Genomic DNA, 53,892 nt, shown 5'->3' with positions numbered 1-53,892 from the left:
TTTTGTACCTCCCGCTGTTGTTCGTGCGGGTGATCCCGGTGGGGCGCCAGCTACGGTCGGTGTTGCGGGGCTGAGAAACACCCCCTGGGGGGGGGGGGCGCGGCTGGGGGGTCCGGGCCCCCCGACCCCACAGGCGGCACCGGTCCGATGGACCGGTGCCGCCGTCGTCAGATGGCGTGCGAGGGCCGGGAGTCGGGCGGGCGGGCCCCGGCCGGCCCTAAGGTCGGGATCATGCAGAACACCGCCGATACCGGCTCCGACGCCCCCATCGACGTGACGCCCCTCCTCGACGATCCGTACACCGCCTACGCCGCGCTGCGCGAAGCCGGCCCGGTGCACCGGATCACCGGCGCCGACGGGCATCCCGCCTGGCTCGTCACCCGCTACGACGACGTCCGTCGCGCCCTCGCCGACCCCCGGCTCTCGCTGGACAAGCGCCATGCCGCGCCCGGCGGCTACCGCGGGTTCTCGCTCCCGCCCGCGCTGGACGCCAATCTGCTGAACATGGATCCACCGGACCACACACGGATCCGCCGCCTGGTGGCCAAGGCCTTCACCCCGGGCCGGGTCGAGGCGCTGCGGGCGCCCGTACGGCAGGTCGCCGACGAGCTGCTGGACACGATGGCGGAGCGCGGCCGTGCGGATCTGATGGCCGACTACGCGGGTCCGCTGCCGATCACCGTGATCTACGATCTGCTCGGCATCCCGCACAGCGACCGCCGCGACTTCCTGGCCTGGTCGAACGCGCTCATCACACCGGATCCGAGCCGGCCGGAGCTGATGAAGGAGGCGATCGGGGCGATGCTGGAGTTCTTCACCGGCCTGATCGCGGCCAAGCGTGCGGAGCCGGGCGATGATCTGTTCTCGGACCTGATCGCGGTACGCGACGACCAGGCTGGTGGCGAGGGCGACGGGGAGGGCGGCGGGCGGCTCACCGAGGACGAACTGACCTCGCTCGCCTTCCTCCTCCTCTTCGCCGGGTACGAGAACAGCGTCCACCTCATCGGCAATGCCGTGCTCACCCTGCTCGACCATCCCGACCAGCTCCGCCAGTTGCAGCGGAATCCGGCCGAACTGCCGTCCGCCGTGGAGGAGTTCCTCCGCTACGACGGCCCTTCCCCGGTCGCGATCCGTCGCTTCCCCAAGGAGGACCTGGAGATCGGTGGCGTACCGGTCGCGGCCGGGGAGAGCGTGCTGCTGTCGATAGCGTCCGCGAACCGCGACCCGGCGCGCTTCGCCGATCCGGACACTTTCGACCGCGGCCGGGACCTCTCGGGGCACCTCGCACTGGGGCACGGCATCCACTACTGCCTCGGTGCCCCGCTGGCCCGTATGGAGGCCGTCATCGCGCTGGATGCGCTCCTCAGCCGCTTCCCGGGGCTGCGGCTGGACGTCCCGCGTGGTGAATTGCGGCACCGTCGGGCGCTGCGGGCACGTGGCCTGATTTCGCTCCCCGTCGCCTGGTAAACGGCAAACGAACAAGTTTTTGAGGCATAACTGTTCGCTCATGCGGTAGAAAGGTCTCTGAGACCCGCCCGGTGTGCATCCCCCGTCGCACCGGGCGGGTCCTTCTTTGCACCCGTTGCAGTTGCGACACGCCGGGTGCGCGGCACCCCTCGTGGTCCGTCTGGCTCAACTGCGCTGCGGGTAGCGGCACCGCTTCTTAGCGTGACGGCATGGCAATTGACGCGCGTGTGTCCAAGAAGGCAGCGGCGATGACGCTGATCGCCGTCGCCGGTGTGTCGCTGACGTCCATACCGGCCGCGGCCGGCGGCTCGACGGCCCGTCAGCCCGCCGCAGCCCGTGCCGGTGTGCAGGTCCCCGCCGCCCCCGGCATACCGAGGCTGCCCGGCGGTCTGTCCGCCCTGTCCTGGATAGTGGCCGACGCGGACACCGGCAGCGTGCTGGCCGCGAAGAACCCGCACCGCAGGCTCGCTCCGGCCAGCACCCTCAAGACGCTGTTCGCGGTCACCGTCCTGCCGAAGTTCTCGGCGGGCACCGTACGCCGGGTCAGCTCGACGGATCTCGCGGGCGTCGGCGCCGGCAGCAGTGTCGTCGGGGTCCGGCAGGGCAGCCGCTACACCGTCGCCGACCTGTGGCGCGGGGTCTTCCTCCGTTCCGGCAACGATGCGGTGCATGTGCTGGCCGCGATGAACGGCGGCTGGCGGACCACCGCGCAGGAGATGCAGGAGACCGCCCGCAAACTCGGAGCGCGCAACACCACCGTCAAGTCCCCGGACGGTTATGACACGCCCGGCCAGGTGTCCTCCGCGTACGACCTGACCGTCTTCGCCCGTGCCGGACTCGCCAACGACGACTTCGCCCGCTACTGCGCCACCGCCCGCGCCGCGTTCCCCGGCACCACCCAGATCGAGAACACCAACCGCCTGCTGGTGGGCTCGCACGGGCTGTCCCGCTACCCCGGCATCATCGGCGTCAAGAACGGCTACACGACCAAGGCGGGCAACACCCTGATCGCCGCCGCCCGGCGGAACGGCCGCACCCTGATCGTCACCGTGCTGAACCCGCAGTCGAACGAGAACAACGCCGTCTACAAGGAAGCCGGTTCGCTGCTGGACTGGGGCTTCGACACCGACGGCAGTGCCCAGCCGGTGGGCACGCTGCACGCCGTGCGCACCTCCTATCACGGCGGTACCGCGTTCCGCCCGGTGGCCGCCCACGTCACCGAGGCCGAAGCACGCGGCGGTTCCCCCTGGCGCTCCACCCTCGTCCTGGGGGCGGGCGGCGCCGGCGTCGCGGCGATCGGGCTGGGCGCCCTGCTCGCCCGGTGGCGGCAGGCACGCGGGCGCGGCGGGCACGGGGGAGGCACGGTGTAGCCCCGGGGGCCGGTGGCTGAGGGCCCGGTCGGCCCGTGGCCTACGGCAGAGAGGCGGGGGCTCCGCTCGTCCCGGCGGAGCCCGGCGTCATCCGCCGGCCGTGGGGCGGTCGCCGGCCCCGTCCCCGATGGGCCGGTTCCCGGTCCCGTCCCCGGTGGCCCGCAGCCGGGGCGCGGTCTCCGCCGCCGGTACGGCCCCGGTGCCGGTGAGACGCCCGGTCAGCTCCCCGGCCCAGGACATCAGTCCCGCGATATCGATCCCGTAGGGGGCGGCATCCGCATACGGCGCGATGGCCGCCCTAGCCCGTTCGAGCAGCGCCGTACCGCCCACGGTATTGCCGCGCGCCGCATGGGTGAGTCCCACCGCGAGCTGGGCGAGCCCCCGCCACAGCTCCCGCTCCGCCTCCGGCGCGGCCTTCCAGGCGTCCTCCAGTACTTCATGGGCGTGGAACGGCATCCCGTCGTCGAGCAGCCGCTGCGCCTCGGCCAGCGACTGTGCGGGCGTACGGGGCACCCCCTCCGGCTGCCGTGCCACCCCCGGGGAGCCGTACGGCAGCGGACGGCCGAGACCGTCGCGCGGACGGGCGTTGCGGGCCCGGCCCTCCTCGTCGCGGTCCCGGCGTGCGGCCCGCCGGCCGTCGGCCGATGCTGGTGCCCCGCTCGGCTCCTCCCCCGCGGCCGTCTCCTCCGGACCGGCGCCGCAGTGCTCGCAGACCGTGCTGCGGGGCCGCTCCCGGATCCGGCCGCAGGCCGCACACACCTGGTCCAGCCAGCAGGCCGGGTCGCCGCCCTCATCGTGCGCGGGAGGCACGCCGGGCTCGCGGGAGGTGCCGGGCTCGTCCTGGGGTCGCTCCGCGTCGTTCACCCTTCGATTGTGCGCTGTGCGGGTGCCTCGCGTCGGAGGAGGGGGTGCACGCCCCTACGGCGGGGCAACGTGCCCTGCCCGTGACTCCGCGGGCCCGCTGTTCCCGGGGCGTGGGCGGCCGTCGCTCCCCGGTCGGTCAGTCCGAGTCGACCTCGTAGAAGCAGAAGTGGTCCTTGATCTGCGCCACCTCGGGATGCGGCTCGGGGTAGGCCCACGTGATGTCCTCCGGTCCGCCGGAAAGCGACCAGTAGGAGGCGGTGCCCTTGAAGGGGCAGACGGTGTGCGTCTCGGACGGCGTCAGCAGCTCGGTGCGGACGTCCTCGGGCGGCAGGTAGTAGCGCACGGGGTAGCCGGTCTCGTGGAGGAGGAGCGGGCGGTGGGTGTCGGCCAGCAGCCGCCCGTCGATCGTGACGCGAACGTGGTCGGTGCCCTGCTTGACCTCGATGTGATGGCCCTTGGTGGCGGTCATGGTCGCTTCCCCTCGGTGAGTGGTGAAGATCCTCGCTCCTTCCAGGATGGCACCGGGACCACGCGGACGGCCCGGCCGCCGGGCGACATGGCCGACGGGAGGCACGGCCGGGTCCGGAGGGACGCCCCGGCCGCGCCTGCGGTCCTTACCGGTGCGGCTGCACCTCCCGGATCCCGTTGCCCGCCCACGGGGGCGCCGGGGCCAGGAGCCCCGCGAAGTACTCCCGGCTCGCTTCGGGCAGTGCTGCCGCGCGCCCGGAGACCTGGTCGACGTGCAGGGTGAACAGCTCCTCGGTGGCCACCGGGGAGCCGGACGGCGCGCCGGCGAACATCTCGTGGAGGAGGCGCAGTTTCTTGCCGTCGACGCCCAACACGGTCGTACGGACGGTGAGTTCGCTGTCGCGGGCGACCTCGTGGAGATAGCGGACGTGGGCCTCGACCGTGTACAGGGAGCACCCGGTGCCCTCGCGGTAGGCCGCGTCGAGGCCGGCCGCGTCCATCAGGGCGTCGGTGGCGAAGCCGAAGATCAGGACGTAGTAGGCCTCGCTGAGGTGGCCGTTGTAGTCGATCCAGTCGTCCTGGACGGTCTGGTGGAAGAGGGGGAGCCCGCTCGGCGGGTGGCCGGTCATCGCGTGTTCCCCAGCCGGCCCGTGGCGCGGAGGACATCGATGACGCCCTGGTCGCGTTCGGCGACCAGGTCCGCGTACGTACGGCCGCCCGCCGCGTCCGCGCAGCCGTCGACCATGGCATCGCGCAGCTCACGGTCGAGTTCGGGCGCCGCCAGCCGGGTCCACGGCGACTTCAGGGACGGGCCGAAGTGGTCGAGCATATGGGCCATACCGCCCTCGCCGCCGGCCAGCGCGAAGGTCAGGCAGGGGCCCATGAACGCCCAGCGCAGCCCCGGGCCTTCGGTGATCGAGGCGTCGATGTCCTCGACCGAGGCCTCGCCGTTGGCGACCATGTGCAGCGCCTCGCGCCAGAGGGCCTCCTGGAGGCGGTTGGCGATGAAGCCGGGCAGCTCGCGGTCCATGGTGATCACGGACTTGCCCGCCACGTCGTAGAAGCGCGCGGCCCAGGTGACGGCCTCGCGGTCGGTCTTCTCGCCGCCGACGACCTCGACCAGCGGGATGAGGTACGGCGGGTTGAAGGGGTGGCCGACGACCAGGCGGCCGGCGTCCTCGGCCGCCGTCTGCATATCGGTCATCGGGTAGCCGGAGGTGGAGGAGGCGATGACCACGCCCGGACGGGTCGCGGCGGCGAGCTCGGCGAGCAGGGAGCGCTTCAACTCCAGCTTCTCGGGGGCGCTTTCCTGGACGAAGTCGGCGCCGGCGACCGCCTCGGCGAGGGTGGGGGCGATCGTCAGCCGGTCCTGCGAGGCGCCGTCGGCCAGGCCTATCTGCTCCAGCGCGGGCCAGGCGGCACCTACCAGGCGGCGGAGCTTCTCCTCGGCGTCGGCGGCCGGGTCCCAGGCGGTGACGTCGTAGCCGCGGGCGAGGAAGTGGGCGACCCAGCCGCCGCCGATCACTCCGGCGCCGATACAGGCGATACGGCGTACGTCCTCGGGGGCACAGGGGGCAGGGGTGGTTTCAGGCATGGGGGAGCGGCTCCTGGTGGAGAGGAGGGAAGGAGAACGAGGAGGTGGTCAGGCGCGCGGCTTCAGGCCCAGCCGGGCACGTGCCTGGTCGGGGGTGGCGACCGTGGCGCCGAGCAACTCGGTGATCCGGGCGGCGCGTTCGACGAGCTGGCCGTTGGTGGCCTTGACGCCCTTGCCGAGGTAGAGGTTGTCCTCCAGGCCGACCCGTACATTCCCGCCGAGGAGGATCGACTGGGCGACCCACGGCATCTGCATGCGGCCGAGCGCGAAGCTCGCCCACTCTGCGCCCTCGGGCAGCATGTTCACCATCGACTGCAGGACGCCCGGGTCGGCCGGCGCGCCCCACGGGATGCCCATGCACAGCTGGAAGATCGTCGGGTCGTCCAGCAGCCCCTCGGCCAGCAGCTGCTTGGCGAACCACAGCTGACCGGTGTCGAAGATCTCCAGCTCGGGCCGTACCCCGAGCTCCTGGATGCGCCGGGCGCCCACCCGCAGCATGTCGGGGGTGGAGACATAGAGGTTGGAGCCGTCACCGAAGTTGAGGGAGCCGCAGTCCAGGGTGCAGATGTCGGGCAGCAGTTCCTCGACGTGCGGCAACCGCTCCAGGCCGCTCACCAGGTCCGTACCGGGCAGCTGCCGGAGCGGCTGGTCGGGGTCGATCACCAGGTCGCCGCCCATGCCCGCGGTGAGGTTGATGACGACGTCGGTGCCGGTCTCCTTGATCCGCTCGACGACCTCGGCGTACAGCCGCGGGTCGCGCGACGGGTCGCCGGTCTCCGGGTCGCGTACGTGGATGTGCACCACCGCGGCGCCCGCGGACGCCGCCTCGACGGCCGACGCGGCGATCTGCTCGGGCGTCACGGGGACGTGCGGGGAGCGTCGGACGGTGTCGCCGGCGCCGGTGAGCGCGCAGGTGATGATGACCTCGTTGTTCACGGGGATCCCTTCGGTGGGTGTCGTGCCTCGGGGCGGGGGAGCCGGTGGGGGAGCGGCGGCCTCAGCCGGCGGAGGCGGTGAGTTCGCTGTCCACGAAGGCCAGCAGCGCGGAGTGCATCGTGTCGGGGCCGGTGCTGTCCGGGGCGGTGGCCAGCACCTGTGTGGCCAGGCCGTCGATCAGGGCGGTCAGCCGCAGAGCGGCGAACTCCGGATCGACGGCGCGGAAGACGCCCTGGTCGACGCCGCGGCGTACGACCTCGGCGACGGTGGTGCGCCACTGCCGGTAGTAGTGCTCGTGCAGCCGCCCCACGGCGGTGGAGCGGGCGGCCTGGGCCCATAGATCGAGCCAGACCAGCCACTGCCGGCGCTGCTGCTCGGTGCGCGGAGTCTGCAGCGCGATCAGATGCAGCAGCTCGCCGCGGGCGTCGGGGGCCGCGGCCAGGCCGGCGGCGCGGCGTTCGGTGTCCTCGTCCATGCACCAGCGCACGGCCGCTTCCAGCAGCTCGTCGCGGCCGGGGAAGTGGTAGTGCACGGCGGCCGGGCTGGTGCCGCAGGCGGCCGCGATATCGGCGACCCGTACGCCGTGGAAGCCGTGCTCGGCGATCAGCCGGACGGTTTCCCGCACGATCTGCAGCGGCCGGCCGCCCTCGGGCACGGCCACCGGCTCGCGGCCGGGCGGCGCCGCGGGCCGCTCGGGGGCGCCGAGCAGCCAGCCCGTGTCGACCTCGCCGATATCGGCGACACGGACGATCTCGGCCAGGGTGAAACGCCGGGTGCCCCCCAGTGACCTGGACAGTTTCGAGGGGTCCATCACGATCCGGCGGGCGAATTCGCGGTGGCTGCAGCCGAGCCGGTCGATCACCTGACGGACACGTTCCGTGACATCTCCGGCGTCGTCGGCGATCCGGGCTTCGGGGGCGTCCTTCATGGTCCGGGACCGTAACAGCGTGTTGAGAACATCGCAACGGTCGGGCGGTGGTGAAGTCGCCTGCATGCCTGTTCTGATGGGTTTTGCGGGAGGGTGTTGCGGGGCAACTGACGGGTGAGTCAGCGTTGTGGCCGGTGGTGTCGAGGAGAAGGCGGGGGAGGGGGCTGGACACGCCGCAATCCGGGTGAATGTGGCAAAGTGACGACATGGCTGACCGGGGAGCGAAGCGGCCCACCGTGTCGGTGCCGGACGACTGGCCCGCCCACCCGGACCTGACCCTGGCCCTCAACCGCATGGGCGGCTTCGACTGGGACCTCGACAGCGGGCTGATGCACATGGACCCGCCCGCCCTCGAGGTGTTCGACATGCTTCCGGCGGAGTACGACGACCGTCCGGCCACGCTCGGCTGTCGCGTCCCGGCCCATGAGGCGGCCCGGCTGGACGCGCTGGTCGCGCGGGCACTCAAGGACGGCAGCGATTCCTACGGCGCCTACTTCCGGGTGCGGCTGCGCGACGGCGAGCTGCGCTGGACCCACAGCCAGGGCAGCATCCGCCGGGACAGCACCGGCAGGCCCCGCCGCATCATCGGGGTGGTCCGCGACGCCAGCCACGAATACACCCACGCGGCGGAGCGGCTCGCCGTCGACGAGGAGCGCCGCCGGCACACCAGCGTCGTCGAGCGCACCACCGCAGCCCTGGCACACGCCCGCACGGTCGGCGAAGTGGTCGCGGTGCTCGCCGATGAGCAGGGGCTGAGCCGGCTGGGTGCGGAGAACGTGATCCTGGGGCTGGTCGAGGCGGGACGTATCCGGCTGATCTCCGAGGGCAAGGCGGGCAGCTTTGTACCCGACCTGGAGTACACGCGGGTGGGCGACGAATTCCCGATGAGCGAAGTGGTCCGCACCCTCACTCCCCGTTACGTGGGCAGCCGCGCGGAATTCAAGCGCGATTACCCCCGGCTGTGGCCGGCCATCGAGCCGCTGAACGTCCACTCCGCCGCCTATCTGCCGCTGATCGCGCAGGGCCGCCCGATCGCCGTGATCGGCCTCTTCTTCGAGCGGGAGAGCGAGTTCCGCGACCAGGAGCGCAACGTCCTGGTGGCGCTCGGCAGCAGCATCGCGCAGAGCCTGGCGCGCGCCATGCTCTACGACCAGGAACACGATCTCGCCGCGAGCCTCCAGCAGGCCATGCTGCCGCGCCGGATCCCCGGCGTCGCCGGTGCACAGATCGCCGTCCGCTACCGCTCCGCCCGGATGGGCCGGGACATCGGCGGCGACTGGTACGACGTGATTCCGCTGCCCGACGGCCGGGTCGCCGCCGTCATCGGTGACGTCCAGGGGCATGACACCCAGGCCGCGGCGCTCATGGGCCAGCTGCGGATCGTGCTGCGCGCCTACGCCGCCGAAGGGCACGCCCCGGCCACCGTCATGGCCCGCGCCTCCGCCTTCCTCAACGAGCTCGACACCGACCGCTTCGCGACCTGCATCTACGTCGACGCCGATCTGAGCACCGGCGCGGCCCGGATCGTCCGGGCCGGCCATATCGACCCGCTGCTGCGGCACGTCGAGGGCATCTGCCGCAGGCTGCCGGTGGCCGGCGGGCTGCCGCTCGGTATCTCCTCCGAATTCCGGCGGCTCGACTACCCGGTCACCACCGTCCTGCTCGCCCCCGGCGACACCCTGCTGCTGTGCACCGACGGCATCGTCGAACAGCCCGGCACCGACCTCGACGACGGGATGCGCCAGTTGGCCCGGGAGGTACGCCAGGGCCCCCAGGACGTCCAGCAACTTGCCGACCGCCTCTGCGAGTCGGCGGACGAGCGGACCGGCGAGGACGATATGGCGCTGCTCCTGATGCGCCGCCTCGGCGCGCCCGAGCACGACACCGTCGGACGGTTCCGCCAGCACATCGCGCCCGCCGACCCCGAGGGCCTGTCCGCCGCCCGGCACATGATCCGGGCCGCGGTACGCGCCTGGGGCGCCGCGGAGCGTGCCGAGGAGATCGAGCTGGTCGCCGACGAGCTGATCACCAATGCGCTGCTGCACACCGACGGCGAGGCCGTGGTCAACATCCGGATGCCGCACAGCGTCGGGCGGCTGCTGCGGCTGGAGGTCGAGGACCACTCCAGCAGTCTGCCGCGGCGCCGCGAGCCGGGTGAGGCCGGTGTCTCCGGCCGCGGTCTGCTGCTCGTGGACCGCCTGGCCGACGTGTGGGGTGTGGAACCGCGCGGCAGCGGAAAGTGCGTATGGTGCGAGTTCAATTGCTCCTGACCGGGGAGGCATCGAGCCGCACCGGCACGGGCAGACAGCGGGAACGGGCGCCGAGGCATCGGCACGGTCAGTGAGGACGGTTCTATGGGATCGCGGGCTGCGGAACAGCGCCAGGAAGCCCGCCAGTTGGCGGCACGTCTGTCGGCGGAAGGCGTCCGGAACGTGGCGCTGACCTGGGTGGACAACGCGGGTGTCACCCGCGCCAAGACCGTTCCGGCCGAACGGCTCGCGGCCGCGGCGGAACGCGGCATCGGGATGTCGCCCGTCTTCGACGTGTTCACCTCCGACGACGCCATCACCGCATCCGAGCACCTCGGCGGGCCCGACGGGGACCTGCGGCTCTTTCCCGACCTCGACCGGGTCACCACGCTCGCCGCACAGCCCGGCTGGGCCTGGGCGCCGGCGGACCGCTACGACCAGCTCGGCCTGCCGCACCCCGCCTGTCAGCGGCAGTTCGCCCGGCGGATGACGGAACGGGCGGCCGCGGCCGGCCTGGAACTGCGGATGGGCTTCGAAACCGAGTGGGTGGTCACCCGCGCCCCGGCGGGGCACCCGGCCGTCACCGACGCGGACGAGCCGCTCGACTACCCGTGCGCCGGCCCCGCGTACGGCATGACCCGGGTCGTCGAACTCTCCGACTACCTCCGCGATGTCACCGAGGCGCTGAGCGTCCAGGGCCTGGACGTCCTCCAGCTCCACCCCGAGTACGCCCCGGGCCAGTTCGAGGTCACCACCGCCCCGGGCGATCCGGTCCGCGCCGCCGACGACGTGGTGCTGGTGCGCGAGACCATCCGCGCCCTCTCCGCCCGGCACGGGCTGCGCGCCTCCTTCGCCCCGTCGGTCGTCGCCGGAGAGGTCGGCAACGGCTGCCACCTCCACCTCAGCCTGTCCCGCGACGGCACGAGCCTGCACCGCACCCCCGACGCCGCATGGGGCCTGGCGCCGGACGCGGCGGCCTTCCTCGGCGGCATCCTCGGCGCCCTGCCCGCGCTGCTCGCCATCGGCTGCCCCTCACCCGCCAGTTATCTGCGGCTGCAGCCCTCCCACTGGGCCGGCGTCTACCAGTGCTGGGGCGTGGAGAACCGGGAGGCGGCGCTGCGTCTGATCACCGGCGCCCCCGACGACCCGGACGGCGGCCATGCCGAGGTCAAGACCTTCGACGCCGCCGCCAACCCCTACCTCGCGGTCGGCGCGGTCCTCGCCGCCGGACTGCACGGCATCGAGTCCGCGACCCAGCTGCCGGAACCGCAGACCGGCGACCCGGGCGTGCTCGGCGTCCGCGAGCGCGCCCGGCGCGGCATCGTCCGGCTGCCCGCCACCCTCACCGAGGCGGCCGACCGGCTGGAGAAGTCGGCACCGCTGTACGAGGCGATGGGCGAGGTGCTGCACGGCGCGGTACTTGCCGTCCGCCGCGCCGAGGAGGCCCACTTCGCCGAGAGCGAGGACGACGCGATCGCCGCCGCCACCCGCTGGCGCTGGTGATGCCCGCGGACGTCCCGGGAAGCGTCCCCGGCGACGGCCTGCCGCCGCTGGTGGACCACCACTGCCACGGAGTGCTCCGGCGTCTACCGGACCCCGGGACGTTCGCCGGGTATCTCACCGAATCGGACCGGCCGCCCGCGGCGGGCACCACCTTCTTCGACACCCAGGCCGGCTTCGCGGTACGCCGCTGGTGCCCGCCGCTGCTCGACCTGCCGGCGCACTGCCCGCCCGACCGCTATCTGGCCCGCCGCGGCGAACTGGGCCCGGACGAGACCCGGCGCCGTCTGCTGCGTGCCACCGGCATCGGCGCCTACCTCCTGGACACCGGGCTGCCCGGCGACCTGACGGGCCCGGCCGAGACCGCCCAGGACGGTGGCGGCGCCGGGTTCGAGGTCGTACGCCTGGAGCGGCTGGCCGAGCTGACCGCGGCGGCCGCGGGCGACGCCGAGGAGTTCACCGACGCCCTCGCCCGCGCGGTCCGGGACGCCGCGCGCACCGCCGTCGCCTTCAAATCGGTCGCCGCCTACCGCCACGGCCTCGCCCTGGATCCCGCGCCGCCCGCCCCCGGCGCGGTGCACACCGCCGCCCGCTCCTGGCTGGCCGAGGGCGCGCCCCGGCTCACCGACCCGGTCCTGCTGCGCCATCTCATCGAGCTGGCCGTGGCCACCGGACGCCCCCTCCAGCTCCACACCGGCTTCGGCGACCCCGACCTCCGGCTCGACCACGCCGACCCGGCGCTGCTGACCGACCTGGTCCGGGCCACCGCCGACACCGGCACGGACCTCGTGCTGCTGCACTGCTACCCGTACCACCGCCAGGCCGCCTACCTGGCGAGCGCCTTCCCGCACGTCTACGCCGACATCGGGCTGACGCTCACCCACACCGGCCCGCGCGCCGCGGCGGTGCTCGCCGAATTCCTGGAGCTGGCGCCGTTCGGCAAACTGCTCTTCTCCACCGATGCCTACGGCCTTCCGGAGCTGTACGTCGTCGGCAGCGCACTGTTCCGGACCGCGCTGGCGACCGTCCTCGGCGACTGGACGGCCTCCGGGGCATGGTCGGCCGAGGACGCCCGGCGGGTCGGCGGGATGATCGCCGCGGACAATGCCCGCAGGGTCTACGGCCTTCCGGACAGCTGACCGGTCCCGCGGGGAGCGGACGAGCCCACTACGGCCGTACGTACCGAACGCCCGGCACGTAAGGGGCGATCGGCCCGAGCGCCGCTTCCCGCCCTGCCGTCCGGCGCGCCCCCCGCAGCGTGCTTTACTGCGGCGCGTGGCCCCTACAACGACCCCCGAGAAGAGCGAAATACCGCCGCGTTCCCGGATATTCGCCGATCTGACCCCGCTGCGCCTCTCCCCGGACTACCGCCGCCTGTGGTGCGGCAACACCATCTCCTGGATGGGCCAGCAGATGACCGCGCTCGCGGTCTCCCTGCAGGTCTACACCCTCACCCACTCCACCTTCGCGGTCGGCCTGGTGGGACTGTGCTCGCTGGTGCCCCTGGTCGTCTTCGGGCTGTACGGCGGCGCCATCGCCGATACCGTCGACCGCCGCAAACTGGGCCTCTACAGCGCCGCGGGTGCCACCGCGATGTCCCTCACGCTGGCCACCGCCGCGGTGGCCGGGTACCACCGGGTCTGGCTGCTCTACACCGTCGTCGCCTTCCAGGCCGTGTGCTTTGCGATGAACTCACCGGCCCGCTCGTCGATGATCCCGCGGCTGCTGCCCACCGAACAGCTGCCGGCGGCCAACGCCCTCAACTCTCTGACCAGCAATCTCGGTCTAATGGGCGGGCCGATGCTGGGCGGTGTCATCGTCGGTCTGTGGGGCTACCAGGCCGCGTATCTGATCGATGTGGCGGCCTTCAGCGGCTCGTTGTACGCAATGTGGCGGCTGCCGTCCATGCGGCCCGACCAGGGGGAGGGGCCGCGGCGCCGGGCCTCCGTACTGGACGGACTGCGTTTCCTCGCCACCCGGCCGAATCTGCGGATGACGTTCTTCTCGGACCTGGCGGCGATGGTGCTCGCCCAGCCGCGCGCACTGTTCCCCGCGGTCGCGGTGCTCTGGTTCGCCGGGGACGCCAAGACCGTCGGGCTCCTGGTCGCCGCGCCCGCGGTGGGCGCCGTACTGGGCGGGCTGTTCTCCGGCTGGCTCGGCGGGATCCGCCGGCACGGCCTGGCCATCCTGATCGCGGTGGCCGCCTGGGGCGCGGCCATCGCCTGCTTCGGACTCTCCCGGCAGCTGTGGCTCGGCCTGTTCTTCCTGGCCGTGGCCGGCTGTGCGGACACCGTCTCGATGGTGTTCCGCAGCACCATGCTGCAGGCCGCGACGCCGGACGCGATGCGCGGTCGGCTCCAGGGCGTCTTCATCGTCGTGGTCGCCGGCGGCCCGCGGCTGGGCGACTTCCTCGCCGGCTCGGCGGCCGACCTGACCTCCCCGGCGGCCGCGGTGATCGGCGGCGGCCTGGCCTGCGTTCTGGTGGTGACCGGACTGGGCCTCGGCCGCCGCGCCTTCGCCCGCTACGACGCGCGGGATCCGCAGCCCTAGGGGGAGACACGCCTAGGGCGCGTATCGGGTCGTGATCAATGAGCGGGTTCTCCCCTCGTGCTGATCTTCGATCCGGTGGATCGTCTTGCGTGACGCGTGCGCAGCTGACCGATGTGGAGTGGGAGTTCATCGAGCCGTACCTGCCGATCGGCGAGTATGGCCCGTACCCCGAGCGGTTGCGCGAGCAGTTCGAGGGCGTGGACAGCTGCCGTGTCATACGTCGATCTGCTCGAAGATGTGCGGGTACGACACGATGTCGTCGGGGAACTCGGCCGCCATGCGCTGGAACTCCGGGCTGCCGAACGCCGTGGCGAGCGCCTCGGTCGACTCCCAGACCGCGACGTTCATCAGGAGCTGACTGTCCGCCGTTCCCTTGTGTATCTGCAGGGAGACGAATCCCGGCTGAGCCTTCATGAACTCGGCCTGCCTGCGAAAGAGGGCCAGGAACGATTCAGTCCTCTCCTTCGGGACGAAGAAGGTGTTGGCCAGGACGATGGGCCCGGTCTTCTCCTTGAACTGCGCGAACATCGGCGTGTGCGGGTCGAGACTCTGCAGCTTGGCCATTTTCGGGTACGTCCTCTCGCTATCGGTCAGTGGGTGTCGCTGGGGCGCGCGTCCTGCGGATACCAGCGGAGTTCGAGGGTGTTGGTGTCCGGGTCCTGGATGTAGACGGAGGTGGCGGTGCCGCGGGCACCGAAGCGCTGGACAGGGCCATCCAGGACGGTGAAGGTGCCCGACTTGATGACCTCGTCCCAGTCGACCGGATGCACGGTGAGGCAGAGGTGGTCGACGTTGGACTCGCCGCGCGGGCCGGCAACCAGATCGATGATGGTCTCCGGGGTGATCCGCACCGACGGGAAGGGGATCTTGCCGGCCCGCCACTCCGCTACGCGCATCGGCTCCAGGCCGAGCAGGTTGGTGTAGAAGTCCAGGGACCGCTCGACATCGGCGACGTTGAGGACCAGGTGGTCGAACGCCTTGACGCGAACCGTAGTGACCATGGAATTTCCCTTCGGGAGGCTGCTGGGGTGATGCCTCTTATGGTCTGCCGCCCGGTGGGCCTCAACAAGGCACCATCGACGTACGGTCGTTGGGCCGTACTCAACGCCGGTGGTGCTCTGCTGGAGCGTGCGGCGGTGGAGGCTTTCCTGACGCTTGCCGAGGAACCGCACTTCGGGCGCACGGCCGAGCGGTTGCGGCTGACGACCGCGCGGGTGCGCCCGCGGGTTCAGATGAGGGGGGCGACCAGCAGGGCGAAGGCGGCGATGATGACGGCGACGCGGACGTAGTGGAAGCGGTCCCAGCGGTTCATCTGCTGCTTCCAGTCGGCGGGCCGGTTGTCAGGGGTCCAGGTCTTGCCCCGGTTGTTGATCGGGACGAGCAGCAGGATCGACATGATCACGCTGAGGATCAGCAGCGCGCCGGCGGTGACGACGAGCCCGGTGCCGTGGTGGTGCCATCCGGCGATGGCCCAGACCGCGACGAGGACGAGCGAGGTGATGTACCAGACCGGCATCACGGCGCCGAGCATCCGGCCCCCGTGGGCGCGGCCGAGTTGGCCACTGTCCTCGGGGAGTGCGTTGAGGATCCGGTTGATGACGAAGGCGACGGAGAACTCCACCCCCACCATCACGCCGACGACCACCGTGGTGACGACCTCGAGTGCGTTGAGCATGATGACCCTCTCGGTCTAGTGTTGCTAGCTGATGAGGCAACGCTAGTACTGCTGCCGCTTGCTTGTCTAGCGGTGCTAGGATCGAATCATGTCGGTACAGGAACGCAAGGAGCGTGAACGGGCGGCCCGCGAACGCCTCATCTTGGCGACGGCCCGCGAACTCGCCGAGCAGCAGGGCTGGGACGCGGTCACCACCCGCCGGCTCGCCGAGCGCATCGAATACAGCCAGCCCGTCCTCTACAGCCACTTTCGCGGCAAGCGGGAGATCATCGGCGCCGTCGCCCTCGAAGGCGCCGCCGAGATGGCCGCGGCGGTACGTGCCTCGGCCTCCAGCGCGAACAGCCCGCGCGAGCGGGTCGCCGCCCTCGCCCGCGCCTACCTCGACTTCGCCGAACGCAACCCGGCGGTCTACGACGCCATGTTCCAGCTCGACGGCGGCCTGGCGTTCGCGGACGAGGACACCCCCGAACCTCTCAAGGACGCCTTCGCCGCGCTGCTGGAGGGCCTGGAGGAGGTCGCCGGGGAAGGCGTCCATCCGGGGCTGTTCACCGAGGTGTTCTGGGCGTCTCTGCACGGGCTGGCGACCCTGACCCGGGCGGGACGGCTGCCGCCGGAGGACACCGAGCCGAGGGTGAAGCTGCTGGTGGACCGGCTCGCCATGGTCTGACACACCATCCCGGCGGGCACGCAGCCGGGGCCCTCGGGCCCCGCCGCTGCCTGCCCGCCGGGATCGCTTTTGGTCACTCGCGCCCACACGGCGCAGCCGCGGAACGCCGGGCCCGGTACCCCAGACGGGCACCCGCCCCGGTAGCTGCGATGCACGTTGATCACGACCCGATACGCGCCCCAGTACTACGCGAGGCCCGCAGCTTGAGAGGAGCTGACAGGGATCGGCGGCGGACGAAACCCGGCCGCCGCCCCGACCGCTGAGACCTGCGGCTACATCTTTTGATGCATCATCACTGCACCGTCAGGCATGCTCCGGAACACCTCGGCCGGGCAATGAACATACGGTCCCCGTTGCTCACGATGGCCCGTACCATTTCGAACAACTCCTCACGCGTCGAATCCTTTGAGATGCACGCGTACGGCCTTACGGGCATCGCCCGCTCCATCAAATCGGCCTGGCCCACTTCGCTCACCGGATGCCCTTCCCCTTCCATCGACACTGGGCGTTGCCCGCCGGAAGGGCCACCCGCAGGGATCAAGTCCGGCCGGCACCAGCCTGCGCCCGCACGCCTTTGATGTCTATGGGCAAGTCCCTTTCGGGGTGGCTCCTCCTGGAGCCCGCGCGGACAGGCGGCGTGGAAAGCCTCAGCATCACGTGGCTCGGCGAACCGCACACGTATGACGAAGGGCCAACAAGGTGAACCTGGTCAACCTGAAGGCAGGAAAAGCACCGGACAACGCAGAGGGGAGGTCTGATTGTGCGCGATCCAATCTGACGGTCCATTCGGCACAGATCTGCCCTGATGCTGCCGAAAGGCCGTCCCGCCTCCGCACCGGCAAAACATCCGAGGAGCAGGAACGACGATGGCACCCGATCCGACAATTGCCCAGGTGACCATGACCCTGGCTGCCCTTGCAGCCACCGGGGCCACCCCGCGTCCATCCGGGGAGACCCCGGAGCAGCAGACCGCACGAATCATCACCGGCATCGACGCGCAACTGAGCGATCTCAGTCTTGCGACGCAGGGCGCGTGGAAGCTGGTGTGGCTCGCCCTGAGCGAGGCCAACGCCAATATGGCCTACATCGCACGGAGTACCGACGGCTCGAACGAGTTCGCCGTGGTCGCTCGCGGAACGGACGCCGATCTGACCGACATCCTCGAGGACCTTGACGTCGGCACGGTCGTCCCGTTCCCCGAAAGCGGATCGCCGAAGCCCGTCGCCGTTTCCAAGGGGGCGATGGATGCGTTCAAACGGGTTGTCAACGCCCGCTCGATCGCCTCACCCTCCCCGAACGTCACGCTCGTTCAGGCGCTCGCCGCCGCGCTCAAGTCTGCGCCCTCCTCGCCGCAGCCGACCGTCTATCTGACCGGTCACAGCCTGGGCGGCTGCATCGCCACCATGCTCGCGCCGTACCTGCAGGCACAGACCTGGCCGAAACAGCCGAAATTCGCGGTGATCACCTATGCCGCTCCCACCGCCGGCGTGCAGAGCTTCGTCGACTACTTCGACTCCGTGCCGTGGGTCATCGACGAGCGCCAGAACAACGCCTACGACCTGGTACCGCACGCGTGGGCCGATCTCGACACCACCGCCGACTGGTACCCGAGCCCGGGACCGCAGGCGACCGAAGAAGTGAAGGTGCTCATCGGGGCGATCTCCAAGCGCACCAAGGGCAATGTCTACGTCCAGCCCGGCACGCTCTGCCTGATGAACACCGGATACACGAGCCTTGCCAAGAACCTGGTCAACAAGACCACCCAGGACTTCCTCGGCCAGGTCGCCTTCCAGCACGCCAACTCCACCTACCTGGGCCTGGTGGGGGCGCCTGCCGTCCCTCCCGGGCCGGTGGTGACCGACGTGACCCCCACCTTCGGCGCATCAGGCGCCACGGTGACCATCCACGGCACCGGCTTCAGTCAGGACAGCATGGTCGACTTCGGCCAGTTCGCCTGCACCGAGCGCGACGTCGACCCCTCCGGCATGAGGATCACCGCTCAGGTCCCCAACGGAACCGGCGTCGTCCACGTCCGCGTCACCAACACCCTCGGCACCTCCCCGGCCGTCGCGATGGGGCAGTTCGCCTATGGCGGACCCGCACCTGTGGTGGTCAGTGCGGTCGGCCCGACCAGCGGAAAGGTCGGCACCCCGGTCACCATCAGCGGCTCGGGCTTCGCCGGTGGCGCCACCGTGCACTTCAAGGACAAGGCATCCGATTCGGTCAAGTTCGTCTCCACCGGCCAGATCGTCGCCACCGCGCCCGGTCAGCTCGACGACCACCAGACGGTGAACATCACCGTGACGGTCGGCAAGGCCACCTCTCCCACCAGCCCGGCCGACGAGTTCACCTACACCGGACGGTAGCGTCCGCACGCCCCGTTCCCGGGGTGGCCCTTCGAGCGGCCCGGGCTCTTGCCGTCGACCGGTCGAACCATGCCCGGTCGAGGGATCGCCGCAGGACCGTTCGCCCTGCGGCGAGCAGGCCACGGAGCTGTGCGGCACGGCTGAGCAGCTGCCGGACGACCAGGTGTCCGGAACCCCCGGAGAGACCGGGGCCGGGACGAGTCGAGGCACCGATGTGCCGGAGTCCGGGTCCCGCGGTGCGGTGGCGGCTCGACGACGGCCCCGGCCGCCAGATCAGGTGCTGGTCGAGCTCGGCGGGCCGCCGTAGGGGTCGCCGCGGACGGCGTTGCGGTTGGCCGCGGCGATCCCCGCCGGACTGGCCGCACTCCACCGGGTTACCAGGGCGCGCAGGCCCGGGGCATGCACCTCGATCCGGCCGAGCACCCGCTCCACGTGGCCCGCGACCAGCCGCTCGTCGTCCCACCCCGCCGAGACGTCCGGCTCGCCCGCGGCATCGGACGACGGCGCGGTTACGTGGCAGGACGGGGTGGTATTCCTGCGGTCCGGGATCAACGCGCCCTGGCCGGCACGAAGTTGCCCTGGACTGGGCGGCGTTCGGCGGGCGGTGAGCGTGCGGCGGGACGTTGCGGCCGACTCGTTAGAGCAACACCGGGGTCAGGTCCGGCTCCCCGAACCCGTCGTCGTCGAAGGGGTAGAGGGGGCGCTGCACCTTGTGGTGCCCGAGCCGGAGCAGATCCTGGTCCACCCCACCCGGGGTGAGCGCGAGCAGCCAGTCCGCCGCCATTGCGTGGAGCTCGGGCTCCAGATAGCCGATCTTGACGACCACCAGGTCGTAGGCCAGCGGGTCCAGCGCCCCGAAGTCCGCACGGGTGTGGAACGGCCGGCGGCGCTCGGTCAGGACCACCGTCACCCCGCCGCGGGTGACGGCCGCGGACCGGCTGCCCCCGTCGTAGGCCGGATTCCCCCGTGGCCCGCCGGATCCGGGAGCGGGCCCGTCCTCCAGGGCGGTGACCGTGCCGGTCAGCTCGTAGGGCTCCGCATGGGGACCGGTACCCGCGCTGAACCGGCCGCCCACAGCGAGCGTGACCTCGCCGCCCAGCCCGGCACCGAAGCAGACGGCGACGGCCTCCGGGTCGGTGATGCCCGGGTGCAGTGCGGTGACCCGGCCACTCGCCAACTCCTCGTCGGCCAGCAGTCGGCCGAGCATGTACGCGAGGTCGCCGGCTCCGCCCGCGGTGGGGTTGTCGCCGGAGTCGCTGATCAGGAACGGGCGGGCCGAGGAGGCGACGGCGCGGGCGATACAGCTGTCCGCGTCGCCCGTCGGGCCGACGAAGACGAAGTCCCGGCGCACGTTCCAGTACGCGCGGGCCAGTGCCCCGGCCTGCGCCACGGCGAGTTCCGGATCGTCCGCGGTGACCACCACCGCGGCCCGGCAGCGCTCCTCGTCGGCCCAGGCATACCCCACCCAGATGGCCGCGTCCACGACCCTGTCGAGCGCCTCGACCGAGGCCAGCCGGCCGTAGAGCGACCTGGCCGGCTCCAGCCGGGTGCTGGTCTTCTCGCCGGGGAGGAGGACCGGAATCTGCACCCAGGCCCGGTGCGGGCGGCCCGTCCCGTGGACCAGTCGTTCCGCGAGCTTGCGGGCGGCCCGCTCCCGGGTCTCCCAGGCGTCCTCGTGCGGGGCCATACGGTGCGCGGTGAGCAGATCGAGCTGCGCGGCGAAGCGCCGCGAGACATTGCCGTGCAGATCCATGGCGGCCGAAATCAGGGTGGCGGGGCCGGTCGCGGCCCGTACCGCGTCCGTCAGATCGGCCTCCGCGTCGTCCAGTCCGACCACGCTCATGGCGCCGTGGATGTCGTACACCAGCCCGTCCAGTGGCCCCGACTCCCGGATTCTGTCGGTCAGTTCACCCTTGATGCGCTCGTAGGTGGCGTGCTCCACCGGCCCGCCGGGCACCGCGACGGCATGCACCAGCGGCACCCACTCGACCAGCTCGCCCAGTGCGTCGTCCGGCCGGGTCCAGGTGTAGCGGTCCAGCAGGGCGCGCCCCCGGGTGATGCGGAAGTCGTCGTAGGCCGAGCGATGCGGGCAGAACTGGCTGGACTCGATGGCCATGCCGCCGATGCCGATGCGGAAACGGCGGCTGATGGGTGAGGGCATGGGGTGCACCTTCCGTGGGGGCGATCCTGAGGCGGGGCGTGCGAGCGGCGGTCAGCCGCGCCCGGCGGCCGGCGAGGGCGCGCCGTCCGCAGTGGCGGGCGAGGGCGGTCCGTTCGCAGCGGCCGGCCGGCGCAGCACGGCATGGCCGGCGCCCAGCAGCCCCGCGTCCGGGCCGCAGACGGCGGCGGTGATGGTGAGTTCGCTGGTGGCCATCGGCAGACAGCGCTCATAGAGCGTGCCGCGTACGGCCGCCACCAGAGGCTGGGCGCCGGAGAGCGCGCCGCCGAGGATCACCGCCTCGGGGTTGAAGAAGTTCACGACGACGGCGAGCACCGCGCCGATGTCCCGGCCGGCCTGGCGCACCAGTGTGGTGGCCTGCGGTTCGCCGTTCTCGACCAGCCGGAGAATGTCGGTCGCCGAGTCGACGGCGAGGCCCTTGGCACGCAGCGCGGTGGCGATCGCGGCGCCGCTCGCCACGGTCTCCAGACACCCGATGTTGCCGCAGGAACAGGGGAGTTGGGTGCTCTCGGCCACCCGGACATGGCTGATGTCACCGGCCGAGCCGCGCGCCCCGCGGTGCAGCCGGCCGTCGCTGATGACACCCGAACCGATGCCGCGGCCCGCCTTGACGACGACCAGATGGCGCCGGGTGGGGTGGGCGGCGCGATGTTCGCCCAGCGCCATCATGTTGGCGTCGTTGTCGAGCAGCACCGGCAGGCCGAGGCGGTCCGCCAGCCGGTCCCGCAGCGGGAACAGATGCCAGCCGGGCATCCGGGACGGGGCGATGATCCGAGCGCCGTCCGCATCGACCGGGCCCGGGAAGCCGACCCCGACCCCGCGCACCGTACGGCCGGCCGCACGCTGCCGCTCGGCCAGCGCCGCCAGTTGCCCGGCCAGCGCGTCCAGGGCGGGTTCGGGCCCGGCGGTCAGATCGACGGCGTGCTCGTCGAGATCGAGTGCGTCGCCGGTCAGCCCCACCGCGCCGGTGCGGATGTGATGGCTGCCCAGATCGGCGGCGAGCGCGACGGCTCCCTGGTCCGCGACCCGCAGCAGTCGCGGGCGCCGGCCGCCGCGCGAGGCGCCCTCGCCGGATTCGGCCAGCAGCCCGGCCTCGACGAGTTCCTGGACGCGGAGGGAGACGGTGGACGCGGCGAGCCCGAGTTCGCGTACCAGGTCCGCGCGGGAGGCGGCGGAGCCGTTCGCGACGAGTTCGAGGACGTGCGCGGCGGAGCCGGGCTGTTCCTCGGAGGCGGTCATGGGGGGCGCCTTTCGGCTCGGTGCGGGAGAGGGGGACAGGGTGGGCGACGGGCGGCCGCGCCGCGGCGAGGCGAGGGGCCCTCCGCAGCGGGAACTTGGTTCGTTGGTCGAAGGAAGTCGGGCGGTCAACTCGCCGACAGTAGACCGCAGTCGGCGTTGTTTCGCCAAGGTCTTGACTTCTTTTCCCGGCCCTCCGTACTTTGCTCGCACTCTTCGACCGGCGAATCCCGGAGGCGGCATGGGTCTGCGCAGTACACGCATCCGCGGGCCCCTGGGGCGGACGGTCGCTGCCGTCCTGCTCGGTGTCTTCGCACTCGTCGGCTGTGACCCGACTGGCAACGTTGTCACCGACCTTGGCACCACCGGCGGTACGCCCGTCGAGGGCGGCACCGCCACCATGGCCCTGCCGCCCGCCGCCACCCCCAACTGGATCTTTCCCATCGGCGCCCCCGGCTATCTGGCCACGTACAACAGCGCCATCCAGAACCTGCTGTTCCTGCCGCTGTTCGCACCCGAGCGGAAGGGCGACGCGCTGACCATGGACTCGCCCCGCGGCCTCGCGGAACCGCCCCGCTACAGCGACCGGAACACCACCGTCACCATCACGCTGAAGAAGGGCTACGAGTGGTCCGACGGACAGCCCGTCACCACCCGCGATGTGAAGTTCTGGTTCGATCTGATCCGGCACAACAAGCAGGACTGGGCGGGGTATTCGCCGAAGCTGATGCCGGACGACGTCAAGGCCTTCGAGACCGTCGACGACCGCACCTTCCGCCTCCGGCTGGACCGCGCCTACAACCCGGCGTGGTTCACCGCAAACGAGCTCCAGGACTTCGTCGCCCTCCCCGTTCACGCCTGGAACCCGCGTCACCAGAGCCCCGAGCGGGCCTTCGCCCGGCTGATGCGGCATGCCAGGCAGTTCTCGCAGTTCGCCACGGATCCGCTCTGGAAGACCGTCAACGGGCCCTGGCGCATCGCGCAATGGACCACGGCGGGACAGGTCTCCCTGGTCCCCAACCGGTCGTACCGCGGACCCGACCGGCCCCGTCTCGACCGCGTGGTCCTCAAGCCCTTCACGACCGCCGACTCCGAATTCAATGTGCTGCGCGCCGGCGGCATCGACTACGGCTATATCCCGCCCTCCGTCATGGCGCAGTCCGCGAAGTTCAGGGAGCGGGGCTATCGCATCGACCCGTGGGAAGGCTGGGCGGTCACCTATATCGTCCTCAACTTCCAGCACCCCACGGCCGGACCACTGCTGCGCCAGACGTATCTGCGTCAGGCGCTCCAGCACCTGATCGACCAGAAGTCGATCTCCCGGGTGATCTGGCACGGCAGCGCCGCCCCCACCCTCGGCCCGGTCCCCGCGGGCCTCCTCGACCGTGACCCGTACCCGTACGACCCGCTGCGGGCGAGGGCGCTGCTCACCGGGCACGGCTGGGCCGACCGGGACGGCACGCTGCGCTGCACCCGGCCGGGAAACGGCCCGGGGGAGTGCGGGGCGGGCATCGAGGGCGGCTGGGAACTGCGGCTCACGCTGCTCTCCCAGTCCGGCTCGACCGAGACCTCCAACACCATGCAGGCCGTCAAGTCGGAGTTCGGCAAGGCCGGCATCGCCCTCGACATCCGGCAGCAGCCGCTGAACACCGTCCTGGGCACCACCGTCCCCTGCCGGAAGACCGAGCCGCTCTGCGCACAGTGGCAGCTCGGCTTCTTCGGTACCCAGGGCAGCTGGTACTTCCCGCCGGACCCCAGCGGCGAAAAGCTCTTCGCCACCGGCGCCCCCTCCAACATGGGCAACTGGTCCGATCCGCGCACCGACCGGCTCATCCGGGCCACCGAGTACTCCGATGCCCCGGCCGCGATGCGCACCTACGGACGTGAGGTGGCCCGGCAGCTCCCGGTCCTGTGGACCCCCAACCCCGCCTACCAGGTCTCCGTCATCCGCAACGATCTGCGGGGCGTCGACCAGAACCCGACCCTCTCCCTCGCACCGCAGAACTGGTACTTCGTGAAGAAGGGCTGGGCTCGCCGATGATCCGCTTCCTGGCCAAGCGCCTTGCGCAGGCCCTCGTCGTGCTGCTGCTGGTCTCCGTCATCGTCTTCGTCCTCCTGCACCTGCTCCCCGGCGGACCGGCCCGCGCCATCCTCGGCATCCAGGCCACGCCGGAGTCCCTCGCCCACTTCAACCATCAGCAGGGGTACGACCGTTCCCTGCCCGAGCAGTACGTCCGGTACCTGGGGCGGCTGCTCACCGGCGACCTCGGCGAGTCCTACAAACTCAACCGGAGCGTCGCCGCCCTGCTCGCCGAGCGACTGCCCAAGACCGCCCTGCTGGCCGGCCTCGCCGTCGGGCTCGCCGCGCTGCTGGCCGTCCCGCTCGGCATCCTGCAGGCCGTGCACCGGGGAAAGGCCGCCGACCACGTCCTGACCGGTGCGGCCTTCCTCGCCTACGCCACCCCGGTGTTCTTCCTCGGCCTGGTGCTCCTCCTCGTCTTCAGCCAGCAGCTGCCCCTGCTGCCCGCCGAGGCACCGCAGGCCGACACGGTCGGCGGCATCCTCGCCGACCCGCCGGCGCTCGTCCTTCCCGTCGTGACCGCCGCACTCGGCATCATCGCCGCCTTCAGCCGCTATATGCGCTCCGCCGTCCTCGACAACCTCGGCGAGGACTACGTACGCACCGCACGCGCCAAGGGCCAGTCGGACGCCCGCATCATGGCCCGGCACGTCCTGCGCAACGCTCTCATCCCGCTGGCCACCCTCCTCGGCCTCTACCTCCCCACCCTCTTCAGCGGCACCCTCGTCATCGAGTCGATGTTCAACTACCCGGGGATGGGACTGCTGTTCTGGAACGCCGCCCAGAGCTCGGACTTCCCCGTCCTGCTCGGTGTCACCCTCGTCGTCGGTGTCGCCACCGTCCTCGGCTCCCTGATCACCGACCTCGCCTATGCCGTCCTCGACCCGCGCATCAGGAGCGTGACGTGACGACCACCGCCCTCGACGCCACGCAGCCCGACGCGGCCCTGGCCACCCCCGGCCTGGCCCGCCGCACGCTCGCCGTCTTCGCCCGCAACAAGCTCGCCCTCGCCGGCGCCCTGGTGCTGCTGGCCCTGTTCGCCTTCTGCTTCCTCGGGCCGCTGGTCCACCCCACCGACCAGATCCACACCGATCTCTCCCAGGCCAACCGCGCCCCCGGCCCAGGCCACCTGCTGGGCACCACCGACCTCGGCTACGACCTGTTCGGCCGGCTGATGTACGGCGGCCGGACCTCCCTCGAAGTCGGCCTGGCCGCCGGGCTGTTGGCAACCCTCTTCGGGACGGTCTACGGCTCGGTCGCCGGCTACTTCGGCGGATGGGCGGACGCCGTGATGATGCGGATCACCGACGCCGCGCTCGCCATCCCCGCGCTCTTCCTGCTCGTCGTGGTCGCCACCATCGTCACCCCCAGCAAGCCCGTGCTCATCCTGGTCATCGCCTCCGTCGCCTGGCTCTCCCCGGCCCGGCTCATCCGGGGCGAGGCACTGGCGCTGCGCAGCCGCGACTACATCCATGCGATGCGGCTGATGGGCGGCGGCGGAGGGCGGGCCGTCTTCCGGCACATCGTCCCCAACGCCGTCGGCACCGTCATCGTCAACGCCACCTTCCAGGTGGCCGACGCCATCCTGTACGTCGCCTATCTGTCCTTCCTGGGCCTGTCCATCCCGCCGCCCGCCGCCGACTGGGGCTCCCTGCTCTCCGCCGGCATCACCTACACCCAGGTCGGCTACTGGTGGCTGATCTTCCCGCCGGGCCTGGCGATCGTGCTGGTCGTCGCCGCCTTCCACTGCATCGGGGACGGTCTGCGGGACGCCTTCGACGTACGGCTGCAGAAGAACTGACGCGGTATCGGAAGAAGCGAGGACCCACACCATGACCGACTCGCTCCTGCGGATCGAGGATCTGCATGTCGAGATCGCCGGCCGCGGCCGCACCGTCCATGCCCTTGACGGCATCGACCTCGCCGTCGCCCCTGGTGAAGCGCTCGGCATCGTCGGCGAATCAGGCTGCGGCAAGACCATGACCGCGCTGTCCGTCCTCGGCCTGCTGCCGCCCGGCGGGAAGATCACCGGCGGCCGGATCCTGTTCGAGGGCACCGACCTCGCCGCCACCCGGGAACCCGTACTGCGGGATGTCCGCGGGAACACCGTCGGAATGGTCTTCCAGGACCCGCTGAGCTCCCTCAACCCCACCCTCACCATCGGCGCCCAGGTCGCCGAACCCCTGTTGCTGCACCGGCGGATGACCAGGGCCGAGGCCTGGGCCAAGGCCGAGGAGACCCTGCGGCTGGTCGGCATGCCGCGCCCCGCCGAGCGGCTGAAGAGCTACCCCCATCAGCTCAGCGGCGGGATGCGGCAGCGCGTGGCGATCGCCATGGCGCTGGTCTGCGAGCCCCGGCTGCTGATCGCCGACGAACCGACCACCGCCCTCGACGTCACCACCCAGCACCAGATCCTCGAACTCATCGACGAGCTGCGCGCCCGCCTCGGCATGGCGATGATCCTGGTCACCCACGACCTCGGCGTGATCGCCCGCCGGGTCGACCGGGTCGCGGTGATGTACGGCGGCCGGATCGCCGAACGGGCCGCGGTCCGCCCGCTGTTCGCCGCCCCACGGCATCGCTACACCCAGGCGCTGTTCGCGGCCCTCCCCGAACTCCCCCGGCGGCCGGCCGACGGGGGGACCGGCGACAGCCGGGGGAGTGCCCCCCTCGCCGGCGACGCCCGGCACCCGCTGGCCACCCTCCCCGGCCTGCCGCCGTCCCTCGTCACCCGCCCCGTCGGCTGCCGCTTCGCCCCACGCTGCGGCTTCGCCACCGACATCTGCCGGGCCGCCGAGCCGGACCTCACCGACGGCCTCGACGGCACCGCGCCCGCCACCATGGCCCATGCCTTCGCCTGCTTCCACCCCGCCGGCCCGGCCCCCGGTGCCGACCCGGCCGCCGAGCTGCGCCCGCCGGTACCCATCGCGCCCCCGGTACGGACGGCGGAACCGCTGCTGAGGCTCGCCGACGTCAGCAAGACCTACCCGCTGCACGGCGGGCTCTTCGGCCACCGCACACCGGGCCGCAAGGGCGCAGCCGAGGTCAGCGCGGTGGCCGGCATCTCGCTCACCGTCCGGCGCGGCGAGACCTTCGGCATCGTGGGGGAGTCCGGCTGCGGCAAGTCCACGCTCGGCCGGCTGGCCGTCGGCCTGGAGACGCCGACCGCCGGCACCGTCCACTTCGCCGGCCGCGACATCAGCACCCTGAACAAGCGCGAGCTGCGTGCCCACCGGCGCCACGTCCAGCTGATGTTCCAGGACTCCTACGCGTCCATGGACCCGCGGATGCGGGTGGGCGCCGTACTGCGCGAACCGCTGGTCATCCAGGGCATCGGCGACGGGGCCGAGCAGCGGCGGCGGATCGCCGGTCTGCTGGACGACGTCGGGCTGCCGCGCGGCGCGGTGGACCGTTATCCGCACGAATTCTCCGGCGGCCAGCGCCAGCGCCTCGGTCTGGCCCGCGCTCTGGCCCTGGCCCCGTCCCTGGTCGTCGCCGATGAGCCGGTCTCCGCGCTCGATGTCTCCGTCCAGGCGCAGATCCTCAACCTCATGCGCGCACTGCAGCGCGACAAGGGGATCGGCTATCTCTTCATCTCGCACGACCTGGCGGTGGTGCGGCATCTCGCGGACTCGGTCGGTGTGATGTACCTCGGCAAGCTCGTGGAGACCGGCCCCGCCGACCAGGTCCTCGCCCGCCCCCTGCACCCCTATACCCGGGGGCTGCTGGACACCGTCAACGCCCCCGACCCGGACGCCGCCCCGGCCGGCACCCCGCTCGGCGGCGAGACCCCGTCGGCCGCCGCTCCGCCCTCCGGCTGCCGCTTCCGCACCCGCTGCCCGCTCGCGACCGGGCTCTGCGCGACCACGGAGCCGCCGCCGGCCGAGCCGGAGACCGCGGGACACCGGGTGGCCTGCCACTTCCCGCTGACCGGGGAAGCCGTCAGTAGCGGGTGAGGGCGGTCGGGCCGTACGCCGTGCCGATGGCGATATGCGGATGCGCGGACGGCCGGACCCAGGACAGGATCCGGGCCATCGCCCCGGCCGGTACGGAGACACAGCCGGCCGTGGCGCCCTTCCCGTTGACGTGGAGGAAGATCCCGGCGCCGCGGCCGTGCACCGGACGGTGAGTGTTGAAGCCGATGACCAGGGCCCGGGTGTACTGCGTGGGATGGTCCGCCAGCCGTTCGGACTCGCCGGCCGCGCAGTCCGGCGGCAGTGGCGCCACCCAGCGGTTGTAGGAGGCGGCGGCGTTGTCCTCGCACCACCAGGAGTCCGCGCCGACCCGGCGGTACGGGACGGTGGTGCCGGGCGGTGGCGGGGCGGTCCCGAAGGCGAACGGCAGGTCGTAGAGCCCGGTCGGGGTGGTCGAGGTGCCCTGCACCCGGGTGCTGCCCTCGGTCAGCCCGCCGGCTCCGAACCGGGCCGGCGCCCACCCGGCCTGCCGCCAGCGGCCGTTGTGCCGCTGCCACCACCTCACGGTCCCGGTGGTGGCGCCCGTCGTGGCCGCACGGGCGGTGAGGAGCTGGTCGCCGCCGCCGGTGTCGGCCATGAGGACGGGAAGGGGGATGCGGTCGACGGGAGGGCCGGCGGGCGCCGCGGTCGCCGGGGCGGGCCCGGCGAGCACGAGCGGCGCCACGGCGACCGCCGACAGCAGCGCCGCGCCCCGGACCCGGAGCCGGGCCGGGACCCGGAGCCGGGCCGCCCGGACCGTGCGCCCGGCCGCGGTCGTGGTCCCGGCAGCGGCCGGGCGCGTCGTCCCTGTACGCATCATCGGCATGACCGCAATGTAGAGCGCGACCGGCTCACCCGGCGTCGTCCGATCAGGTCACATACGACGCTCCCGGCCCGTGCGCAACCCGTCCGCGGCAATCCACCGTGCGCTGGGGCCATGGACGGGCGAAACTCGGGTACGGGGGCACATGTGCCACTAGCCGTCTCATTCTGGAGGCCCGCAGTGCAGCGGCAACCGCATACGCGCAGTGAGCGCACGCTCGACCGCGATCCGCAGCCCACACCTCCGGATCCGGGAGGCCCTCCGCCCGCCCCGGACCCGCTTCCCGGCCCGCCGAGCCCGCCTGGGCAACCGGATCCCATACCGCCGGAACCGTCGCCGATACCCCGTCCGCCCGGACCCGATCCCGACCCGGTCCCGGAGCCGTCCCCGGCTCCCTCGCCGCTCTCCTAGGAGCCGCCCGGACCTTTCGCCCCGCATACCAGGGGCACCCCGCTCCCGCACGACCAAGGAGGTGCTGATCATGGCGATCGCCACGGTCAACCCGGCCACCGGCGAGACCCTGAAGACCTTCGACGCCCTCAACTCGGGCGAGATCGAAGATCACCTGGTCCGGGCGGACCAGGCCTTCCAGGAGCACCGCACCACCAGCTTCGGCTACCGCAAGGAGCGGATGCTCACCGCCGCCGACCTGCTCGATGCCGACCAGGACGGCATCGCCCGCACCATGACCACCGAGATGGGCAAACCGCTGGCCCAGGCGCGCGCGGAGGCGGCGAAGTGCGCCAAGACCATGCGGTGGTACGCGCACCAGGCCGAGGCACTGCTCGCCGACGAGCACCCCGACCCGGCCGATGTCAGCGACTCCGGCGCGATCCGTGCCGTGGTGCGCTACCGCCCCCTCGGCACCGTCCTCGCGGTGATGCCCTGGAACTTCCCGCTCTGGCAGGTTGTACGGTTCGCCGCGCCCGCGCTGATGGCGGGGAACACCGGGCTGCTCAAGCACGCCTCGAACGTGCCGCAGACCGCGCTCTACCTGGAGGAACTCTTCCGCCGCGCCGGTTTCCCCGAAGGCTGTTTCCAGACCCTGCTGGTGGGGTCCCGTGCGGTCGAGGACATCCTGCGTGACCCGAGGGTGGCCGCCGCCACGCTCACCGGCAGCGAGCCGGCCGGCCGCGCGGTGGCGTCCACCGCCGGTGACGAGGTCAAGAAGACCGTCCTCGAACTGGGCGGCAGCGACCCCTTCATCGTCCTGCCCTCCGCCGACCTGGACAAGGCGGTCCGTGTCGGGGTCACCGCACGCGTCCAGAACAACGGACAGTCGTGTATCGCGGCCAAGCGGTTCCTCGTGCACCAGGACATCTACGACGCCTTCGCCGAGCGGTTCACCGACCGCATGGCCGCGCTGACCGTCGGCGACCCGATGGACGAGCACACCGATGTCGGGCCGCTCTCCAGCGAACAGGGCCGCTCCGACCTGGAGGAGCTCGTCGACGACGCGGTCCACCAGGGCGCCACCGCACTGTGCGGCGGCCGGCGGCCGCCGCAGCACTCCACGGGCTGGTTCTACGAGCCGACGGTGCTGTCCGGCATCACCCCCGGGATGCGGATCCACCAGGAGGAGGCGTTCGGCCCGGTCGCCACGCTCTACCGCGTCGCCGACCTCGACGAGGCGGTGCGCCTCGCCAACGACACACCGTTCGGGCTCAGTTCCAACGCCTGGACCCGGGACCCGGAGGAGCAGCAGCGCCTCGCCCGCGATGTGCAGGCCGGCGGTGTCTTCTTCAACGGTATGACCGCCTCCCATCCGGGCCTCCCCTTCGGAGGCGTCAAGCGCTCCGGCTACGGGCGGGAGCTCTCCGGGCACGGCATCCGCGAGTTCTGCAATATGACGACGCTGTGGTTCGGACCGGAGGACTGAACCGACCCGCCGGGGCCTGCCGCCCCCCGGTGGGCGCATGCGCCGGAGCGGTTTGCGTCATGGACGTGAAGGTGTACGTTCCGGTCAGGTCGAGTCGGCCAACGGCCAGGTTGGTCGGCTCGGCCACCGCCGGGCCTCGGGAACCAGTGCGCATTTCCCGGCCCCAGCAGCTGAATTGACGCGGACTCACCACCCCTGGACGGCCCGGGTGTTCAATGCACCGTTTCCTGCCCGTCCGGCACCGCGAACTCGCACCACAGCGCCTTGCCCGCGCCGCGCGGCTCGGCGCCCCATTCGTCCGCGAGCGCCTCGACCAGCATCAGCCCGCGGCCGGAGGTGGCGGTCTCGCCGGGGCTGCGCCGCCGGGGCCACCGGCTGGAGCGGTCCTCGACCTCCAGCCGGATCCGGCGCGGGGTGCCCGGCAGCAGCTCCATGGAGACCAGGGCGCCGCTCTCGGTGTGCGTCAGCGCGTTGGCGATCAGCTCGGAGGCGGCGACCTCGATGTTGTGCATGACGGTGCCCGCCCGCCACTGGTCCAGCGTGCGGCGTACCGCGGAGCGGACCTCCGCGGTACCCGAGGGGTCGGCCTGATGGACATGCAGCCGCATCCGCGGGGTGGCGGCGGCCCCGGAGCCGGGCAGCCGGTGCAGCAGCAGGAGGGCCATATCGTCCTCCGAGCCGGGGTCGGCCCACAGATGGTCCGAGAGCCGGTCGGCGAGCGCCTCCAGTTCCGTGGGTCCGGTGCGGACCGCAGCGGACAGCGCGTCGATGCCGGAAGAGATGTCCTGGCCGGGCTGTTCGACCAGGCCGTCGGTGCACAGCAGCAGCGTCGACCCGGGCTCCAGGAACAGCTGGGTCTCCGGGAAGTGGTCGTGCCCGAAGAGCGTGGCCAGGCCGAGGGGCAGCCCACCGCGGACCTCGGGCCAGTCGATGTGCCGGGAGCTGTTGCTGATCAGCGGGCCGAGATGGCCGGCCCGAGCGATGTGCAGCGCCCCGGATTCCATATCGGCCTGGATATAGGTGCAGGTCGCGAAGCGTTCGGTGTCCAGCTCCGCCAGAAAGCGGGACGCCCGTACCAGCACGGTCTCCGGCGGGTGCCCCTCGCTGGCGTAGGCGCGCAGGGCGATCCGCAGCTGGCCCATCACGGCGGCCGCATGGGTGTCATGGCCCTGTACGTCGCCCACGACGACCCCGATCCGCCCCTGGGGCAGTGCGATCACGTCGTACCAGTCGCCGCCGATGTCCCGGCCGACGCTCGCCGGGTGGTAGCGGACGGTGACCGCGCCGCCCTCGATCGGCGGGAGCCGGCGCGGCAGCATCGTCGCCTGCAGCCCCGTCGCGAACTCCCGCTCCTGGTCGAAGAGGGTCGCCCGCTGTACCGACTGCGCGACGACACCGGCCAGCGCCAGCGCCAGGTTCCTGGCCTCCGGCGACTGCACCGCGGGCTCGGCGTTGAACAGCCCCAGCGCGCCGATGACGGTGTCCTGCGCGACCAGCGGCAGGAACGCCGCGCTGCCCGTCGGCAGCACCTCGTTGTACGGGCGCAGCCGCGGATAGCGGGCGATCAGCTCCCCGCGGGTGCTGAGGAAGATGGGCCGCCGCGAGCGTGCCGCGTCCGCCAGCGGCAGGGTGTCGTCCAGCCGTGAGGTCATCATGTCGTCGGGCACTTCTCCGTCCAGCCCGGCGGTGGCGATGACCTCGAACTGGTCCTTCTCGACCAGGCCGAGGACCAGCCCGTCCGCGCCGAACCGCCGGGCGCCGCCGGTTCCGGTGAGCACCCGGGTCACGTCCTTGACGGACAGCGCACGGGCCAGCGCGGCGGTGGTCTGCTGCACCATCACGGTCTGGCGCTGCCGCTCCTGCTGGAGCGAGCGCAGCAGCGCGGAGTCCGCCAGCTCGCTGGTCGCCTCCCGGACGATGCCGATGACCCGGTACGGCACCCCGTCCGCGGTGTGCAGAATCCGCCCCTGGGAGTGTGTCCAGCGCTGGGTCCCGTCGCGGCACTGCACCCGGAAGTAGGCGCCGTAGGACGAGTGACCGTCCCGCAGGGCCTGGGAGAGTGCCTCGTCCAGCCGACGGCCCTCCTCCGGCGGTACCCGCTTGACCAGGGACACCGGCGTGCCGTCGTACTCCCCCGGGCGCAGATCGAAGACGTCCATGGCACCGGAGTCCAGGTTCATCGAGCCGCGGTCCAGGTCCCAGTCGAAGGTGCCCATCCGGTTGAGTGAGAGCCGCTCGCGCAGGGCGATGGGCTCGCGGTGCGACACCCCGGGCGCGTGCTCCTCGACGAGGCGCCAGTCCCGGTCGGCCCGGGGGTCGTAGTCGTCGTCGAACGGATCAAGGGGCACGTCGGTCATGGCGTGCCACGCCTTGCGGCCACACGGCGCGGGATGTGCACACGCGGGCGCCGACGGCAGCGGTGCATCGCGGCAGCACCCGGCGACCCCGGGCCGAGCTCGCCTCGTGCCCACGGTCGCGGGCCGTTGACCGGGGCCGATATCCACCGGAACGCGGCCATGCGCTCACCCTAGGCGCGGGCCGGAAGACCCGCATTTCCGGTGCCCCGGATGCCCTCCAGGGGTGCGGAGGACGGGTGACGGTGCCCACGGAGCCACTGCGTCACCCGTCCTGCGCTGTCGGCCGCCGGCCGAGGCACCGGCCCGCGGAAGGTGATCCCGGGGCCGGGCGTTACGCCCCGGTAACTCGCCCATCGCGCAAGGCTCCTGACGCGGTACGTTCAAGGTCCGAGCCAACGGGCCGAACCGCCGGCCGCACCCCCACAGGCCGGCAGCATCAGCAGGGCCGTGACCTCACCGGCTCGCCGGGCGGACCCCCGGCGAGCGCGTCGGCCCGCCCTCGCTACCGGAAGGCACCGCCCACCATGAGATCCCGAACAGTCCGGCGTGCCCTGACCGGCGCGGCCGGGGCGGCCGCGGCCCTCCTCGTACTGTTGTGGGTGGCCGCCCCGTACCCCGCCGCCCCGGAGCGGATGCAGGTCTACCTCACCACCACCTCCGACCCCGGCGGCCGCCAGGTCGTCAAGGGTCTGGAGAAGCAGGCCCCTGTCCCCTTCGCCCCGGGTGCCGCGGGCGGCATCACCGTCGACGAGTCGAGGACCTATCAGCGGTTCGAGGGCGGCGGGGCGTCCTTCACCGACACCGCCGCCTGGCTGCTGAAGAGCAGCGGCACGCTGAGCAAGGCCACCCGCGACGCCACGCTGACAAAGCTCTTCGACCCCGTCGAGGGCATCGGCCTCGGCTTCGTCCGCAACCCCATGGGCACCTCCGACCTCGCCCGCTTCGGCTACACCTATGACGACATGCCCGCCGGGCGGACCGACCTGGACCTCAGGAACTTCTCCGTCGCACACGACCTCGCCGGCGTACTGCCGCTGACCGCCCAGGCCCGCACCCTCAACCCGGCCGTCAAGGTGATGGCCTCGCCCTGGAGCGCACCCGCCTGGATGAAGGACAACGGGAAGCTGGAGCAGGGGCGGCTGCGCGCGAGGTATTACGCCACCTACGCCCGGTACTTCGTGAGGTACCTCCAGGCGTACCGGGACCGAGGGGTGCCGGTCGACTATGTCTCCGTCCAGAACGAGCCCACCTGCTGCTCCGGCTATCCGTCCATGCGGTGGAACGCCTCCGGGCTGGCCTACTTCACCAAGAACGACCTGCTCCCCGCCCTGCGGCAGGCCGGACTGTCCACCAAGGTCCTCGCACTGGACTGGAACTGGGACCGCTACGACGAGTTCGCGCGGGCCACCGTCGACGACCCGGCCATCCGCCGCCACCCCAACTTCGGCGGGGTCGCCTGGCACGGCTACGGCGGCGACGTCAGACAGCAGGCCCGGATGCACGACCGCTATCCCGGCCTGCGGGCCTACGACACCGAGCACTCCGGCGGACGCTGGATCGACAACCAGCAGCGGGAGGACATGCACAACCTCATCGACTACACCCGCAACTGGGGCCGCAGCTGGGTCAAGTGGTCGCTCGCCGTGGACCAGAACGGCGGCCCGCACCACGGGGGGTGCGGCAACTGCACCGGGCTGGTCACCGTGCACCACGGCGACGGACGGCGGCACGGCACGGTCGACTACACCGTCGAGTACTACACGATGGGCCACCTCACCAAGTTCGTGAAGCCCGGCGCCCGCCGCGTCGGCTCCACCGCCTCGGCCACCGTCCCCAACGTCGCCTGGCGCAACCCCGACGGATCCAGGGCGCTGATCGCCTACAACGCCACCGGCCGTACCCGGCGGACCGCCGTCAGCTGGGGCGGCCGGCACATCACCTACGATCTGCCGGCCGGGGCCGCGGCCACCTTCACCTGGTAGGCCCGGCAGCGCCGCTTTGCCCCACCGGAGAGCCGTCCCGGGCGAGCGGCACTCCGGGACGGCTCCCGCCGTCAGGCGTGCGCCGGCGCCGCCGCCGCTACCGGCCGGGTCTGGCGGGCCCGGTGCCGCAGAGTGGCCTTCCGCGTCGGCACGTCGACGGTGTACGCATCGATGGTCAGCCGCGCGCCGGACACCTTCAGCACCATGAAGCCGTGGTCGGAGAAGTTCTGCCAGGCCGCCGCGTGCCCGAAGTGCGCCGTGCCGTCCTCCGTCTTGGCCGACGCACCGCACACCACCTGCCGGGTGCCGCCCGTACGGGCCGTCGGCTCCAGGATCTGCAGTGTGTGATCATGACCGGACAGAATCAGATCGGCCCGTCCGCACACCACGTTCTCGTACATGTCCTGGAGATGGACACCACTGGTGTAGTTCCCGATCTCGAAACCGTCATAGGAACCGGCGCTGCCGTGCTTGCCGTTGTTGAGGTACGGGTGGTGTCCGATCACCACCTTCCAGCGGGCCCGCGAGGCGCGCAGCGCACCCTCCAGCCAGCTTCGCTGCTCGCGCATGTACGGCCCGTCCCACCGGTAGTGCGGGTCGAGCTGGGCGACATACGACGACCAGGGAATGGTGTCGATCGCGAAGAACTCCACCAGCGGATCGGCGGCCGGCAGCGGCACACTGTAGTAGCGGTCCGGCATGTACCAGCGCCGTGACGTGGCGGCATAGGCGACCTCGCGGTCACCGCGCGAGGGGTCTCCGCCGCTGCCGGGGATCAGCCCCGAGCAGTCGTGATTGCCCAGCACCATCAGCCACGGCACATCGATGCCGCTGTTCGGCTTCTCGAACTTGTCCTGGAACTCCTCGTCATGAGCGGACTCGGGGCCGTTCTCGTAAATATTGTCGCCGAGCCCCACCGCAAGGCCGATGCCCTCGGCCTTGCAGATATCCCGCGCGGCGGCCGCCACCGCGTACTGCGCCTCGTCCCCCGTCCCCGCGTCACCGGTGACCAGAGCCGCGAACTCGCCCTTGCCATCGGGGTGTTCGGGGAACGGAAAGGCCCCAGGGCCGCCGAGGCGGGGCTCGGCGGACGCGGGGGACTGGGCCGGCGAAGGCAGCACCGCGAGCGCCGCACCGGCCATCGCGCCGCCCAGCAGCGTCCGCCGGTTCACCCACTGCGGAACGCGTCCCGTCGTACGCATCGGCGGCCCCCCGGCCGTCGTGGCCGAGCCGGCCCGCAGCCACTCCTGCTCGGTCATGTCCGCCTGCGGCGGGATCAGTTCGTCTTCACACATGCCTGGTTTCTTTCACGATCGGCAGAGGTGCTGGTGACGAAATGATGAAGCCGAGGTGGACGTATGGCGATCGTGAGCCGCACCGCTACGCGTCGGTAACAAAGCGTATTCCAGGGGCCATCAGGGGGTGAGCGGAGCGCCGAACCAGGCGGTGAGAGCGTGCTGGAGACAGCTTTGCTGTCGCCCGGCCGCGTCCGGCGAGGCGGCCGCTTCCGGCGCCGCCCACGCCACCTGTCCGTCCGGCCGGACGAGGAGCGCGGCGGCCGGCGGTCTGCGGTCCGGACACCGTGCGGGAACCGTTTCCACCCGGCCCGGCCACCCGTGCTCCACCACCGCCCGCACATCGTTCCGCCCGGCGAGGTCGAGCAGCAGCGGCCGGGCGCCCCGCATCAACGCGGCGAGCCGAGTCGTGCCCGTCGGGGTCTCCAGCTGGAGATCCGGTGCGAACCTGCCGACGAGCGGATGCGCTGCCGCGCCGGCCGTCGGACGCTGCACCTCCGCGCCCGCCATCAGCTCGGCGATCCGCCGCAAGCTCCCCTCGTCCTGCAGGAGTTCACCGAAGACGTGCGCAGCGCGGTGACACCTTCACCCGGCGCCATCAGCGCCAGCTGCGCCTGGGAGTGCAGGGTGACCCGCTCCGCGACCGGGTGCCGCTCGGCGTGATAGCTGTCCAGCAGCCCGGCCGGGGCCGTGCCCCGGACCTCGGCGGCGAGTTTCCAGCCGAGGTTCGCCGCGTCCTGCAGCCGCAGGTTGAGCCCGGGGGCGCCCACCGAGGAGTGGACGTGAGCCGCATCGCCGGCCAGCAGTACGCGGCCCTTGCGATAGGTCTCGGCGAGCCGGGTGTGACGGCCGGACAGCCGCCGCCGCAGATGCGGTCCGGGCGTGGCGGGCGAACGCCGGCATCGGCTCCGGCGGCCCCGCCTCGCCGCGGCACCGCTCGTACAGCCCGCGGTGGTCGAGCAGCTGCACCACCTGACCGATCAGCCCGTTCGCCTTGGGCTCCGTGCTGCGTTCGGGCAGCCGCTCCAGCACCACGGGCCGCACCCCGGCCAGGCTCAACTCGCAGGCCGGCATGAGCCCGTTGGGCCCGCCACCGGCTATGACGACATCGGCAACGGCAGCTGTCCCGGTCACCGGCCGCTCCTGCTCGGGTCGGGGAGTCCGGCGGCCAGCTGCCGCAGGGCCTCGGTCATCAGGGACAGCAGCGGCACCGGCGGATCGGACCGCAGCCACTGGTCGACGGACACATGCACCGCGCTGGTCACCGCACCGGCCACCAGCCGCGGGTACAGATCCCGTTCGACATCGGTGCCGGTGCGTGAGGCGACCGCCGCCGCCAGTGCGCTGTCCGCCGCGAGACCGGCCTTCAGCACCTCGCCCAGCAGCGCGGGCTCGTCGGACATCCGCCGCAGCGCGGCCAGGGTGCCGGGATCGGGGGCGCGCTCGGCGCCCGCCGCCCCGTCCAGGGGTGACACCACGGCCCGGGTGATCGCCTCCCACAGCGGCTCGTCCCGGGGGCGGGCCGCCAGGGCGTCGGCCGCCATCCGGGCACGATCGACGTTCCGGGACGCGATCGCTTCGTACTTGCTGGAGAAATAGTTGTTGAAGGTCCGCGGCGACACCCCCGCCGCGGCGGCGATGTCCTCGCTCCGTACGTGCTCCAGCCCGCGCTCGGTCACCAGCCGCACGGCGGCCAGGCTCAGCGCCTCCCGGGTGGCTCGTTTCTTGCGCTCCCGCAGGCCCGGGGGCGGGCTGCCGGTGGCGTCGTCCGGCGTGCGATCGGTGGTCATACCGACCACCGTAGCCGCTGAACTTGCTCGTTCAGCAAAGTTTCTTGAGGCGCAAAAATCAGCTGGGGCCGGCGAGGCGGCGCAGTGTCCGGCCGAGGTGGCGGGCGTACCGGCGCTGGAACACGGGGACCAGCGGGCCGGCGAGCCGGGTGACCGGCCGGTCCGGGCGGCTGAAAGCGGTCACGGTGAACCACACCGAGCCGTCGTCGCGCAGCTCGGCGACGAACGCCTCCTCGCCGGACTCGGGATGCCCCTTCCTGGCCCCGTACCCGAAGCCGATGCGGTCCTCGTCGTCGACCGTCCACACCACGGTGCACGGCGCGCGCAGCCGCAGCGGGCCGATGCCCAGCGAGACCTCGACGTCCACTCCCGGCGCGGCCCGCGGGGCGTCGGACCGGATGCGGGCGCCGGCCGCGCGATGCATCCGGAAGGTGGTGATCGCCTCGCCCGCCGCGGCCAGCACCGCCCGGCCGTGACCCACCGGCAGCTCCTCATGGAGGTGGTGGTAGCCGGGCGGCAGCGGGGTGCGCCGAGTGCCGCCCTCCTCGGGGTAGTTCAGATCGCTCACGGGTGCGCTCCTTGAGGGACGGGCCGGGCGGGGGAGGGCGACGGTACGCGGAGAACGTCAGGCGTTCAATAACGCCCGCCCGCTCTGCGGCGGCCGCTCCGACGGCACCGCACACGGCCGTGACCAGGACGGAAGCAGGGCGGACCAGGAACGGCCCTGGAGTGGTCCCGGGGCCTTTCTCGACCGGGGCGCACCCGGCGCGGACGGATACCGACCGGCGCCCTGACCGGGTGATCACGCGGGGCGGCGCGCCGAAGCGGACGTCCATAGGACGCGCCCTAGCCCCGCACCCCCTGGCCCCCGTCCGGGACTCCGTGCCGCCCCGCCCCCGCGGCGAACCGCGCCGCGCCCTCCATCGACTCGGCCAACACGGCCTGGCCGTAACGGAGTTCAGCGGACATCGCCGACTGCTCGTCCCGGCCCTCCTGGTCCAGCAGGGAGGCGCGGTCGCTGCGCAGACACGCTTGCGGGAAGCGGGCGATCTCCGCCGCCAGCAGTTCCGCCTCCGCGCGTGCCGTCCCGGGCGGCACCACACGATGGACGAGACCGATGTCCAGCGCCTCGGCGGCCGGAACCGGACGCCCCGTCAGTACCAGGTCCATCGCCCGGCTCGCACCGATCAGCCGCGGCAGCCGCACCGTACCGCCGTCGATCAGCGGCACCCCCCAGCGCCGGCAGAACACCCCGAAGACGGCGTCCTCCTCCGCCACCCGGAGATCGCACCAGAGCGCCAGCTCCAGACCGCCGGCCACCGCATGGCCGGCCACTGCCGCGATCACCGGCTTGCCGAGCCGCATCCGGGTGGGCCCCATCGGCCCGTCCCCGTCCGGGGTCACGCGATTGCCGCGCTCGGTGCCGATCGCCTTGAGGTCGGCACCGGAGCAGAACGTCCCGCCCTCGCCCCACAGCACCGCGACCCGTGCGCCGTCGTCGTCATCGAACTCCCGGAAAGCGGCGGCGAGTTGCCCGGCCGTCGCACCGTCCACGGCATTACGGGACGCCGGCCGGGACAACACCACCGTCGTCACCGACCCGGCACGCTCCACCCGTACGGACATCAGACCCCGCTCCCGGCCGCACCCGCGTCCGGCGTGCCCGGCCGGGTGCGCTCCAGGATCGAGGTCAGGTCGGCGGCGGCCGGCAGGGTGCCGAAGGCATTGCCCCACTCCCCGTCGAGCCGCGAGGCGCAGAACGCATCGGCGACCGCAGGGTGGCTGTACCGCACCAGCAGCGAACCCTGCAGTATCAGCGTCATCCGCTCCGCCAGCGACCGGGCCATCAGCTGCGCCCGCTCCGGATCGCCGAGCCCGCCGAGCATCTTGCGGACCCCGGCCACCGCCGCATCCAGCCGGCGATCGGCACCCGCCGCGGTCTCCACCTCCGCGAAGAACGCGTCCAGCGCGGCCGGCTCCTTGCCCAGCGCCCGCAGCACATCGAGCGCGGCGACATTCCCCGAGCCCTCCCAGATGGACAGCAGCGGCGCCTCCCGGTAGATCCGCGGCATGCCGGAATCCTCGACATAGCCGTTGCCGCCCAGGCACTCCAGCGCCTCCGCCGCATGAGTGCTGCCCCGCTTGCACACCCAGTACTTCCCGGCCGCCAGTGCCAGCCGGCGCAGCGCCGACTCCCCGGCGTCCCCGGCCTGCGACCGGTCCACCGCCGTCGCCAGCCGCAACCCCAGCACCGTCGCCGCCTCCGACTCGACCGCCAGGTCGGCGAGCACCGAGCGCATCAGCGGCTGCCGGCCCAACTCCCGCCCGAAGGCCTGCCGGTGCGCCGTGTGGTGCAGCGCCTGCCGCAGCCCCGCCCGCATCCCGGCCGCCGACCCCAGCACACAGTCCAGCCGGGTCATGTTCACCATCTCGACGATGGTCCGCACCCCACGGCCCGGCTCCCCGACCGGCCAGGCCACCGCCTCGTCGTACTCGATCTCGGAGGACGCGTTGGAGCGGTTGCCCAGCTTGTCCTTGAGCCGCATCAGCCGCATGCCGTTGAGCGTGCCGTCCGGCAGCACCCTCGGCACCAGGAAGCAGCTGAGCCCCTCCTCGGTCTGCGCCAGCGCCAGAAAGACATCGCTCATCGGTGCCGAGGTGAACCACTTGTGGCCGGTGAGGCGGTAGGTGCCGTCGCCGGCGGGGACCGCGCGGGTGGTGTTGGCCCGTACGTCGGAGCCGCCCTGCTTCTCCGTCATCGACATGCCCGCGATCAGGCCCGACTTGGTCAGCGGCGCCCGCAGCCCGAAGTCGTAGCTGCGGGCGGCGAGCAACGGCTCGTACTGCGCGGCGAGTTCCGGCGCGGCGCGCAGCGCGGGGACGGCGGCGTACGTCATCGAGACCGGGCAGCCGTGCCCCGCCTCGGCCTGCGACCAGACATAGAACTTCGCGGCACGCACCAGATGCGCCCCGGGGCGGTCGTCGGCCCAGGGCGCGGCGTGCAGACCGTGCTCCACCGCGACGGTCATCAGCTGATGCCAGGCCGGGTGGAAGGCGACCTCGTCGATGCGGTGTCCGAACCGGTCGTGGGTGTGCAGCCGGGGCGGCTGCTCCTCCGCCCAGCGCGCCTGGTCCTGCACCGCAGCGGAACCGGCCAGCGCGCCGAGCTCGGCCACCTCCCGGCTGCCCCACTCGGCGCCGTCCCGGAGCAGCGCCTCCAGCAGGGCCGGCTCGTCCGCCGTACTGAACCCGGTCAGCGGCGGAGCCTGATTCACGACTTCATGAGTGACGGTCATACCGTTGACGTTACAGAATCAGAACACCCGTGGGAAGTCTGTAATGCGGACGTCCGGCGTCGCTAGAATTTCGTGCACATATGAACGACGACACCGGCACTCCCGACGACACCGAGGCCGCCGCCCGCGCGCTGCGGCCGCTCACCGCACGCTCCATCGTGCTGAGCACCCTCCTCGGCCATCACCCACCACGGCTGCCCGCGCGCGCCCTGGTGCGGGTCGGCGAGCTGTTCGGCATCGCCGAGGGCACCGTCCGGGTCGCGCTCTCCCGCATGGTGGCCGCCGGCGATCTGCGGCAGGCCGACGGCGCGTACGCCCTCACCGCCCGCCTCCTGGCGCGCCAGGCCCGGCAGGACGAGAGCCGCTCACCGAGGACACGGCCCTGGAGCGGGGACTGGGAGGTCGCCGTGGTCGCCACGGCGGAACGCCGGCCGCCGGCCGAGCGCACCGCACTGCGCCAGGCCATGGCAGCACTGCGACTGGCCGAACTCCGCGAGGGCAGCTGGCTGCGCCCCGCCAACCTCGACCGGCCCCGCCCCGCCGTCGTCACCGAGCAGTGCACCTGGCTCACCGGCACCCCGGACGACGACCCCGCCGCGCTCGCCGCCCGGCTGTGGGACCTGACCGGCTGGGCGCGCCGCGCCCGCGCCCTGGCCTCCGCACTGGACCGCGCCGACACCCCCGCCGACCGCTTCACCATCGCGGCGGCCGCCCTCCGTCATCTCCTCTCCGACCCCCTGCTCCCCGCCGAGCTCCTGCCCGAGGACTGGCCCGGCGGCCAACTCCGCCTGAAGTACGCCGGGTTCGAGACCGAACTGCGCGATCTGCTGCGGCAGTATCTGGCCGACTAGGAGTTGTCCGGCCGCCGGGTGACTCCTTCGGCCGGCCGGCCATTACGTGACGCCGCTGTCCCGTCCCGTCGGCCAAGCTGCACGCAGATGACGCATGTCGATGTCCTCACAGCAGCTCAGCCCATTCGCGCACGGGGCTGAATATGCGCCACAACACATCCGGAAAGGGTGCCTCGAAGACATGGCACACGAGCGTGTGGGACTACCACGGAATTCAGGGAGTGAAGGCGCGTATTGCCACCTTCAAGGGAAAGAGGGTGGCGCATTCGTGCACGAAGAAAATCGACCCCACGGGATGACAGCGGTCGCCCAAGCTTGTTGGAGCTACGGGCCTGAGGCGATCCGACAGCCACCCTCCCGGCCGGGCTGACGGCGTATCCGCCCCGGACCCGTATCCGCCCCGGAGCCGCACCTCCGCTTCAGGCGCGGCGCGCGCCGGATGCGTCCGAGCCGGCCCCGGCCTCCGCCGCGCCGGAATCCTCCGGCCGCGGTGTGCCGGCCGGTCCCTTCCTGCGGCGCAGCTCGTACGCGGCCAGCACCACGGCCACCGTCAGCAGACTCAGCCAGAACTGCGACCGGCTGTCCGGCAAGAACGCCATCGCCGCGATCACCGACGCCATCAGCGCAATGGTCACCCAGCTCAGCCACGGGAACAGCCACATCTTCAGCGTCAGCCGCTCCGGCTCCGTGCGCTCCAGCTTCCGCCGCATCCGCACCTGCGCGACCGCGATCGCCAGATAGACGAACAGGGCGATGGCACCGTAGGAGTTGATCAGGAACGAGAAGACGACATCGGGCGAGATCCAGGCCGCGATCACCGACAGATAGCCGACCGAGGTTCCGGCCAGCAGCGCCCGGCGCGGTACCCCGCTTGCGCTGACCTTGGTGAATCCGCGGGGCGCATCCCCGTGACGGGTGAGCGCGAACAGCATCCGGGAGGACGTGTAGAGAGCGGAGTTCAGGCAGGACAGCACGGCGATCAGCACCAGTGCGTTCATGACCGTGCCGGCCGCGGGCACCGCAAGACGGTCCAGCACCGCCGCGTACGGGCTCACCTCGATCGCCTTCGACGTCCAGGGCACCACCGTGACGACCAGGAAGATCGACAGTACGTAGAAGGCCACCACCCGCAGCACGATCGAGCGGATCGCGTCCGCCACCGCCCGCTCCGGTTCGACCGACTCGGCGGCCGCGATCGTGACGATCTCCGCGCCGGTGAAGAACCCGATGCAGGGCACGACGGCGGCGAGCACCGCGCCGGCGCCCTCGGGCGCGAACCCGCCGTGCGCGGTCAGATTGCCCAGCCCACCGGGGGCGTCCGGCCACAGCCCCAGCACGAACAGTGTGCCGAGGAACAGAAACACCACGATCGCCAGGACCTTCACCGACGAGAACCAGTACTCGAACTCGCCGTAGGAGCGCGCCGAGACCATATTGGTCGCGGTCAGCAGCGCCATCAGCACCAGGCTGACGGCCCACAACGGGGCTCCGGGAAGCCACAGTTGGACGATCCGTCCGCCGGCCACCGCTTCGACGGCGACCACGATCACAAAGAAGTACCAGTACAGCCAGCCGACCGTGAACCCCGCACGCAGCCCCAGGGTCTCTCGGACATGGGCGTAGAAGGACCCCAGCGCCGGGCGGGCGACGGTCATCTCGGCCAGCATCCGCATGATCAGTACGGTGAGCACCCCGGCCGCCAGGAAGGACAGCACGGCGGCCGGACCGGTGGACCGTACGACCACCCCGCTGCCCACGAACAGCCCGGCCCCGATGACCCCGCCCAGCGCGATCAGCTGCATATGGCGGCGCTTGAGTCCCTGCTGCAGACCGCCCGGTGCCGCCGGCGCCCCGGTCTCCGTCGTGCTGTCGTCCCGTACCGTTCCCGTGCTCATGGAAACCGACGCTAATCGGCCAACCATGCAGGAATGTTGCCGCAGTATTTCAGTGGCCCGGGTGCCGCGGGGGGCCGTGCTCCGCGCTCACAGCGGCAGGACGCATACCGGGACCGGAGCCGCGAACGGCTCGCCCGTGGGTTGGAGCGCCCCCGTCCGGGCGTCCACCGAGAACACCGTCACCGAAGCCGACTTCTGGTTCGCCGCGAACAGCCATCGCTGATCCGGCGAGAAGGCGATCTGCCGGGGGAAGTCCCCGCCCACCGGCACGGTGTCCAGCAGCCGCAGCCGTGCCCCGTCCGCCTCCACGGCGTAGCGGGTGAGGCTGTTGTGACCGCGGTTGGCGAGATAGGCGAAGCGGCCGTTCCCGGTGACCAGGATCTGCGCCGGGTAGCTGGTACCCGGACCGGTGCCCGTGGACTGCGGTGCACCGGGCGTCAGCCGCCCGCTTCCGCGGTCGTAGCGGCAGACCACGACCGTGTTGTCGACCTCGTTCGCCAGATAGGCGAAGGCGCCCGCGGGGTGGAACGTCAGATGCCGGGGACCGGCGCCGGGCCGCAGTGCCGCAGACGACACCTGGGTGAGTTTTCCGGCCGCCTCGTCCAGCCGGTAGGTGTAGACGGTGTCATTGCCGAGGTCGACGGCCAGCACATGCCGGCCGTCCGGGGCGGTGATGATCTGGTGGGCATGCGGCCCGTCCTGGCCGGGGCCGGGCGGCGGGCTGGAGTGGGTGACCAGGTCCGTGCGTTCGCCCAGGGCGCCCGTGGCGCGGTCGACCGGATGCACGGCGACGCTGCCGGAGAGGTAGTTGGCGCTGAGCAGCCAGTGGCCGCCCGGATGCACCGACAGATGACAGGGGCCGGCGCCGCCGGTGGACCGGGTGCCCAGCACCGTGGGCGGGCCGTCCGGCATCAGCGCGATCGCGGTCACCCCGCCCTGCTGCTGCTCGTCGACCGCGTAGAGGGTACGGCCGGACGGTGCCAGGGCGAGGTAGGAGGGGTCGGCGACTCCTGCCACGACCCCGGTGGCGGTGATCCGGCCGGTCGCGGTGTCGTACGTACCGAGTCCGACACCGGTCCCGCCGCCAGGGGCCGAGGTGTAGGTCCCCAGGAAGAGCGGACGGGCGCCGCGCGGGTGGTGCCCGGCGGTGGCGTGCGCGGGCGCCGAATTCCGCACCGCCAGCAGTCCCGCCCCGCCCGCCGCGGCCAGCCCCGTCGCGACGGTGCCGAGGAACCGTCGACGGTCGATCCCTGTCCCGGCCTGCGTTCCCGTACGTGCTGCGCTCATGCCACACCTCGGTGCTCGGCGATCCGTGATCGGGTGGTCGTGGCAGCAGGGTGGCGCCTCCGGCCCGCTCCGGCAAGTGATGCAACCCGAATTGCATGGTGTGCAACGCAACGGCGGCACCCGAACCGGCCGGGTGACCCTGACGTTCCCCTACATCCCCATGATGACCACCACCCCCCTGCGTAGCACTGGAGTCGTACAACACAACACATACGCGGACTGATTCGCCGCACCCCTCACCACTCGTAGTTTCTTGATCAAGGCATGAAGATGATCGAGAGGCCACGGATATATGTACGGCAAGGCATTCGCCCCGGAATATCAGGGCGAGTTGGGCACGGCACTGGGCGTGAACTCCTCCTACGAGGAGGTGCTGGCGACGGCGAGCCGCGCGCACACCGAGGCGGGCACGACACTGGAGCGGTCCCGGGCCGCGCTCGCGGTCGCCGAGGCCAACCGGCGGCTCGGCCGGGTGGAGCAGGCGGGTGACGCCTGGCGGGAGAGCTACCGCAGTGCCCGCACCGCCGGGGACCCGGGCGCCATGGCCTGGGCGCTGTGGAGCGGCGGCACCCTGGCCCGCCAGTGCGGGACCCTGCCGCTCGCCCGTCGGCTGCTCACCCACGCCGTCGCGCTGGCCGCCGACAGCGGCGACCGTCTCGCCCACGGCTACTCGCTCGCGGGCCTCGCCGAGACCGGCCGCATCCAGGGCGATTACGCCGCGGTCGCCGAGCTCCACGAGCAGCTGCTCGCACAGGGCCGGGAGCACGGTGAGGCCCGGCACATGGTCTGGGCGATGTCCGGCATAGCCCAGATGCACCGCAACACCGGCGGCTACGACAAGGCCCTGGAGCTGTTCGAGGAATCCGCCCGCATCGCCGCCGAGGCCGACGACTTCCGCGGGCGCGCCTGGTCGCTGCGCGGCGTCGCCGATGTCCTGTCCGTACAGGGCGAGACGGACCGGGCACTGACGCTGCTGTCCGAGGCGGAGGCCATCTGCCGCACCATGGACCTCGCGAGTGCGCTCGCGTACAACCACAAGATGCGCGCCAACGTGCTCTACCGGGCGGGCCGTTACGAGTCGGCGCGCGAGACCTACACCCTCTCGCTGCAGGAGTTCCGCGAGATGCAGGAGCCCCGTGGGGTGGCGCTCTCCCGGCTCGGCCTCGTCAAGTCCCGTGCCCGCCTCGGCCGCGACCGGGACGAGACCCTGGCCGAACTCGACTCCCTGGAAGGGGACTTCATACGCATCGGACTGCGCCACGCCCGCGATATGGTCATCGCCTTCCGTGCAGAGCTGATCGCCCGATCGGCGCCAGGAACTCCTGCTCCTCGGTGCGATGCCACCACGCTCGGGTCTCCCGCAGTTCCTGCCGGGTCGTGAAGCGGTAGCGGAAGACCCGGGCCCTGATCCGGGCCGGCGGCAGATCGGGGAACGGGTTGCTGTGCAGCAGCCGCAGTGTGTCCCGGTCGTTCTCCAGCAGCCGCGCGACGAACGGTACGAACCACGACCGCGCATAGGCCGGTGACAGCGCGGCGAACCACATCAGCCAGTCCAGCCGCAGGTGGTACGGCGCATACTGCCGCGGCAGCCGTCGTACATCGCCCGGCTTGCCACGGAATTCGTACGGAAGCCAGGTCGTTTCCGGCCCGGTCACCGCGTCCGCCGTCCCCTCCACGATGATCTCCCGGCGCACTCGCGTAATACTGCCGAATGCCCCGTACGAATTGACCAGATGCAGCGATTCGTAGGACGTGTTCATCATCTGCTGCCGGGCCAGCAGATTGCGCGCCGGCCGATAGCTGAGCACGAGGACCCCGGCCGTGGCGATGAGGACCAGGATCGCGAACCACAACGGAGGCGGCGGGAGCGGCGTGGACGGTCCCCCCAATAGCGGGGCGGCGGCCGACATGGCCAGCGCGATGGTCACCCAGTTCAGCCAGGCGAAATTGCCGGACAGCACCAGCCACAGCTGAGTGATGACCATCGCGACCGCGGCCCACCCGGCGATCGGCTGAGGCGTGAACAGCAGTACGGGAACGCCGAGTTGGGCGACATGATTGGCGGCCACCTCGACCCGGTGGAGGGGCTTGGGCAGATGGTGGAAGAACCAGCTCAACGGGCCGGGCATCGGCTGGGTCTCATGGTGGTAGTACAGGCAGGTCAGATCCCGCCAGCAGCGGTCGCCGCGCATCTTGATCAGCCCGGCCCCGAACTCCACCCGGAACAGCAGCCAGCGCAGCAGCCACATGACCGGCACCGGGGGAGCGGTCTCGTCATTCCCGAGGAATACCGCGAGCGAGCCCGCCTCCAGCAGCAGCGACTCCCAGCCGAAGCCGTACCAGGTCTGTCCGACGTTCACGATGGACAGATACATCGCCCACAGCGCGGCCCACAGCACCATCGCCGCCCACAACGGCACGGCATCCGCGGCCCCCGCCGCCACGGCCGCGGCCAGCAAGGCCCCGCCCCACGACCAGAGGGCGAAGAAGCGGTCCGAATAGTGCCGGTGAAAGACCGAGGGCGCCGCGCGGAACGGCACCCGCGCCACGAAAGCGGGCACCGGCAGCATGCCGCGCGCCCCGATGAGCGCCCGGAACTGCCGGGCCGCCGCGATGAACGCGACGATGTAGAGGACGGCCAGCATGCGCTGGAAGACCAGCCGCCCGAGCCAGTAACCGGAATCCGAGAACCATGCCACCCGCCCATGGGTAGCACTGCCGCCGTATGCCCTGCAGCAGGGCGCGCGGTGACGGAGGCTGGATACCTCGCTCACTCTTCAGCGTAGGGATCGGGGCGAATGCAGCAACCGCAGGGCCATTGGAGTGAGTGATGTGCATCACATAATCCACCCCTTTTCCCCGCCGCTTATGGGGGCCGTATCCGCATCTTCCGATGACGTGCCTTCGCCGCCGGAAAACGTCGAGCGCGCGGAGTGTGGCGTCGTTACTCTGAGGGGCGACGGACGACCTTTCTGGGAGACGCCAACACCATTGGCCCGTCGCGGGAACGCCACAAACCTTGGCTGACCTCCCGGTTTGTGAACAAGGCGCCACCGCGTCGGACCAATACCTCGAAGAAGGAGTGCGTGGTGGCATTGCACAAGGCTCAACACAAGCAGCCCCGTTTGAAGCAGGGCGAGCGGCCTGGTCGGATCAAGGAAGTCCGCAATCTGGAAGTCTGGGACCGCTGCGCCCCGGTGCGCCTCGCCGGCTGCGATGACGATCCCGCCGAGCCACATATCTTCCGCGGCATCGACTGAATCACTGATAGCTCGGGCGTCGGCCCTGACCCCGGGGCCTCATCCTCGGGGTCAGGGCCGGCGTCCGAGCAGACACAGCAGGCGGGTGAGAGCGTCGGCGTCGGCCGGCGGCTCCGCCGCGGGAGCGAACAGCCCCGAGGCAGCGAGCCCGGAGGCGTACGGCTCCACTTCGCGCAGCGCCGCCTGCGCGAGATGACCCGGCAGCCGCTCATCGGCGCCGATCGCACGGGACAGGTCCCAGGCGTGCACCACCGCATCGGCCATCATCTGCGTGCAGTAGGCGTCGGCCGGACCGGATCCGTACGAGAGCTGGACGGTGCGACTCAGCGCACCGCGCTCCGAGAACGCCGCTACGGCGGCCACCGCCGCGCGGTCCCAGACCCCGGCCGGATCCTCCCCGAGCAGATCGCCGTCATACTCCGACCCCACATCGGCGATCGTCGCGCCGTCCCGCACCAGCCGGGGCACCCACAACTGCTCGGCGGTGAGGTGGTTCACCAGATCGCGCACCGACCATTCCGCGCACGGCGTCGGGGCGTGCCACTGGTCGCCGCGGACGGCATGCACCCGGGTGCCGAAGAGCGCGATGGCCTCGCCGTGGGTCCGCAGGATCTCGTCGTCGTTCATGCTCCCCGAGAATAGGAGCGGGCACTGACAACGGCGCCCCGACGCACGGCGCCCACCCGACGTCCCCGAGGGATCGGACTCACCCGACCGGCCCAACCGGGGGCGGGAGCTTTCCCGCCCACCGGTCGGCACCGCGGGTACGGCCGCGGGCAGCCCGTACGGGCCGTGGTCAGTCGGCGTAGAGCTGTCGTTGCGGCACGATCTGCTGGGACTGACTCGGGCTGGACCAGAGCAGCTTCATATGCGCCTCTCCGGTCTGCTCCGTGTAGTCGATCCGGATGCTGTGCCGGTGACCGGCCTGCAGGGTGACGGTCCCCTTGTCGACCTTCGGGCCGTGCGGGGTGGTGCTCTCGATCACCGGTTTGCCGTCGATCCACAGCCGCACGGTGTCGTCGGAGACGGTGGTGAAGGTGTAGGTCTCGTCGAAGCGCGGCTGAATGCTGCCGGACCAGCGGGTGCTGAAGTGATCGGCGGGGATCGCCGGGTCCGGTGATCCGTCGAAGCGGTAGGACTTGTTCACCGTCGGATCGACGGTGGTCACCGCGGGCGGACCGGAGAAGGAGTCGTTCGCCCAGCTCTGTGCCGTCAGCCCCGTGCCGGTTCCTGCGGGTGCCGCGGCCGGGGGCTTGATCGTGAGCCGGATGACGCTCGCGAGCGGACCGGTACCGGTGCCGGACGGAGTGAGGTCGAAGCCGTCACCGGCCGGGGCGACCTTCACCTGCTGCGAACTGCCCAGGACCCGGGCCGCGGTGATCTGGAACCGGCCCTTGGCGGTGAGGTGGAGGGACGCGCCGGCGGCCGGCCAGGAGGTGACCGAGGCGTACAGCTCGTTGCCCCGGCGGGAGACCGTGCCCCAGGACGGGTCCGCCACCAGCCCGGTGTGCCCGGCCCCGTGGACCGCATCGCCCTGGCCGTGCGCGCCCAGCCACCGGCCGGTCTCGCGGAGCCGGTCGAGGGAAGGCTGCGGGATGCGCCCGAGCTTGTCCGGGCCTACGTTGAGCAGATAGTTGCCGCCGCGGCTCGCCACATCCAGCAGGTTGCGCACCACCGTCGCCGTCGACTTCCAGTTGGTGTCGTACGAGGCGAAGCCCCAGTGGTCGTTGAGCGTCATACAGCTCTCCCACAGCTGCCCGTCGACCGGCTCCGCGGGGATCTCCTGCTCAGGTGTGCCGAAGTCGCCGTCGACCACATCGCGCTTGCCGACGCGGTTGTTGACGATCAGGTGGGGGTTGAGGCCGTGCAGATACGCCTGGAGGTCGGCGCCGTCCTGACGTGACCAGCGGTTGGTGGGGTTGTCCGCGTCCCATTCGCCGTCGAACCACAAAAGCGCCGGGTCATAGTGGTCGACCAGCTCCTTGAGCTGGCCGTACATCCGCTTCTTGTAGCGCGGGAAGGTCGCCGGATCGGCGAAGTCCGGGTCGTGCCAGTCCCAGATCGAGTAGTAGAAGCCGAGCTTGATCCCGGCGGCGTCGGCGGCCTTCTTCAGCTCGGCGAGGATGTCGCGGTGCGGGTCGAAGGCGGAGTGGTCGCGCAGATTCCAGGTGTTCTGCTTCGTCGGCCACATCGCATAGCCGTCGTGGTGCTTGGACGTGATGACGATATAGCGCTGACCTGCGTCCTTGGCTGCCCGGACGATCGCCTTGGCGTCGAAGGCGGACGGGTTGAAGGTGGCGGCCTGCTTCTCGTACGCCTCGTCCGGGATCCGGCATTCGCGCTTGATCCACTCCGCGTTGCGGCACACCGTGCCGTCGGGCCGGGTGTACTCGCCCTCCAGATTCGAGTACGCGCCGAAGTGGATGAACATCCCGAAGCGGTCCTGGCGCCACCACGAGGTGCGCGACGAGGTGAAGGGATCGTCGGTCGCGTGGTTGGTTCCGGGGCCGGCGGCGGGCCGCGGCGGCGGCTTCGCGGCGGCCACGGGGCTGCCGACGGCCAGCAGCAGGGCGCCCAGCACCCCCATGAGCCCCAGCAGACGGAACGGTCTTGTGCGGCTGTGCATCGCTCGCTCCTTGGGTTATTTGGTCACGTACGTGCCTCCTGTGCCATCCCGCATGGTGCAGCGCCGGCACCTGGACCGGAAGACCCTGGACGCGACAAACATCGGAGCATCTTGGCGAAAGCGGGCGGCAGTTGGGGTTGCGGAAGGGCAGGGAGGCATCAGACCTCGGATCTAAGGCGGGCGTCGGAAAGTGGCCGAGAGAGGTGCAGCCGATGGCCGGGGGAGTGCTGACCTGAAGTCAGCGCTCTGGCAAACCACCGGACTTGTCGGTTCAATGGGCGATCAGGTCGCACTCATTGGAGGCACCATGGAAGCCGTCGCCCCACCCGCTGCCGGCGCCCCGGCCATCCGCTGCGCGGGTCATGAACGCGACTATCCGTCCTTCCTCGACCGTGCGGCGCGGATCGCCACCGCACTGCGTGCGGCGGGAGTTGAGCCCGGCGACCGGATCGCCGTCGTGCTGCGCAACGAGCCCGCCCATCTGGAGATCACCGCCGGGGCCGCCCTGCTGGGTGCCTCTGCGGTACCCGTGAACTGGCATTTCCGGCACGACGACCTGCGGCATGTGCTCACCGACAGCGGCAGCAAGGTGGTCTTTGCGCACAGCGACATGCTCGACGCGGTGACCGCCGTGCTCCCCGACGGCGTACGGATCGTCGAGGCCCCGGTTCCCGCTGGTGTCGCGGCCGCCTGTGGGATCGCCGTAACGCCCGCCACCGGCGAACACCCACTGCTCGACCGGTGGCTGGAAAGCCATGCGCCGCTGGACCGGGCCGCCGGTGAAAGCCCGCCCACCGTCATCTACAGCTCGGGAACCACCGGGCTCCCCAAGGGGGTTCTGCGCGAACCCGTCGCCGCGGACCAGCTCGAAGAGGGGGTGCGGTTGTTCCTGGAGCACTTCGCCGTCGCCCCCGGCGGACGGACGCTCATCCCCGCCCCGCTCTACCACGCCTCGCCCAGCCAGCACGCGGTCCTCGCCCTCGCGGCCGGGCTGGACATCACCCTCATGCCGCGCTTCGACGCCGAGGAATTCCTGCGGCTGATCGCGCACCACCGCATCGAGCAGGTGCAGGTCGTGCCCACGATGTTCGTACGGCTGCTGCGACTGCCCAAGGACGTACGGGAGCGCTACGACCTGTCCTCGCTCACCTCCGTCGTGCACGCCGCGGCGCCCTGCCCGCCGCATATCAAACACGCCATGATCGACTGGCTGGGACCGGTACTGCGGGAGTACTACGGCGGCAGCGAGACCGGCGCCGTGACGTGGTGCGACAGCGCCGAGTGGCTGGCCCACCCCGGCACCGTCGGACGGGCCACCGGAACCTGCGGAGTCGCGGTCATCGGCGCCGACGGAAAGCCGCAGCCGACCGGTGCCACCGGCGACATCTATCTGAAACCCGGCGACGGCTGGCCCCGGTTCACCTACCTCGGCGACCCGGACCGGCGTGCCGCCATGGAAGCGCCGGGCCTGCCCGGATACGTCACCATCGGCGACATCGGCCACCTCGACGAGGACGGCTATCTCTACCTCAGCGACCGCCGGAACGACATGGTCATCTCCGGCGGCGTCAACATCTACCCGGCGGAGATCGAAGGCTGTCTGCTCGCCCTCGACGGGGTCCGTGACGTGGCGGTCTTCGGTATCCCCGACGAGGAGTTCGGCGAGGTCCTCGCCGCCCATCTGCAGACCGAACCCGGCGTGCTGCTCAGCGCCGAGGAGGTGCGCGCCCATGTCGGTGAGCGGCTCGCCGGGTACAAGGTCCCCCGGGCCGTGGTCTTCGAGGAACTGCTGCCGCGCGACGAGTCGGGAAAGCTCTTCAAGAGGCGGCTGCGGGACCCGTACTGGGCGGAGCACGACGGCGCGATCTGAGCCTCGTGCCCCGCCCGCTGCTGCCCCGCCTCAGCAGGCCGGACCGTCGAGAACGGGGATCAACTGCTCCTCCTCGTACGCCAGATGCTTTTCCACCTCCTCCGTGAGGCGCTCGACTTCGGAAAGCACCGACCGGGGGTCCGCACCCTCGGCGGAAATGACCTTTTGCAGCGCGGCGAGGAGGACCGCGAGTTTCTCGTGTTCCTGCTGCATTCGCTCCAGCGCCGGGGCGAGTTCGGGATGGTGCCGGCCGAGCATCGGGAACATTCCGGCGTCCTCACCGGTGTGATGGTTGTGCAGCCCCTGGCAGAGGGTCAGGCAATTCACCCGGAGCTGGGCGCCCAGACCGGGGCCCGATTCGGTGATTTCCTTGCGGATGAGGGCGAGTTCCCGCCGGAATCCGTCGTGCACGGCCTTCAGCGCGGCGCCCGCCGAGGCGGCGCTGATTTGCGGTGGACCGGCGGGGATTTCCTCCAGGGCCACCACTGGAAGTACGCGCTCCGTTTTGGCCTGGTACTCCGACCATCCGGGATCGGCCGCTGCCGCGCGGGCGAAGGCACGGTCGCGTTCGGCGCCCTCCAGGACAATTGCCTGCGCCT

45 protein-coding genes and 2 pseudogenes (1 of these 47 only partly in view) are annotated in these 53,892 nt (G+C 71.6%); 19 read left to right on the top strand and 28 right to left on the bottom strand.

The window, feature by feature from the left end; translation table 11 throughout:
• Window positions 1-231 precede the first annotated feature (231 nt).
• Together ACGFWI_RS10100 and ACGFWI_RS10095 are read left to right on the top strand one after the other, a co-directional pair.
• A complete protein-coding gene (locus tag ACGFWI_RS10100) occupies window positions 232-1,467 on the top strand; it encodes a cytochrome P450 (RefSeq protein WP_393905466.1) in 1,236 nt (411 codons plus the stop codon).
• A 209-nt stretch (window positions 1,468-1,676) separates the two neighbouring features.
• Complete coding sequence (locus ACGFWI_RS10095; protein ID WP_393905465.1) at window positions 1,677-2,837, top strand: D-alanyl-D-alanine carboxypeptidase family protein; 1,161 nt, start codon at window positions 1,677-1,679, stop codon at window positions 2,835-2,837.
• Between the two features lie 87 nt (window positions 2,838-2,924).
• Here ACGFWI_RS10095 and ACGFWI_RS10090 read toward each other — a convergent pair whose 3' ends face one another.
• The 6 genes from ACGFWI_RS10090 to ACGFWI_RS10065 all read right to left on the bottom strand — a co-directional run bounded on the left by ACGFWI_RS10090 (window position 2,925) and on the right by ACGFWI_RS10065 (window position 7,627).
• Window positions 2,925-3,701, bottom strand: a complete 777-nt coding sequence (locus ACGFWI_RS10090; RefSeq protein ID WP_393905464.1) for a DUF309 domain-containing protein — start codon at window positions 3,699-3,701, stop codon at window positions 2,925-2,927.
• Window positions 3,702-3,837: 136 nt separating this feature from the next.
• Window positions 3,838-4,170, bottom strand: a complete 333-nt coding sequence (locus ACGFWI_RS10085) for a DUF427 domain-containing protein (RefSeq protein WP_393905463.1) — start codon at window positions 4,168-4,170, stop codon at window positions 3,838-3,840.
• 145 nt (window positions 4,171-4,315) lie between these two features.
• Complete coding sequence (locus ACGFWI_RS10080) at window positions 4,316-4,798, bottom strand: thioesterase family protein (RefSeq protein WP_393905462.1); 483 nt, start codon at window positions 4,796-4,798, stop codon at window positions 4,316-4,318.
• The gene (locus ACGFWI_RS10075) at window positions 4,795-5,763 is read right to left on the bottom strand and encodes a 3-hydroxyacyl-CoA dehydrogenase NAD-binding domain-containing protein (protein WP_393905461.1); all 969 of its coding nucleotides are present in this window, start codon (window positions 5,761-5,763) and stop codon (window positions 4,795-4,797) included. Before ACGFWI_RS10075 ends, ACGFWI_RS10080 begins: the two co-directional genes overlap by 4 nt.
• Window positions 5,764-5,811: 48 nt before the next feature.
• Window positions 5,812-6,699, bottom strand: coding sequence for a 3-keto-5-aminohexanoate cleavage protein (locus tag ACGFWI_RS10070; protein WP_393905460.1), 888 nt, complete (start codon window positions 6,697-6,699; stop codon window positions 5,812-5,814).
• Window positions 6,700-6,760: 61 nt separating this feature from the next.
• The gene (locus ACGFWI_RS10065) at window positions 6,761-7,627 is read right to left on the bottom strand and encodes a TetR family transcriptional regulator C-terminal domain-containing protein (protein ID WP_393905459.1); all 867 of its coding nucleotides are present in this window, start codon (window positions 7,625-7,627) and stop codon (window positions 6,761-6,763) included.
• Between the two features lie 206 nt (window positions 7,628-7,833).
• Between ACGFWI_RS10065 and ACGFWI_RS10060 the strand changes: the two genes are divergently transcribed.
• The 4 genes from ACGFWI_RS10060 to ACGFWI_RS10045 all read left to right on the top strand — a co-directional run bounded on the left by ACGFWI_RS10060 (window position 7,834) and on the right by ACGFWI_RS10045 (window position 13,926).
• Entirely contained in the window at window positions 7,834-9,897 is a 2,064-nt protein-coding gene (locus tag ACGFWI_RS10060; RefSeq protein WP_393905458.1) for a SpoIIE family protein phosphatase, read from the top strand.
• Between the two features lie 84 nt (window positions 9,898-9,981).
• Complete coding sequence (locus ACGFWI_RS10055; protein ID WP_393905457.1) at window positions 9,982-11,379, top strand: glutamine synthetase family protein; 1,398 nt, start codon at window positions 9,982-9,984, stop codon at window positions 11,377-11,379.
• The gene (locus ACGFWI_RS10050; protein ID WP_393905456.1) at window positions 11,379-12,515 is read left to right on the top strand and encodes an amidohydrolase family protein; all 1,137 of its coding nucleotides are present in this window, start codon (window positions 11,379-11,381) and stop codon (window positions 12,513-12,515) included. The genes ACGFWI_RS10055 and ACGFWI_RS10050 overlap by 1 nt, the downstream gene beginning before the upstream one ends.
• 136 nt (window positions 12,516-12,651) lie before the next feature.
• Window positions 12,652-13,926 (top strand): MFS transporter, encoded by a 1,275-nt coding sequence (locus tag ACGFWI_RS10045; RefSeq protein WP_393905455.1) that lies wholly within the window; start codon window positions 12,652-12,654, stop codon window positions 13,924-13,926.
• 213 nt (window positions 13,927-14,139) lie between these two features.
• Here ACGFWI_RS10045 and ACGFWI_RS10040 read toward each other — a convergent pair whose 3' ends face one another.
• Together ACGFWI_RS10040 and ACGFWI_RS10035 are read right to left on the bottom strand one after the other, a co-directional pair.
• Window positions 14,140-14,490: an antibiotic biosynthesis monooxygenase family protein gene (locus ACGFWI_RS10040; RefSeq protein ID WP_393905454.1), complete on the bottom strand. Its 351-nt coding sequence runs from the start codon at window positions 14,488-14,490 to the stop codon at window positions 14,140-14,142.
• Between the two features lie 26 nt (window positions 14,491-14,516).
• Entirely contained in the window at window positions 14,517-14,927 is a 411-nt protein-coding gene (locus ACGFWI_RS10035; protein WP_393905453.1) for a VOC family protein, read from the bottom strand.
• 117 nt (window positions 14,928-15,044) lie between these two features.
• On the opposite strand from ACGFWI_RS10035, the pseudogene ACGFWI_RS10030 reads away from it, so the two are divergent.
• Window positions 15,045-15,143 (top strand): annotated as a pseudogene (locus tag ACGFWI_RS10030) (LysR family transcriptional regulator); the annotation flags it as partial.
• A gap of 11 nt (window positions 15,144-15,154) precedes the next feature.
• Here the strand turns inward: ACGFWI_RS10030 and ACGFWI_RS10025 are convergent.
• The gene (locus tag ACGFWI_RS10025) at window positions 15,155-15,601 is read right to left on the bottom strand and encodes an anthrone oxygenase family protein (RefSeq protein ID WP_393905452.1); all 447 of its coding nucleotides are present in this window, start codon (window positions 15,599-15,601) and stop codon (window positions 15,155-15,157) included.
• Window positions 15,602-15,689: 88 nt separating this feature from the next.
• Here ACGFWI_RS10025 and ACGFWI_RS10020 point away from each other — a divergent pair, with 88 nt between their 5' ends.
• Complete coding sequence (locus ACGFWI_RS10020; protein WP_393905451.1) at window positions 15,690-16,268, top strand: TetR/AcrR family transcriptional regulator; 579 nt, start codon at window positions 15,690-15,692, stop codon at window positions 16,266-16,268.
• Between the two features lie 899 nt (window positions 16,269-17,167).
• Window positions 17,168-18,634, top strand: coding sequence for an IPT/TIG domain-containing protein (locus ACGFWI_RS10015; RefSeq protein ID WP_393905476.1), 1,467 nt, complete (start codon window positions 17,168-17,170; stop codon window positions 18,632-18,634).
• Between the two features lie 273 nt (window positions 18,635-18,907).
• Here the strand turns inward: ACGFWI_RS10015 and ACGFWI_RS10010 are convergent, their stop codons facing one another.
• The 3 genes from ACGFWI_RS10010 to ACGFWI_RS10000 form a co-directional block, all read right to left on the bottom strand.
• The gene (locus ACGFWI_RS10010; protein WP_393905450.1) at window positions 18,908-19,186 is read right to left on the bottom strand and encodes a hypothetical protein; all 279 of its coding nucleotides are present in this window, start codon (window positions 19,184-19,186) and stop codon (window positions 18,908-18,910) included.
• Between the two features lie 85 nt (window positions 19,187-19,271).
• The gene (locus tag ACGFWI_RS10005) at window positions 19,272-20,795 is read right to left on the bottom strand and encodes a M81 family metallopeptidase (protein WP_393905449.1); all 1,524 of its coding nucleotides are present in this window, start codon (window positions 20,793-20,795) and stop codon (window positions 19,272-19,274) included.
• A gap of 51 nt (window positions 20,796-20,846) precedes the next feature.
• Window positions 20,847-22,052, bottom strand: coding sequence for an ROK family protein (locus tag ACGFWI_RS10000; RefSeq protein ID WP_393905448.1), 1,206 nt, complete (start codon window positions 22,050-22,052; stop codon window positions 20,847-20,849).
• Between the two features lie 238 nt (window positions 22,053-22,290).
• Here ACGFWI_RS10000 and ACGFWI_RS09995 point away from each other — a divergent pair, with 238 nt between their 5' ends.
• The 4 genes from ACGFWI_RS09995 to ACGFWI_RS09980 are packed head-to-tail and all read left to right on the top strand — an operon-like array spanning window position 22,291 to window position 28,085.
• Entirely contained in the window at window positions 22,291-24,090 is a 1,800-nt protein-coding gene (locus ACGFWI_RS09995) for a peptide ABC transporter substrate-binding protein (RefSeq protein WP_393905447.1), read from the top strand.
• Complete coding sequence (locus ACGFWI_RS09990; RefSeq protein ID WP_393905446.1) at window positions 24,087-25,037, top strand: ABC transporter permease; 951 nt, start codon at window positions 24,087-24,089, stop codon at window positions 25,035-25,037. Before ACGFWI_RS09995 ends, ACGFWI_RS09990 begins: the two co-directional genes overlap by 4 nt.
• A complete protein-coding gene (locus ACGFWI_RS09985) occupies window positions 25,034-25,930 on the top strand; it encodes an ABC transporter permease (RefSeq protein ID WP_393905445.1) in 897 nt (298 codons plus the stop codon). The genes ACGFWI_RS09990 and ACGFWI_RS09985 overlap by 4 nt, the downstream gene beginning before the upstream one ends.
• Before the next feature lie 31 nt (window positions 25,931-25,961).
• A complete protein-coding gene (locus ACGFWI_RS09980) occupies window positions 25,962-28,085 on the top strand; it encodes a dipeptide ABC transporter ATP-binding protein (RefSeq protein ID WP_393905444.1) in 2,124 nt (707 codons plus the stop codon).
• Here the strand turns inward: ACGFWI_RS09980 and ACGFWI_RS09975 are convergent.
• Entirely contained in the window at window positions 28,072-28,785 is a 714-nt protein-coding gene (locus ACGFWI_RS09975; protein ID WP_393905475.1) for a L,D-transpeptidase, read from the bottom strand. The two genes, ACGFWI_RS09980 and ACGFWI_RS09975, sit on opposite strands and share 14 nt — an antisense overlap.
• A gap of 601 nt (window positions 28,786-29,386) precedes the next feature.
• Between ACGFWI_RS09975 and ACGFWI_RS09970 the strand changes: the two genes are divergently transcribed.
• Complete coding sequence (locus ACGFWI_RS09970; RefSeq protein ID WP_393905443.1) at window positions 29,387-30,784, top strand: NADP-dependent succinic semialdehyde dehydrogenase; 1,398 nt, start codon at window positions 29,387-29,389, stop codon at window positions 30,782-30,784.
• Window positions 30,785-30,996: 212 nt separating this feature from the next.
• Here the strand turns inward: ACGFWI_RS09970 and ACGFWI_RS09965 are convergent, their stop codons facing one another.
• Window positions 30,997-33,141 carry a SpoIIE family protein phosphatase gene (locus ACGFWI_RS09965; protein WP_393905442.1) on the bottom strand — a complete coding sequence of 715 codons (2,145 nt, stop codon included), beginning with the start codon at window positions 33,139-33,141 and terminating at the stop codon, window positions 30,997-30,999.
• Between the two features lie 524 nt (window positions 33,142-33,665).
• On the opposite strand from ACGFWI_RS09965, the gene ACGFWI_RS09960 reads away from it, so the two are divergent.
• Window positions 33,666-35,123: a glycoside hydrolase family 30 beta sandwich domain-containing protein gene (locus ACGFWI_RS09960; RefSeq protein ID WP_393905441.1), complete on the top strand. Its 1,458-nt coding sequence runs from the start codon at window positions 33,666-33,668 to the stop codon at window positions 35,121-35,123.
• Window positions 35,124-35,194: 71 nt separating this feature from the next.
• Here ACGFWI_RS09960 and ACGFWI_RS09955 read toward each other — a convergent pair whose 3' ends face one another.
• From ACGFWI_RS09955 to ACGFWI_RS09920, 8 genes and pseudogenes are all read right to left on the bottom strand, one after another.
• On the bottom strand, window positions 35,195-36,418 hold the full coding sequence (locus ACGFWI_RS09955) for a metallophosphoesterase (protein ID WP_393905440.1): 1,224 nt from the start codon (window positions 36,416-36,418) through the stop codon (window positions 35,195-35,197).
• 120 nt (window positions 36,419-36,538) lie between these two features.
• Window positions 36,539-36,949, bottom strand: a complete 411-nt coding sequence (locus ACGFWI_RS09950; protein WP_393905439.1) for a polyketide hydroxylase — start codon at window positions 36,947-36,949, stop codon at window positions 36,539-36,541.
• Window positions 36,928-37,275, bottom strand: coding sequence for an FAD-dependent monooxygenase (locus ACGFWI_RS09945; protein ID WP_393905474.1), 348 nt, complete (start codon window positions 37,273-37,275; stop codon window positions 36,928-36,930). Before ACGFWI_RS09945 ends, ACGFWI_RS09950 begins: the two co-directional genes overlap by 22 nt.
• Window positions 37,276-37,368: 93 nt before the next feature.
• Window positions 37,369-37,492 (bottom strand): annotated as a pseudogene (locus ACGFWI_RS09940) (hypothetical protein); the annotation flags it as partial.
• A gap of 56 nt (window positions 37,493-37,548) precedes the next feature.
• Window positions 37,549-38,208 carry a TetR family transcriptional regulator gene (locus ACGFWI_RS09935; RefSeq protein ID WP_393905438.1) on the bottom strand — a complete coding sequence of 220 codons (660 nt, stop codon included), beginning with the start codon at window positions 38,206-38,208 and terminating at the stop codon, window positions 37,549-37,551.
• A 58-nt stretch (window positions 38,209-38,266) separates the two neighbouring features.
• The gene (locus ACGFWI_RS09930) at window positions 38,267-38,776 is read right to left on the bottom strand and encodes a DUF1990 family protein (RefSeq protein ID WP_393905437.1); all 510 of its coding nucleotides are present in this window, start codon (window positions 38,774-38,776) and stop codon (window positions 38,267-38,269) included.
• 278 nt (window positions 38,777-39,054) lie between these two features.
• A complete protein-coding gene (locus tag ACGFWI_RS09925) occupies window positions 39,055-39,834 on the bottom strand; it encodes a crotonase/enoyl-CoA hydratase family protein (RefSeq protein WP_393905436.1) in 780 nt (259 codons plus the stop codon).
• Window positions 39,834-41,504 carry an acyl-CoA dehydrogenase family protein gene (locus tag ACGFWI_RS09920; RefSeq protein WP_393905435.1) on the bottom strand — a complete coding sequence of 557 codons (1,671 nt, stop codon included), beginning with the start codon at window positions 41,502-41,504 and terminating at the stop codon, window positions 39,834-39,836. The genes ACGFWI_RS09925 and ACGFWI_RS09920 overlap by 1 nt, the downstream gene beginning before the upstream one ends.
• Before the next feature lie 80 nt (window positions 41,505-41,584).
• Here ACGFWI_RS09920 and ACGFWI_RS09915 point away from each other — a divergent pair, with 80 nt between their 5' ends.
• Complete coding sequence (locus ACGFWI_RS09915; protein ID WP_393905434.1) at window positions 41,585-42,355, top strand: PaaX family transcriptional regulator C-terminal domain-containing protein; 771 nt, start codon at window positions 41,585-41,587, stop codon at window positions 42,353-42,355.
• A 419-nt stretch (window positions 42,356-42,774) separates the two neighbouring features.
• Here the strand turns inward: ACGFWI_RS09915 and ACGFWI_RS09910 are convergent, their stop codons facing one another.
• Both ACGFWI_RS09910 and ACGFWI_RS09905 read right to left on the bottom strand, forming a co-directional pair.
• Window positions 42,775-44,250, bottom strand: a complete 1,476-nt coding sequence (locus ACGFWI_RS09910) for an amino acid permease (RefSeq protein WP_393905433.1) — start codon at window positions 44,248-44,250, stop codon at window positions 42,775-42,777.
• 87 nt (window positions 44,251-44,337) lie between these two features.
• The gene (locus ACGFWI_RS09905; RefSeq protein ID WP_393905432.1) at window positions 44,338-45,537 is read right to left on the bottom strand and encodes a lactonase family protein; all 1,200 of its coding nucleotides are present in this window, start codon (window positions 45,535-45,537) and stop codon (window positions 44,338-44,340) included.
• 292 nt (window positions 45,538-45,829) lie between these two features.
• On the opposite strand from ACGFWI_RS09905, the gene ACGFWI_RS09900 reads away from it, so the two are divergent.
• A complete protein-coding gene (locus ACGFWI_RS09900; RefSeq protein WP_393905431.1) occupies window positions 45,830-46,918 on the top strand; it encodes a tetratricopeptide repeat protein in 1,089 nt (362 codons plus the stop codon).
• Here ACGFWI_RS09900 and ACGFWI_RS09895 read toward each other — a convergent pair.
• A complete protein-coding gene (locus ACGFWI_RS09895) occupies window positions 46,812-48,236 on the bottom strand; it encodes a lipase maturation factor family protein (protein WP_393905430.1) in 1,425 nt (474 codons plus the stop codon). The two genes, ACGFWI_RS09900 and ACGFWI_RS09895, sit on opposite strands and share 107 nt — an antisense overlap.
• A 390-nt stretch (window positions 48,237-48,626) precedes the next feature.
• On the opposite strand from ACGFWI_RS09895, the gene ACGFWI_RS09890 reads away from it, so the two are divergent.
• Window positions 48,627-48,797 (top strand): hypothetical protein, encoded by a 171-nt coding sequence (locus tag ACGFWI_RS09890; protein ID WP_393905429.1) that lies wholly within the window; start codon window positions 48,627-48,629, stop codon window positions 48,795-48,797.
• Between the two features lie 51 nt (window positions 48,798-48,848).
• On the opposite strand, the gene ACGFWI_RS09885 is transcribed toward ACGFWI_RS09890, so the two are convergent.
• On the bottom strand, window positions 48,849-49,424 hold the full coding sequence (locus tag ACGFWI_RS09885) for a TIGR03086 family metal-binding protein (protein WP_393905428.1): 576 nt from the start codon (window positions 49,422-49,424) through the stop codon (window positions 48,849-48,851).
• A gap of 169 nt (window positions 49,425-49,593) precedes the next feature.
• Window positions 49,594-51,423 carry an alpha-L-fucosidase gene (locus ACGFWI_RS09880; RefSeq protein ID WP_393905427.1) on the bottom strand — a complete coding sequence of 610 codons (1,830 nt, stop codon included), beginning with the start codon at window positions 51,421-51,423 and terminating at the stop codon, window positions 49,594-49,596.
• A gap of 307 nt (window positions 51,424-51,730) precedes the next feature.
• Here ACGFWI_RS09880 and ACGFWI_RS09875 point away from each other — a divergent pair, with 307 nt between their 5' ends.
• Window positions 51,731-53,293, top strand: a complete 1,563-nt coding sequence (locus tag ACGFWI_RS09875; RefSeq protein WP_393905426.1) for an AMP-binding protein — start codon at window positions 51,731-51,733, stop codon at window positions 53,291-53,293.
• Window positions 53,294-53,323: 30 nt separating this feature from the next.
• On the opposite strand, the gene ACGFWI_RS09870 is transcribed toward ACGFWI_RS09875, so the two are convergent.
• Window positions 53,324-53,892, bottom strand: the 3' portion of a protein-coding gene (locus ACGFWI_RS09870; RefSeq protein WP_393905425.1) for a nitroreductase/quinone reductase family protein. Its footprint extends 274 nt past the window's final position; the window shows 569 of its 843 coding nt (coding positions 275-843); its start codon lies off the right edge, out of view; its stop codon occupies window positions 53,324-53,326.

Source organism: Streptomyces sp. NPDC048434 (genome assembly GCF_043200375.1).
Classification (GTDB): domain Bacteria; phylum Actinomycetota; class Actinomycetes; order Streptomycetales; family Streptomycetaceae; genus Streptomyces.
This window is presented reverse-complemented; position numbering and strand designations above follow the sequence as displayed.

Excerpts from the sequence above, each read along its gene's own strand:
- ACGFWI_RS10055 (WP_393905457.1), top strand. The coding sequence starts at position 9,982 with ATGGGATCGCGGGCTGCGGAACAGCGCCAGGAAGCCCGCCAGTTGGCG.
- ACGFWI_RS09955 (WP_393905440.1), bottom strand. The coding sequence starts at position 36,418 with ATGTGTGAAGACGAACTGATCCCGCCGCAGGCGGACATGACCGAGCAG.
- ACGFWI_RS09995 (WP_393905447.1), top strand. The coding sequence starts at position 22,291 with ATGGGTCTGCGCAGTACACGCATCCGCGGGCCCCTGGGGCGGACGGTC.
- ACGFWI_RS10000 (WP_393905448.1), bottom strand. The coding sequence starts at position 22,052 with ATGACCGCCTCCGAGGAACAGCCCGGCTCCGCCGCGCACGTCCTCGAA.
- ACGFWI_RS09880 (WP_393905427.1), bottom strand. The coding sequence starts at position 51,423 with ATGCACAGCCGCACAAGACCGTTCCGTCTGCTGGGGCTCATGGGGGTG.
- ACGFWI_RS09925 (WP_393905436.1), bottom strand. The coding sequence starts at position 39,834 with ATGTCCGTACGGGTGGAGCGTGCCGGGTCGGTGACGACGGTGGTGTTG.
- ACGFWI_RS09935 (WP_393905438.1), bottom strand. The coding sequence starts at position 38,208 with ATGACCACCGATCGCACGCCGGACGACGCCACCGGCAGCCCGCCCCCG.
- ACGFWI_RS09965 (WP_393905442.1), bottom strand. The coding sequence starts at position 33,141 with ATGACCGACGTGCCCCTTGATCCGTTCGACGACGACTACGACCCCCGG.
- ACGFWI_RS09875 (WP_393905426.1), top strand. The coding sequence starts at position 51,731 with ATGGAAGCCGTCGCCCCACCCGCTGCCGGCGCCCCGGCCATCCGCTGC.
- ACGFWI_RS09910 (WP_393905433.1), bottom strand. The coding sequence starts at position 44,250 with ATGAGCACGGGAACGGTACGGGACGACAGCACGACGGAGACCGGGGCG.
- ACGFWI_RS10065 (WP_393905459.1), bottom strand. The coding sequence starts at position 7,627 with ATGAAGGACGCCCCCGAAGCCCGGATCGCCGACGACGCCGGAGATGTC.
- ACGFWI_RS10095 (WP_393905465.1), top strand. The coding sequence starts at position 1,677 with ATGGCAATTGACGCGCGTGTGTCCAAGAAGGCAGCGGCGATGACGCTG.
- ACGFWI_RS09960 (WP_393905441.1), top strand. The coding sequence starts at position 33,666 with ATGAGATCCCGAACAGTCCGGCGTGCCCTGACCGGCGCGGCCGGGGCG.
- ACGFWI_RS10040 (WP_393905454.1), bottom strand. The coding sequence starts at position 14,490 with ATGGCCAAGCTGCAGAGTCTCGACCCGCACACGCCGATGTTCGCGCAG.
- ACGFWI_RS10025 (WP_393905452.1), bottom strand. The coding sequence starts at position 15,601 with ATGCTCAACGCACTCGAGGTCGTCACCACGGTGGTCGTCGGCGTGATG.
- ACGFWI_RS09905 (WP_393905432.1), bottom strand. The coding sequence starts at position 45,537 with ATGAGCGCAGCACGTACGGGAACGCAGGCCGGGACAGGGATCGACCGT.
- ACGFWI_RS09920 (WP_393905435.1), bottom strand. The coding sequence starts at position 41,504 with ATGACCGTCACTCATGAAGTCGTGAATCAGGCTCCGCCGCTGACCGGG.
- ACGFWI_RS10080 (WP_393905462.1), bottom strand. The coding sequence starts at position 4,798 with ATGACCGGCCACCCGCCGAGCGGGCTCCCCCTCTTCCACCAGACCGTC.
- ACGFWI_RS10085 (WP_393905463.1), bottom strand. The coding sequence starts at position 4,170 with ATGACCGCCACCAAGGGCCATCACATCGAGGTCAAGCAGGGCACCGAC.
- ACGFWI_RS10005 (WP_393905449.1), bottom strand. The coding sequence starts at position 20,795 with ATGCCCTCACCCATCAGCCGCCGTTTCCGCATCGGCATCGGCGGCATG.
- ACGFWI_RS10075 (WP_393905461.1), bottom strand. The coding sequence starts at position 5,763 with ATGCCTGAAACCACCCCTGCCCCCTGTGCCCCCGAGGACGTACGCCGT.
- ACGFWI_RS10050 (WP_393905456.1), top strand. The coding sequence starts at position 11,379 with ATGCCCGCGGACGTCCCGGGAAGCGTCCCCGGCGACGGCCTGCCGCCG.
- ACGFWI_RS09900 (WP_393905431.1), top strand. The coding sequence starts at position 45,830 with ATGTACGGCAAGGCATTCGCCCCGGAATATCAGGGCGAGTTGGGCACG.
- ACGFWI_RS09885 (WP_393905428.1), bottom strand. The coding sequence starts at position 49,424 with ATGAACGACGACGAGATCCTGCGGACCCACGGCGAGGCCATCGCGCTC.
- ACGFWI_RS09990 (WP_393905446.1), top strand. The coding sequence starts at position 24,087 with ATGATCCGCTTCCTGGCCAAGCGCCTTGCGCAGGCCCTCGTCGTGCTG.
- ACGFWI_RS10015 (WP_393905476.1), top strand. The coding sequence starts at position 17,168 with ATGACCCTGGCTGCCCTTGCAGCCACCGGGGCCACCCCGCGTCCATCC.
- ACGFWI_RS10035 (WP_393905453.1), bottom strand. The coding sequence starts at position 14,927 with ATGGTCACTACGGTTCGCGTCAAGGCGTTCGACCACCTGGTCCTCAAC.
- ACGFWI_RS10060 (WP_393905458.1), top strand. The coding sequence starts at position 7,834 with ATGGCTGACCGGGGAGCGAAGCGGCCCACCGTGTCGGTGCCGGACGAC.
- ACGFWI_RS09970 (WP_393905443.1), top strand. The coding sequence starts at position 29,387 with ATGGCGATCGCCACGGTCAACCCGGCCACCGGCGAGACCCTGAAGACC.
- ACGFWI_RS09915 (WP_393905434.1), top strand. The coding sequence starts at position 41,585 with ATGAACGACGACACCGGCACTCCCGACGACACCGAGGCCGCCGCCCGC.
- ACGFWI_RS10020 (WP_393905451.1), top strand. The coding sequence starts at position 15,690 with ATGTCGGTACAGGAACGCAAGGAGCGTGAACGGGCGGCCCGCGAACGC.
- ACGFWI_RS10100 (WP_393905466.1), top strand. The coding sequence starts at position 232 with ATGCAGAACACCGCCGATACCGGCTCCGACGCCCCCATCGACGTGACG.
- ACGFWI_RS09980 (WP_393905444.1), top strand. The coding sequence starts at position 25,962 with ATGACCGACTCGCTCCTGCGGATCGAGGATCTGCATGTCGAGATCGCC.